Origin of the sequence: Microlunatus capsulatus (assembly GCF_017876495.1) — a bacterium.
GTDB classification, from domain to species: Bacteria; Actinomycetota; Actinomycetes; order Propionibacteriales; family Propionibacteriaceae; genus Microlunatus; species Microlunatus capsulatus.
Genome location: NZ_JAGIOB010000001.1, coordinates 4,256,474 through 4,312,091, shown reverse-complemented (window position 1 = coordinate 4,312,091; position 55,618 = coordinate 4,256,474). Strand labels below are relative to the sequence as shown.

The 55,618-nt window shown below is 74.5% G+C and carries 59 protein-coding genes (1 of these 59 only partly in view); 24 read left to right on the top strand and 35 right to left on the bottom strand.

Annotated features, from left to right (window positions below; all coding sequences use genetic code 11):
* The 5 genes from JOF54_RS20020 to JOF54_RS20000 all read right to left on the bottom strand — a co-directional run.
* Positions 1-312, bottom strand: the 5' portion of a protein-coding gene (locus JOF54_RS20020) for a trimeric intracellular cation channel family protein (protein ID WP_210059156.1). It extends 300 nt beyond the left edge of the window; the window shows 312 of its 612 coding nt (coding positions 1-312); it begins with the start codon at positions 310-312; its stop codon lies off the left edge, out of view.
* A gap of 44 nt (positions 313-356) precedes the next feature.
* Positions 357-947, bottom strand: a complete 591-nt coding sequence (locus tag JOF54_RS20015) for a sigma-70 family RNA polymerase sigma factor (RefSeq protein WP_210059155.1) — start codon at positions 945-947, stop codon at positions 357-359.
* Between the two features lie 229 nt (positions 948-1,176).
* Positions 1,177-2,121 carry a TauD/TfdA dioxygenase family protein gene (locus JOF54_RS20010; RefSeq protein ID WP_210059154.1) on the bottom strand — a complete coding sequence of 315 codons (945 nt, stop codon included), beginning with the start codon at positions 2,119-2,121 and terminating at the stop codon, positions 1,177-1,179.
* Positions 2,122-2,441: 320 nt separating this feature from the next.
* Complete coding sequence (locus tag JOF54_RS20005) at positions 2,442-3,563, bottom strand: ScyD/ScyE family protein (RefSeq protein ID WP_210059153.1); 1,122 nt, start codon at positions 3,561-3,563, stop codon at positions 2,442-2,444.
* 176 nt (positions 3,564-3,739) lie between these two features.
* Positions 3,740-4,765: a LacI family DNA-binding transcriptional regulator gene (locus JOF54_RS20000; RefSeq protein ID WP_210059151.1), complete on the bottom strand. Its 1,026-nt coding sequence runs from the start codon at positions 4,763-4,765 to the stop codon at positions 3,740-3,742.
* A gap of 95 nt (positions 4,766-4,860) precedes the next feature.
* Between JOF54_RS20000 and JOF54_RS19995 the strand changes: the two genes are divergently transcribed.
* The 5 genes from JOF54_RS19995 (at position 4,861) to JOF54_RS19975 (ending at position 9,529) form a co-directional block, all read left to right on the top strand.
* Positions 4,861-6,039: a Gfo/Idh/MocA family protein gene (locus tag JOF54_RS19995; protein WP_210059149.1), complete on the top strand. Its 1,179-nt coding sequence runs from the start codon at positions 4,861-4,863 to the stop codon at positions 6,037-6,039.
* Complete coding sequence (locus JOF54_RS19990) at positions 6,036-7,220, top strand: dihydrodipicolinate synthase family protein (RefSeq protein ID WP_210059147.1); 1,185 nt, start codon at positions 6,036-6,038, stop codon at positions 7,218-7,220. Before JOF54_RS19995 ends, JOF54_RS19990 begins: the two co-directional genes overlap by 4 nt.
* A gap of 1 nt (position 7,221) precedes the next feature.
* On the top strand, positions 7,222-8,097 hold the full coding sequence (locus JOF54_RS19985) for a sugar phosphate isomerase/epimerase family protein (protein ID WP_210059145.1): 876 nt from the start codon (positions 7,222-7,224) through the stop codon (positions 8,095-8,097).
* Between the two features lie 59 nt (positions 8,098-8,156).
* Complete coding sequence (locus JOF54_RS19980) at positions 8,157-8,996, top strand: sugar phosphate isomerase/epimerase family protein (protein WP_245358230.1); 840 nt, start codon at positions 8,157-8,159, stop codon at positions 8,994-8,996.
* Positions 8,997-9,091: 95 nt separating this feature from the next.
* Positions 9,092-9,529 carry a YdeI/OmpD-associated family protein gene (locus tag JOF54_RS19975; RefSeq protein ID WP_210059143.1) on the top strand — a complete coding sequence of 146 codons (438 nt, stop codon included), beginning with the start codon at positions 9,092-9,094 and terminating at the stop codon, positions 9,527-9,529.
* Here JOF54_RS19975 and JOF54_RS19970 read toward each other — a convergent pair.
* The 5 genes from JOF54_RS19970 to JOF54_RS19950 form a co-directional block, all read right to left on the bottom strand.
* Positions 9,526-9,996, bottom strand: a complete 471-nt coding sequence (locus JOF54_RS19970) for an SRPBCC family protein (protein ID WP_210059141.1) — start codon at positions 9,994-9,996, stop codon at positions 9,526-9,528. The genes JOF54_RS19975 and JOF54_RS19970 overlap by 4 nt on opposite strands.
* A gap of 44 nt (positions 9,997-10,040) precedes the next feature.
* Entirely contained in the window at positions 10,041-10,748 is a 708-nt protein-coding gene (locus JOF54_RS19965) for a TetR/AcrR family transcriptional regulator (RefSeq protein ID WP_210059139.1), read from the bottom strand.
* A 112-nt stretch (positions 10,749-10,860) separates the two neighbouring features.
* A complete protein-coding gene (locus JOF54_RS19960) occupies positions 10,861-11,616 on the bottom strand; it encodes a hypothetical protein (RefSeq protein WP_210059137.1) in 756 nt (251 codons plus the stop codon).
* A 47-nt stretch (positions 11,617-11,663) separates the two neighbouring features.
* Positions 11,664-12,905, bottom strand: coding sequence for an FUSC family protein (locus JOF54_RS19955; RefSeq protein ID WP_210059135.1), 1,242 nt, complete (start codon positions 12,903-12,905; stop codon positions 11,664-11,666).
* A 151-nt stretch (positions 12,906-13,056) separates the two neighbouring features.
* Complete coding sequence (locus JOF54_RS19950) at positions 13,057-13,335, bottom strand: GlsB/YeaQ/YmgE family stress response membrane protein (protein WP_210059133.1); 279 nt, start codon at positions 13,333-13,335, stop codon at positions 13,057-13,059.
* A 227-nt stretch (positions 13,336-13,562) separates the two neighbouring features.
* Between JOF54_RS19950 and JOF54_RS19945 the strand changes: the two genes are divergently transcribed.
* Together JOF54_RS19945 and JOF54_RS19940 are read left to right on the top strand one after the other, a co-directional pair.
* Positions 13,563-14,540, top strand: a complete 978-nt coding sequence (locus tag JOF54_RS19945) for a sensor histidine kinase (protein ID WP_307804424.1) — start codon at positions 13,563-13,565, stop codon at positions 14,538-14,540.
* The gene (locus JOF54_RS19940; RefSeq protein WP_210059131.1) at positions 14,537-15,193 is read left to right on the top strand and encodes a response regulator; all 657 of its coding nucleotides are present in this window, start codon (positions 14,537-14,539) and stop codon (positions 15,191-15,193) included. The genes JOF54_RS19945 and JOF54_RS19940 overlap by 4 nt, the downstream gene beginning before the upstream one ends.
* Before the next feature lie 99 nt (positions 15,194-15,292).
* Here the strand turns inward: JOF54_RS19940 and JOF54_RS19935 are convergent, their stop codons facing one another.
* The 10 genes from JOF54_RS19935 to JOF54_RS19890 form a co-directional block, all read right to left on the bottom strand.
* Positions 15,293-16,681: a lactate racemase domain-containing protein gene (locus JOF54_RS19935; protein ID WP_210059129.1), complete on the bottom strand. Its 1,389-nt coding sequence runs from the start codon at positions 16,679-16,681 to the stop codon at positions 15,293-15,295.
* Positions 16,682-16,735: 54 nt separating this feature from the next.
* Positions 16,736-17,743 carry a Gfo/Idh/MocA family protein gene (locus JOF54_RS19930; RefSeq protein ID WP_210059122.1) on the bottom strand — a complete coding sequence of 336 codons (1,008 nt, stop codon included), beginning with the start codon at positions 17,741-17,743 and terminating at the stop codon, positions 16,736-16,738.
* 37 nt (positions 17,744-17,780) lie between these two features.
* Positions 17,781-18,947 carry a Gfo/Idh/MocA family protein gene (locus JOF54_RS19925; RefSeq protein WP_210059120.1) on the bottom strand — a complete coding sequence of 389 codons (1,167 nt, stop codon included), beginning with the start codon at positions 18,945-18,947 and terminating at the stop codon, positions 17,781-17,783.
* 170 nt (positions 18,948-19,117) lie between these two features.
* A complete protein-coding gene (locus tag JOF54_RS19920) occupies positions 19,118-20,647 on the bottom strand; it encodes a gluconokinase (protein WP_210059118.1) in 1,530 nt (509 codons plus the stop codon).
* Positions 20,644-22,080 carry a mannitol dehydrogenase family protein gene (locus tag JOF54_RS19915; protein WP_210059115.1) on the bottom strand — a complete coding sequence of 479 codons (1,437 nt, stop codon included), beginning with the start codon at positions 22,078-22,080 and terminating at the stop codon, positions 20,644-20,646. Before JOF54_RS19915 ends, JOF54_RS19920 begins: the two co-directional genes overlap by 4 nt.
* Positions 22,077-23,498: a glucuronate isomerase gene (gene uxaC / locus JOF54_RS19910; protein WP_210059113.1), complete on the bottom strand. Its 1,422-nt coding sequence runs from the start codon at positions 23,496-23,498 to the stop codon at positions 22,077-22,079. Before uxaC ends, JOF54_RS19915 begins: the two co-directional genes overlap by 4 nt.
* Before the next feature lie 79 nt (positions 23,499-23,577).
* Positions 23,578-24,012, bottom strand: a complete 435-nt coding sequence (locus JOF54_RS19905; protein WP_307804423.1) for a hypothetical protein — start codon at positions 24,010-24,012, stop codon at positions 23,578-23,580.
* Positions 24,009-24,257 carry a DUF1059 domain-containing protein gene (locus JOF54_RS19900; protein ID WP_210059106.1) on the bottom strand — a complete coding sequence of 83 codons (249 nt, stop codon included), beginning with the start codon at positions 24,255-24,257 and terminating at the stop codon, positions 24,009-24,011. Before JOF54_RS19900 ends, JOF54_RS19905 begins: the two co-directional genes overlap by 4 nt.
* The gene (locus tag JOF54_RS19895; RefSeq protein WP_307804422.1) at positions 24,257-25,285 is read right to left on the bottom strand and encodes a sigma-70 family RNA polymerase sigma factor; all 1,029 of its coding nucleotides are present in this window, start codon (positions 25,283-25,285) and stop codon (positions 24,257-24,259) included. The genes JOF54_RS19900 and JOF54_RS19895 overlap by 1 nt, the downstream gene beginning before the upstream one ends.
* Before the next feature lie 99 nt (positions 25,286-25,384).
* Positions 25,385-26,443, bottom strand: a complete 1,059-nt coding sequence (locus JOF54_RS19890) for a LacI family DNA-binding transcriptional regulator (RefSeq protein WP_307804421.1) — start codon at positions 26,441-26,443, stop codon at positions 25,385-25,387.
* Positions 26,444-26,565: 122 nt separating this feature from the next.
* Between JOF54_RS19890 and JOF54_RS19885 the strand changes: the two genes are divergently transcribed.
* Both JOF54_RS19885 and JOF54_RS19880 read left to right on the top strand, forming a co-directional pair.
* A complete protein-coding gene (locus JOF54_RS19885) occupies positions 26,566-27,393 on the top strand; it encodes a sugar phosphate isomerase/epimerase family protein (RefSeq protein WP_210059103.1) in 828 nt (275 codons plus the stop codon).
* A gap of 49 nt (positions 27,394-27,442) precedes the next feature.
* Positions 27,443-28,354, top strand: coding sequence for a sugar phosphate isomerase/epimerase family protein (locus tag JOF54_RS19880; protein ID WP_210059101.1), 912 nt, complete (start codon positions 27,443-27,445; stop codon positions 28,352-28,354).
* An 18-nt stretch (positions 28,355-28,372) separates the two neighbouring features.
* Here JOF54_RS19880 and JOF54_RS19875 read toward each other — a convergent pair whose 3' ends face one another.
* Complete coding sequence (locus tag JOF54_RS19875; protein ID WP_210059099.1) at positions 28,373-28,864, bottom strand: MarR family winged helix-turn-helix transcriptional regulator; 492 nt, start codon at positions 28,862-28,864, stop codon at positions 28,373-28,375.
* A gap of 386 nt (positions 28,865-29,250) precedes the next feature.
* On the opposite strand from JOF54_RS19875, the gene JOF54_RS19870 reads away from it, so the two are divergent.
* A complete protein-coding gene (locus JOF54_RS19870; RefSeq protein WP_210059097.1) occupies positions 29,251-29,472 on the top strand; it encodes a DUF4332 domain-containing protein in 222 nt (73 codons plus the stop codon).
* A gap of 10 nt (positions 29,473-29,482) precedes the next feature.
* Here JOF54_RS19870 and JOF54_RS19865 read toward each other — a convergent pair whose 3' ends face one another.
* The 3 genes from JOF54_RS19865 to JOF54_RS19855 are packed head-to-tail and all read right to left on the bottom strand — an operon-like array spanning position 29,483 to position 32,690.
* On the bottom strand, positions 29,483-30,865 hold the full coding sequence (locus tag JOF54_RS19865; protein ID WP_210059743.1) for an ABC transporter substrate-binding protein: 1,383 nt from the start codon (positions 30,863-30,865) through the stop codon (positions 29,483-29,485).
* Positions 30,865-31,764 (bottom strand): carbohydrate ABC transporter permease, encoded by a 900-nt coding sequence (locus JOF54_RS19860; RefSeq protein WP_210059095.1) that lies wholly within the window; start codon positions 31,762-31,764, stop codon positions 30,865-30,867. Before JOF54_RS19860 ends, JOF54_RS19865 begins: the two co-directional genes overlap by 1 nt.
* Complete coding sequence (locus JOF54_RS19855; protein WP_307804419.1) at positions 31,764-32,690, bottom strand: carbohydrate ABC transporter permease; 927 nt, start codon at positions 32,688-32,690, stop codon at positions 31,764-31,766. Before JOF54_RS19855 ends, JOF54_RS19860 begins: the two co-directional genes overlap by 1 nt.
* Positions 32,691-32,934: 244 nt before the next feature.
* Between JOF54_RS19855 and JOF54_RS19850 the strand changes: the two genes are divergently transcribed.
* Positions 32,935-34,311 carry a flagellar basal body-associated FliL family protein gene (locus JOF54_RS19850; RefSeq protein WP_210059093.1) on the top strand — a complete coding sequence of 459 codons (1,377 nt, stop codon included), beginning with the start codon at positions 32,935-32,937 and terminating at the stop codon, positions 34,309-34,311.
* 58 nt (positions 34,312-34,369) lie between these two features.
* On the opposite strand, the gene JOF54_RS19845 is transcribed toward JOF54_RS19850, so the two are convergent.
* Entirely contained in the window at positions 34,370-34,804 is a 435-nt protein-coding gene (locus tag JOF54_RS19845; RefSeq protein WP_210059091.1) for a VOC family protein, read from the bottom strand.
* Positions 34,805-34,905: 101 nt separating this feature from the next.
* Here JOF54_RS19845 and JOF54_RS19840 point away from each other — a divergent pair, with 101 nt between their 5' ends.
* From JOF54_RS19840 to JOF54_RS19795, 10 genes are all read left to right on the top strand, one after another.
* A complete protein-coding gene (locus JOF54_RS19840; RefSeq protein ID WP_210059089.1) occupies positions 34,906-36,771 on the top strand; it encodes a glycoside hydrolase family 15 protein in 1,866 nt (621 codons plus the stop codon).
* A 251-nt stretch (positions 36,772-37,022) separates the two neighbouring features.
* Entirely contained in the window at positions 37,023-37,286 is a 264-nt protein-coding gene (locus JOF54_RS19835) for a hypothetical protein (RefSeq protein WP_210059087.1), read from the top strand.
* A gap of 26 nt (positions 37,287-37,312) precedes the next feature.
* On the top strand, positions 37,313-38,446 hold the full coding sequence (locus JOF54_RS19830; RefSeq protein WP_307804417.1) for a YihY/virulence factor BrkB family protein: 1,134 nt from the start codon (positions 37,313-37,315) through the stop codon (positions 38,444-38,446).
* 264 nt (positions 38,447-38,710) lie between these two features.
* Entirely contained in the window at positions 38,711-40,453 is a 1,743-nt protein-coding gene (locus JOF54_RS19825) for a nitrite/sulfite reductase (protein WP_210059085.1), read from the top strand.
* Entirely contained in the window at positions 40,450-40,635 is a 186-nt protein-coding gene (locus JOF54_RS19820; protein ID WP_210059765.1) for a hypothetical protein, read from the top strand. The genes JOF54_RS19825 and JOF54_RS19820 overlap by 4 nt, the downstream gene beginning before the upstream one ends.
* Complete coding sequence (locus JOF54_RS19815) at positions 40,632-41,321, top strand: phosphoadenylyl-sulfate reductase (protein WP_210059083.1); 690 nt, start codon at positions 40,632-40,634, stop codon at positions 41,319-41,321. Before JOF54_RS19820 ends, JOF54_RS19815 begins: the two co-directional genes overlap by 4 nt.
* Positions 41,318-41,914: an adenylyl-sulfate kinase gene (cysC, locus tag JOF54_RS19810; protein WP_210059081.1), complete on the top strand. Its 597-nt coding sequence runs from the start codon at positions 41,318-41,320 to the stop codon at positions 41,912-41,914. Before JOF54_RS19815 ends, cysC begins: the two co-directional genes overlap by 4 nt.
* Entirely contained in the window at positions 41,911-42,876 is a 966-nt protein-coding gene (gene cysD, locus JOF54_RS19805) for a sulfate adenylyltransferase subunit CysD (RefSeq protein WP_210059079.1), read from the top strand. Before cysC ends, cysD begins: the two co-directional genes overlap by 4 nt.
* Positions 42,876-44,312: a sulfate adenylyltransferase subunit 1 gene (locus JOF54_RS19800; RefSeq protein WP_210059077.1), complete on the top strand. Its 1,437-nt coding sequence runs from the start codon at positions 42,876-42,878 to the stop codon at positions 44,310-44,312. Before cysD ends, JOF54_RS19800 begins: the two co-directional genes overlap by 1 nt.
* A 12-nt stretch (positions 44,313-44,324) precedes the next feature.
* Positions 44,325-45,158, top strand: a complete 834-nt coding sequence (locus JOF54_RS19795; RefSeq protein WP_210059068.1) for a sirohydrochlorin chelatase — start codon at positions 44,325-44,327, stop codon at positions 45,156-45,158.
* A 145-nt stretch (positions 45,159-45,303) separates the two neighbouring features.
* Here the strand turns inward: JOF54_RS19795 and JOF54_RS19790 are convergent, their stop codons facing one another.
* A complete protein-coding gene (locus JOF54_RS19790; RefSeq protein ID WP_210059066.1) occupies positions 45,304-46,185 on the bottom strand; it encodes a PPK2 family polyphosphate kinase in 882 nt (293 codons plus the stop codon).
* A gap of 74 nt (positions 46,186-46,259) precedes the next feature.
* Between JOF54_RS19790 and JOF54_RS19785 the strand changes: the two genes are divergently transcribed.
* Positions 46,260-47,063 (top strand): dihydrofolate reductase family protein, encoded by an 804-nt coding sequence (locus tag JOF54_RS19785; protein ID WP_210059064.1) that lies wholly within the window; start codon positions 46,260-46,262, stop codon positions 47,061-47,063.
* A 34-nt stretch (positions 47,064-47,097) separates the two neighbouring features.
* Here the strand turns inward: JOF54_RS19785 and JOF54_RS19780 are convergent, their stop codons facing one another.
* Positions 47,098-47,352 carry a hypothetical protein gene (locus tag JOF54_RS19780; RefSeq protein WP_210059062.1) on the bottom strand — a complete coding sequence of 85 codons (255 nt, stop codon included), beginning with the start codon at positions 47,350-47,352 and terminating at the stop codon, positions 47,098-47,100.
* Positions 47,353-47,749: 397 nt separating this feature from the next.
* Positions 47,750-47,881, bottom strand: coding sequence for a hypothetical protein (locus JOF54_RS21660; protein WP_281073441.1), 132 nt, complete (start codon positions 47,879-47,881; stop codon positions 47,750-47,752).
* Positions 47,882-47,939: 58 nt separating this feature from the next.
* Here JOF54_RS21660 and JOF54_RS19775 point away from each other — a divergent pair, with 58 nt between their 5' ends.
* Positions 47,940-48,299, top strand: a complete 360-nt coding sequence (locus JOF54_RS19775) for a DUF6907 domain-containing protein (RefSeq protein WP_210059060.1) — start codon at positions 47,940-47,942, stop codon at positions 48,297-48,299.
* A 240-nt stretch (positions 48,300-48,539) separates the two neighbouring features.
* On the opposite strand, the gene JOF54_RS19770 is transcribed toward JOF54_RS19775, so the two are convergent.
* The 4 genes from JOF54_RS19770 to JOF54_RS19755 form a co-directional block, all read right to left on the bottom strand.
* Positions 48,540-49,001 (bottom strand): hypothetical protein, encoded by a 462-nt coding sequence (locus JOF54_RS19770; RefSeq protein ID WP_210059058.1) that lies wholly within the window; start codon positions 48,999-49,001, stop codon positions 48,540-48,542.
* Positions 49,002-49,017: 16 nt separating this feature from the next.
* A complete protein-coding gene (locus JOF54_RS19765) occupies positions 49,018-49,518 on the bottom strand; it encodes a hypothetical protein (protein ID WP_210059056.1) in 501 nt (166 codons plus the stop codon).
* A gap of 136 nt (positions 49,519-49,654) precedes the next feature.
* Positions 49,655-50,548, bottom strand: coding sequence for a tyrosine-type recombinase/integrase (locus tag JOF54_RS19760; protein WP_210059054.1), 894 nt, complete (start codon positions 50,546-50,548; stop codon positions 49,655-49,657).
* A 46-nt stretch (positions 50,549-50,594) separates the two neighbouring features.
* A complete protein-coding gene (locus tag JOF54_RS19755) occupies positions 50,595-51,689 on the bottom strand; it encodes a DNA polymerase domain-containing protein (RefSeq protein ID WP_210059052.1) in 1,095 nt (364 codons plus the stop codon).
* 76 nt (positions 51,690-51,765) lie between these two features.
* Here JOF54_RS19755 and msrB point away from each other — a divergent pair, with 76 nt between their 5' ends.
* A complete protein-coding gene (gene msrB, locus JOF54_RS19750) occupies positions 51,766-52,197 on the top strand; it encodes a peptide-methionine (R)-S-oxide reductase MsrB (protein ID WP_210059050.1) in 432 nt (143 codons plus the stop codon).
* Between the two features lie 177 nt (positions 52,198-52,374).
* On the opposite strand, the gene hemQ is transcribed toward msrB, so the two are convergent.
* The 3 genes from hemQ to hemE are packed head-to-tail and all read right to left on the bottom strand — an operon-like array spanning position 52,375 to position 55,582.
* Positions 52,375-53,055 carry a hydrogen peroxide-dependent heme synthase gene (gene hemQ, locus JOF54_RS19745; protein ID WP_210059041.1) on the bottom strand — a complete coding sequence of 227 codons (681 nt, stop codon included), beginning with the start codon at positions 53,053-53,055 and terminating at the stop codon, positions 52,375-52,377.
* A complete protein-coding gene (hemG, locus tag JOF54_RS19740; RefSeq protein WP_210059039.1) occupies positions 53,052-54,473 on the bottom strand; it encodes a protoporphyrinogen oxidase in 1,422 nt (473 codons plus the stop codon). Before hemG ends, hemQ begins: the two co-directional genes overlap by 4 nt.
* Positions 54,470-55,582, bottom strand: coding sequence for a uroporphyrinogen decarboxylase (gene hemE, locus JOF54_RS19735; RefSeq protein ID WP_210059029.1), 1,113 nt, complete (start codon positions 55,580-55,582; stop codon positions 54,470-54,472). Before hemE ends, hemG begins: the two co-directional genes overlap by 4 nt.
* Positions 55,583-55,618: the final 36 nt, after the last annotated feature.

Below are 55,618 nucleotides of genomic sequence, written 5' to 3'. Positions count from 1 at the left end.
GCTCGTGGTCGCGAACAGCCCCAGCCCCACGGCGTCGTAGACCCCGATGACCGGGCGCAGCCGGCCGAGGTGGGGGTGCACCCAGAAGACGAGCAGCGAGGCGGCCAGGGCGACGGTGCCGTTGGTCCACCGCTCGACCGAGACGGGCGGGGTGACGCCGAGCAGCAGGTCGCGGGTGACGCCACCGCCGAGGCCGGCGGTCAGGCCGACGACGCAGACGCCGAAGAGGTCCAGCCGGCGGCGGACCCCCGCCAGCGCCCCGGACGCCGCGAAGACGACGATGCCGAGGTAGGTCAGCAGAGCGAGGAACACCGCTCAGGGTCTCACGTCGGGCCCGGGAGGGTCCTGGCCCGCGCTCAGCCGGCGGCCTGCAGCAGCACGCGCAGCATCAGCAGCCCGTCGCGGCGACGGGTCTTCACCGTGCCCACCGGGAGGCCCAGCCGCTCGGCGATCTGCACGGCGGTGCAGCCCTCCACGTAGGTCATCGACAGCACCTCGCGCTTGCCGGCGGTGAGCGTCTGCAGCGCGGCGCGGACCTGGCCGCACTCGACGCGGCGCAGCACGCCCTCCCACACCTCGTCGGCCGGCTCCCCGGGCCCGGTCTGCCGGACGTGCGCGAGCTCCCGGTCGGCCTGCCGGGTCATCTGGCGGATCCGGTCGATGGCCTTGCGCCGGGCCAGCGTGGTCAGCCAGGCCTGCACCGCCCCGCGCGCCGGGTCGTAGCGGCCCGCGTGCTGCCAGGCGGTGGCGTAGACCTCCTGGACGACGTCGGCCGTCGTCTCCGGCGAGCGCACCAGCCCGCGGACGAGCGCCTGCGTCTGGCCGCGGGTCCGGGTGTAGAAGGCGTGGAAGGCCAGCTCGTCCCCGGCGGCGGCCGCCACGAGGAGCTCGGCCAGGGAGGGCGGGACGGCGTCCAGCCGGTCGGTCGGGTGGAGCGCGGTGGTCACGGTGGTCGCCTCTGGTGGTCTCGACCCCGAGCCGACAGGACAGCGTGCACCCCGGACGCCCCGGCACGGAGCCGGGTCGTCGTTCTGTCGAGCACGATACGCTGCCGCGCGACCGGCTGGCGACGCGGACGCGCCGGTCGACGACCACCCGCTCCGTCCCGGCCGCCTCAGCCAGGTGCGAGCGGGCGCTGACCGCCCGGTGACCGGTCGGGCCGTCCGCCGCCCCGGGTCAGGCGAGGGCGGAGTAGCCGGAGGCGTCGCCCAGCCGCGGCGTGGACCGGACACCGTCGACGCTCACCGGGACGTCGCCGGCGAGGGTGATGCGGTGCAGCAGGCGCTTCTGGTCGCCGTAGTCGGCGACGCCGTAGTGCTGGGTGGCGCGGTTGTCCCAGATGGCCAGGTCGCCCGGCGACCAGCGCCAGCGGACGGTGTTCTCCAGCCGGGTGACGTGGCGCTGCAGCAGGGTGAACAGGTCGGCCGAGTCGTGGCTGCTCAGGCCGACGAAGCGCTTGACGAAGTGGCCGAGCAGCAGCGAGCGCTCCCCCGTCTCGGGGTGCACCCGGACCACGGGGTGCTCGGTCTCGAAGACCTGCGAGGCGAACTCGTCGCGGTAGGCCTGCTCCTCGACGTCGATGCCGCCGACCCGCTTCTCGTCCCGCTCGGCGGCGTAGTCGTAGAGGTTGGTGTGGACGGCCCAGAGCCGCTCGACCAGCGCCTGCAGGGCCGGGTGCAGCCGGTCGTGCGCGGTGACCGTGTTGGCCCAGACGGTGTTGCCGCCGTGCGTCGGCAGGGTCAGCGGGCGCAGCAGGCTGATGGCCGGGACCCGGTCGACGAACGTGACGTCGGTGTGCCAGCTGTTGGCCTTGCCGCGCTCGGAGTCGATGGCCAGCACGCCGTGGCCCTCGCCGCGCACCGTCGGGTGCGGGGAGGTCGGGGTGCCCAGCAGGGACGCGAACTCGTGGTGGCCGGCGTCGTCGAGGTGGTCCTGGCCGGAGAAGAGGACGACCTTGTGGGCCAGCAGGGCCCGCCGGATCTCCGCCACGGCCGCCGGCTCGACGTCGCCGCCGAGCCGCACGCCGCTGACCGTGGCGCCGATGCTCTCACCCAGCGGGTGCACCTCGACGTGGTCGTAGCGGTCGTCGGCACCGGTGGCGCGGTCCTGGAGCAGGGTCATGAGGGTGTCCTTCCGGGGACGGTCGTGCCCGGGGCGGGAGCCACCGGACGGGAGGCGCTGCGCGGCGCACCGGCGCCGGGCCGGCCCGGGGTCAGCGGGCCCGCGACGTGAGGTGGCAGCCGCGGGTGACGTCCGGCGCGGACGGGCACCCCACGAGTTGCCGGGTAACCATGCCGTCACACTAGGGATTGGCGCACGGGCCCCGCAAGGGGGCGCCGGATCCTGGACGAGGAGGCTCGGGGACACGCGGGTGCGCCCGCCGGCGGGCAGCGCGACGCCACCGGTGCGGGTGCACCGGTGGCGTCGGGTCGGCTGCGTGGTCAGCGCAGCGGGATGCGCACCACCTGGCCGGCGTCGGCCAGCGCGCTGCCCGTGGTCACGTACGCGGACCCGTGGTGCAGGGCGATGCCGTAGGGCAGCAGGAGGCCGCCCCGCACCGTGGTGTGCGCGGCGCCCCCGCCCCGGGGGACGCGCACCACCGAGCCCAGCGGCGGGGCCTCGGCGGCCAGGCCCTGGTCGGTCACCTGCACCACGTAGAGGCTGCCGTCCCGGTCGAAGGCGAGGTCGGTGACGTTGGTCAGCCCGGTGGCGTAGCGCGTCGGCGCCTGCCCCGGCACGACGCGCCAGATGCTCGCGGCGCCCACCGGGAAGGGGAAGCCCGTCAGCTGGCTGACGTAGAGCGCCCCGTCCGGGCCCTGCGCCACCGCCGTCGGGACGGCGTCCATGTCGACCACCCCGCCCGGGACCGGCGTGACCACCGAGGGGAAGACGGCCGTGGTGCGGATCCCGCCGTGACGTCCGAGCCGCAGCAGGGCGTTCCCCCCGGCGTCGACGACGTAGGTCCGGCCGCCGCGCGGCAGCAGGGCGACCGGGTTGGTGTCGAGGTCCGTCCCGTCCGGGTTGACGCGCGCCTCGTAGCCGCCGACGTCGGCGACGACGCGCAGCCCGGCGCTGCCCAGCCGCCCGGTGGCCACCGTGCCCAGCAGCCGGATCCCCCGCGGCTGACCGGCCCGCTCCCCCGGGTCGGCGCCCAGGCCGAGCGCGACGGTGTAGCGGTGGCCGCGGACCACGAGGTCCGACGGACCGACCGCGCCGCCCCCGGTCCCGGGGTCCGCAGCCGACGGCAGGCCGGTGACGACGCGGGTCTGCCGCCCGTGCCGGACGCGGGTGATGGCGCCGGTGGCGCCGTAGCAGGTGTCCCCCTCCGCCCCGGCGAAGCACGGACCGGCCCCGCCCACGCCGGCCTCGGCGACGTAGAGCGCGCCGCCGCTGATGTCGAGGTGGCGCGGGTTGTCGAGGCCGGTGGCGACGACCTCCAACCCCCCGGAGGAGCCGTGCCCGTGGTCACGGGCGTCGGCGGCGGGCGCGAGCCCGAGAGCGCCGAGGCCCGTCAGCAGGGAGAGGGAGGCGGCGGCGGCGCGCCGCCCGGGTCGCAGGTCCACGGGAGCTCCTGGGGAGAGGGGGCCGGCCCCGATGCCGGCCGCTCCGCACCGTAGCGACGGCGGCCCGGCCCGCGCAGGTGGCAGAACTCGTCCTGGTGGGCGGCCCGGCGTCCGCGCCATCATGCGGTCCCCGGGTCCCCGGGTCCCCGGGTCCCCGGTGCGGGGAGCGGTCGGCCTCAGCGCTGCGCGCCGGCGCTGACCCGCAGCACGACCTCGCCCTCGATGTGCACCGGACCGGGGTCGTCGGCGGCGAGAGCCAGCTCGGCGGCGCGGCGGCCCATCTCCTCCAGCGGCAGCCGGAAGGTCGTCAGCGGGGGGTCGAGGTCGCGCAGGGTCGGGATGTCGTCGAAGCCGGCCACCTCGACGTCCTCGGGCACCCGCAGCCCCCGGGCGCGGACGGCGGCCAGCGCGCCGAGCGCCATCACGTCGTTGACCGCCAGCAGGCACAGCGGCTGGTCGGCGCCGTCGGTCCCGGGACCGGCGGCCTCCAGGCAGGCCTCGGCGGCGGCCCGGCCGCCCTCGCTGGTGAACTCGCCGCGGACCTCCAGCAGCGGCTCGAGGCCGGCGGCGGCCAGGGCGCGCCGGAAGCCGGCGACGCGGTGCTGGGTGGTGACGAGCTCCTCCGGGCCGCCGAGCACGGCGAACCGGCGCCGGCCGCGGTCGACCAGGGCGGCGACGAGCCGGGCCGCGCCGTCGGCGTTGGCCACCTCGACGACCCGGGCACCGGCGAAGCCGGTGTGGCCGAACGTGACGAGCCGGCCGCCGTTGGCGGTGTAGCGCTCCAGCTCGCGGGTCAGCGCGCGGTCGGAGTGCGCCCCCCGGGAACCGGACAGGATGATCGCGTCGGTGCGGTACACGGCGAAGGCCTTGACCGCGTCGACCTCGCTCTGCTCGTGCCGGTCGGTGCTGGCCAGCAGCACCTGGCTGCGCCGCTCGCGGGCCGCGTGCTGCGCGCCCCGGACGATGCTGGAGAAGTAGGGGTCGCTGATGTCGTGGACGACCAGGCCCACCAGGCCGGTGGCCGAGCGGGCCAGCGCCTGGGCCTGCGCGTTGGCCACGTAGCCCAGCTCGTCGGCGGCGGCCCGGACCCGGACGGCGATGGCCTCCGCCGGGCTGCGCAGGGACCCGTTGAGCACCCGGGAGGCGGTCGCGAGCGACACCCCGGCGCGCAGCGCGACGTCCGTCAGCCGTACTGCTGCCACGTCTGCACGCTCCTCTCGAGGTCTTTGACGCCCTCGTGACCAGGAGTGTAGCGTGGAAAGCGCTTTCTCCGCCCCCTCCGACACAGGAGTCGTCCATGACCTCAGCCGTCGACCGACCGCGCGTCCTCCGCATCGCCATGAACGGCGTCACCGGGCGGATGGGCTACCGGCAGCACCTCCTCCGCTCGATCCTGCCGCTGCGCGAGGCGGGCGGGGTGACCCTGGCCGACGGCACCCGGGTGCAGGTGGAGCCGATCCTGGTGGGCCGCAACGAGGCCAAGCTGGTCGACCTGGCCCAGCAGCACAAGGTCGAGCACTGGACGACCGACGTCGAGAGCGTGCTCGCCGACCCCACCGTCGACGTCTTCTTCGACGCCGGCATGACGAGCCACCGGTTCGACCTCCTGCAGCGCGCCATGCGCGCCGGGAAGCACGTCTTCACCGAGAAGCCCGTCGCCGAGACCCTCGACGAGGCCGTGGCGCTGGCCGCGCTGGCCGCCGAGACCGGCATCACCGCCGGCGTGGTGCACGACAAGCTCTACCTGCCCGGGCTGGTCAAGCTGCGCCGCCTCGTCGACGAGGGCTTCTTCGGCCGGATCCTGTCCCTGCGCGGCGAGTTCGGCTACTGGGTGTTCGAGGGCGACTCCCAGGCCGCCCAGCGCCCGTCGTGGAACTACCGCACCGACGAGGGCGGCGGCATCACCACCGACATGTTCTGCCACTGGAGCTACGTGCTCGAGGGGATCATCGGACGGGTCCGCAGCGTCTCGGCGCTCAGCACCACCCACATCCCGCAGCGCTGGGACGAGCAGGGCCGGCCCTACGAGGCGACCGCCGACGACGCCGCCTACGCCGTCTTCGAGCTGGAGACCCCGGCCGGCGAGCCGGTCGTCGGCCAGATCAACTCCTCCTGGGCCGTCCGCGTGCATCGCGACGAGCTCGTCGAGTTCCAGGTCGACGGCACCCACGGCTCCGCCGTCGCCGGCCTGCAGACCTGCGTCGCCCAGCAGCGCGCGCACACCCCGAAGCCGGTCTGGAACCCCGACCTGCCGGTCACCGAGTCCTTCCGCGACCAGTGGCTCGACGTCCCCGCCAACGCCGAGCTCGACAACGGCTTCAAGCGGCAGTGGGAGGAGTTCCTGCGCGACGTGCTGGCCGGCCGGCCGCACCGCTTCGGCCTGGAGTCCGCCGCCCGCGGCGTCCAGCTGGCCGAGCTGGGCCTGCGCTCCTCCGCCGAGCGCCGCACCCTCGACGTGCCCGAGCTCGCGCTGTGACGGCGCTGCTGCTGCCGGGCCCCGACGGCGTCCTGGCCGAGCACGTGCTGGGCGCCCCCGGCGCCTGGACCCGGCCCTCGGCCCCGCTGACGTCCCGCGTCGTCTACGCCGCCGCGCACGTCGTCCCGCAGCGCTGGGCCGACAACAGCCCCGGCGCCCCGGCGGTCCTGGACTGGGACGCGACGCTGGCCTTCCGCCACGAGCTGTGGTCCTACGGGCTCGGCGTCGCCGACGCGATGGACACCGCCCAGCGCGGGATGGGCCTGGACTGGGCCGCCACCCAGGACCTCGTCAAGCGGTCCGCGGCCGAGGCCGCGTCGGTGGGCGGCATGCTGGCCTGCGGCGCGGGCACCGACCAGCTCGACCTGACGACGGTGCCCGCCGGCCGCCGGGGGCTGGACGCCGTGCTCGGCGCCTACCGGGAGCAGGTCGAGCTGGTCGCGGGCTCGGGAGCGACCGTCATCCTCATGGCCTCGCGGGCCCTGGCCGCCGTCGCGGTCGGCCCGCAGGACTACCTCGACGTCTACGGGACCCTGCTGGACGAGGTCGACCGGCCCGTCATCCTGCACTGGCTGGGGCCGATGTTCGACCCGGCGCTGGCCGGCTACTGGGGCAGCGGTGACGTCGCCGCGGCCACGGAGACGTTCCTCGAGCTGATCGAGGCGCACCCGGGGAAGGTCGACGGCGTCAAGGTCTCCCTGCTGGACGCCGCCCACGAGACCGCCCTCCGCGCCCGGCTGGCCACCCTCACCGCCCGGGTCCGGCTCTACACCGGCGACGACTTCAACTACCCCGAGCTGATCCACGGCGACGGCACCCACCACTCCGACGCCCTGCTCGGCATCTTCGCCGCCATCGCCCCGCTGGCCTCCACCGCCCTGCAGGCCTACGACGCCGGCGACGCCGACCGCGGGCACGCCCTGCTGGCCTCCACCCAGGAGCTGGGCCGGCACATCTTCAGCGCGCCCACCCCGCACTACAAGACCGGGGTCGCCTTCCTGGCCTGGCTGAACGGGCAGCAGCCCGGCTTCGTCATGGTCGGCGGCCAGCAGGCGGGCCGCTCGCTCCCCCACCTCGTGCGGACCTTCCGGCTCGCCGACGCCGCCGGGCTGCTGCGCGACCCCGAGCTGGCGGCGGCGCGGGTGCGCCAGCTGCTCGCCGTGCACGGGCTGGTGGGCTGACGTGGCGGGCTCTCCCGCCGGGACGTCCCGGCTGGCCCTCAACACGGCCACGACCAAGGCGCTGACCCTGGAGCAGGCCCTCCGGGTGGCCGCCGACGCGGGCCTGACCCACGTCGGGCTGTGGCGCGACCGCGTCGAGGAGGTCGGGCTGGAGGCCGCCGTCGACCTGGTCCGCGCGTCCGGGCTCGCCGTCTCGACGCTCTGCCGCGGCGGGTTCCTCACCGCCGCCGACCCCGACGGCATCGCCCACGCGCTCGCCGACAACCGGAAAGCGATCGAGCAGGCCGCGGCGCTGGGCGCGCCGGTGCTGGTGCTGGTCGTCGGCGGGCTGCCGCCGGGCGACACCGACCTGGCCGCCGCCCGCGGCCGCGTCGCCGACCGGCTGGCCGACCTCGTGCCGGTCGCCCGCGAGCACGGCGTCCAGCTGGCGCTGGAGCCGCTGCACCCCATGTACGTGGCCGACCGCGCCGTGCTCTCGACCCTGGGCCAGGCGCTGGACCTGGCCGCCCCGTACGCGCCGTCGGAGGTGGGCGTCTGCGTCGACACCTTCCACGTGTTCTGGGACCCGCAGCTGCCCGAGCAGGTCGCCCGGGCCGGCCGCGAGCAGCGGGTCGCCACCTACCAGGTGTGCGACTTCAACCTGCCGATCGCCGCCGACGCCCTGCTCTCGCGCGGGATGATGGGCGACGGCGTCGTCGACTTCGCGGCCGTCACCCGGCTGGTCGCCGCGACCGGCTACGCCGGGCCCGTGGAGGTCGAGATCTTCAACGCCGAGATCTGGGCCGCGCCGGCCGCGCAGGTGGTCGCGACGATGCAGGAGCGCTTCGCCGAGCTCGTGGCGCCCGCGCTGGAGCAGCCGGGGTCGGCGGCAGCCTGACCACGCGCCGTCGCTAGGGTGACGGCGAACCCCACTTCACCGAGGAAGGACCCACCCTCTTGACCACCCCTGTGCTCTCCGTCCAGCTCTACGCCGTCCGCGACCAGCTCGCCGAGGACCTCGACGCCACGATGGCCCGCCTGGCCGGCATGGGCCTGCGCGAGGTCGAGGCCTTCGACTTCGTCGACAAGGCCCCGCGCCTCGCCGAGGCCTTCACGAAGGCCGGCGTCCGGGCCCGCACCGGGCACGCCTCCCTGATGTCGGAGGGCCTCGGCCTGGACGACCCGGCGTTCAAGGCGGGGACCAAGGCCGGCCCGCCCACCCAGCAGGAGGTCTTCGAGGCCGCCAAGACGCTCGGGCTGGAGGTCGTCATCGACCCGTTCGTCGAGACCGAGCGCTGGCTGACCGAGGAGGCGGTGCTCGACAACGCCAAGCGTCTCAACGAGGCCGCCGAGAAGGCCGCCGACCACGGCCTGCGGGTGGGCTACCACAACCACGCCCAGGAGTTCCTGGCCACCATCCGCGGCGTCACCGCCTACGAGTTCTTCGCCGACCAGCTCCGCGACGACGTGGTGCTGGAGGTGGACCTGTACTGGGCCGCGACGGGCAAGCAGGACGTGACCGCCCTGCTCGGCCGGGTGGGCGAGCGCGTCCGCGCCCTGCACCTCAAGGACGGCGTCATCGGCGCGAACCCCTTCGAGCCCGGCGCCGCCCGGATGGACCCGGAGACGCTCGACCAGCGCCCCGCGGGCGAGGGCGACCTGCCGCTGCTCGACTACCTCGCGGCCGCCCCGAACACCGAGTTCGGCGTCATCGAGTTCGACCACTACGGCGGCGGGCACATCTACGACGGCATCGAGGCCAGCGTGCGCTACTTCAACGAGCACGGCCTGCGCTGACCTGACGGGCTCCCCCGCAGCAGAACGCGTGAACGGATGGTGGGTCTACCCGCCATCCGTTCACGCGTTCTGCGTCCAGGCGGCATGCTGAGCCCGTGAGGTTCACCACCACGCTGGAGGCCGCGGGCAGGACCGCGACCGGGCTCGAAGTGCCGGCCGAGGTCGTCGAGGCGCTGGGCGCCGGCAAGCGGCCCAAGGTCGCCGTCACCCTCCGCGGGCACACCTACCGGACGAGCATCGGAGTGATGGGCGGCCGCTCCCTCATCCCCGTCAGCGCCGAGGTCCGGGCCGCGAGCGGCGTCGCCGCCGGTGACCGGGTGGAGGTCGAGGTCGTCGTCGACGACGACCCGCGCGAGGTCGTCGTCCCCGAGGACCTGGTGTCCGCCCTCGCCGCCGAGCCCGGCGCCGCCCCGGCGTTCGCCGCCCTCTCCTACAGCCTCCAGCGCCGCCACGTGCTGGCCGTCGAGGGCGCCAAGGCCGCCGAGACGCGCGCCCGTCGGGTGGCCGCCGTCGTCGCCGCCGTGACGGCCTAGGCCGGCGTCGCCTCGCTGACGGTGCGGAGCCGGGCCAACCCCTTCTCGAAGTCGGGGCCGAGCAGCCGGTCCATCGAGGTGAGCAGACCCATCAGCCGGGTGGCCGCCGTCGTCCGGCCGGTCATGGTCCACGTCACCCGGCAGCCCGTGCCGTGCGGCTCGATCCTGAACCAGGTGTCGTTGTGCGCCCTGAACGGCTTCTCGAACCGGAGGTCGACGCGGACCAGCGACGGAGGCACCGATTCGGTGACCTCCATCCGGCCCCGGCCGGCCTTCCGGTTGCCGGACCACGCGTAGCCGGCCCCCGGTCCCGAGTCCGGACCCGTGTAGTGCCGCTCCAGCGCCGGGTCGACGCCTTCCCACGGCGACCAGGCGGTCCACCGGTGGAAGTCCGCGATGTGCGGGTGGACGCGCTCCGGCGGCGCGTCGACCAGGACGCTGCGCTCCACGGTGTAGGTGTCGGCCATGCTCGGAGGTTAGCCCTCCACAGGCCTGGCGGAGCCGATGCCCGCTACTGCGAGAGCACCATCTCCAGCCGGTCCAGCAGCGTCTCCAGGCCGACCTCGAACTCCTCGTCGCTGCGGTCCTCGCTGAGCAGCGGCCGCAGCCGCCGCGTCGTCGGGGTGTCGGCGAGGTCGCGGAGCCCGTCGCGGTGCGGGATCTGGGCGTCGCCCTCGTCGAACGGCTCCTCGACCGGCGCCGTGTCTGCCCCGCGCGCCGCCGACTCCAGCAGCAGGTGGCCCAGCAGGAAGCTGCTGAAGGCCCGGTAGGCGTCGGCGACCTGCTGGTCGGTGAAGCCGTGGCCGGACAGCACCGTCAGGAAGTCCTCGACGAGGTCGACGCTGCGCAGCGGCGGCCGCAGCCACGGCGCCGCCGGGTGCCGGGTGGCGATCAGCGGGAACGCGGCCGCGTGCTCGACGGCCACCCGGCGGACGGCGTGGGCCAGCGTCTGCAGGTAGCCCTGCCAGGTGCCGGTCAGCTGCGGGTCCAGGTCCTCGCGCAGCCCGCTGACCAGGGAGGCGACGACGGCCTCCAGCAGGTCCTCGCGGCCGCTGACGTAGCGGTACAGGGCCATCGCGCCGACGCCGAGCCGCTGGCCGACGGCCCGCATGCTGACGTTCTGCAGCCCGTCCTCGTCGATGAGCTCCAGCGCGGCCCGGACCACCAGCGCCCGGCTGAGCCCCGCCGACCGGCTCTCCCGCTCGTCCTGCTGCCCCACGGCTGACCGTCCTCACCTGCGCGCGTCGCGGCGGCCGACCGGACGCCCCGCTCAGGTTACGGGCGGACGGCCCGGCTCCTGCCGCGGGTGCGTCCGCCGGCCGGACGCCGGCTCAGCGGAGCAGGGCCGCCGTCTGCCGGGAGGCCTTGCGGATGCCGCCGCGCTCGTCCAGCCAGCCGCCGACCAGCCCGACCACGGGCAGCTTGCCCAGCCCCCGGGAGACGAGGCTGCCGCGCGGCCGCTCGTCCAGCAGGCTGCTGAGCTCCCAGAGGGTGCCGGCCAGCTTCCACAGCGTCAGCGCCGCCCGCGCCGCGCCGCGGCCGAGCCGGGCCAGGGTGCGCCGGTCGGGCTCGGCCCCGGCGTCGTCGTCCAGCCGGCGCTCGGCCTCGGCGTCGTCGGCCGAGGGCACCGCCGGCGCGGGCAGCGCGCGGTCGAACAGCACCCGGGCCAGCAGCGGCACCCAGTCCGCGGGGTCGGTGCGACCGTGCTCGCGGGCGGTCGCGCAGACGGCCAGGCCGGCGGCGCAGGCCCCCAGCGCGGGCTGCAGCGGGATGCGGTCGGCCAGGACGCCGGCCACCCGGGGCGCGGCGGCGGCCAGCCCGGCGCTGACGCCGATCCGCGTCACCCACCAGTCGACGCGGCGCTTCAGCGGCTGCTGGTCCCAGACGGGTGAGGCGGGGGTGGTGTCGCCGAGGGCGCGGTCCCTGAGCGCGTCCAGCACCTTGGCCGGGAACCGGGCCGAGGGCGGCGGCTCGTCGTCCAGGCCGAGCCAGCGCTGCGGGTCGGCGAGCACCCGGCCGACCATCCGGGCGTAGAGGTCGAGCGCTCGCACCACGCGCTCGTCGTCGATCTCCTGCGGCTGGGCCACGATGTCTCCTCGTCGGTGCTGGGCCCGGGGGCCGGGGACCCACCAGCCTAGGGGGCCGGGCCCGGACCCTGACGCCGCTGCAGCCACGCCGCGCCCCGCCGCTCGATGTGCTCGAGGTCGAGCTGGCGCAGCACCTCCTCGACGGCCGCGAGCACCGAGCCCTGCAGCATCCACAGGCCGGTCTGCTGGCGCGGGTCGACGTCCAGCAGCACCAGCTCGGTGAGCACGGCGCGGGTCTCGCGGACGATGTCGAGGGTGCGCGAGAGCAGCGCGTCGACCCGGTCGACGTTGCCGCCCCCGAACTCGGCGCTGACCAGGTCGCCGAAGCCGCGCAGGGCGTCGGCCACGTCGTCGAGGACGACGGCGAAGGCCCGCCGCAGCTCCGGGGTGAGGGAGCGGTCGTCGGGCCCGCCGGGCTCGGGCGCCTCCCGGCCGATGACCACGAGCAGGGCGCGCTCGGCGGCCAGGCAGCGGGCCAGGCGGTCGAGCGCGTCGCGCAGGCCGGGGTGGACGACGTCGGCGGTGAGCGCGCGGGGGTTGAGCCGCCGGCTCTCCTCCACGGTGCGGACGGCGGCCGCGGCGGCGTCGACGTCGCGGTCGAGGTCCTCGGTCCAGGCGAACCAGGCCGCGACCTCCTCGGGGTGCGGCGCCCGGTCGGTGAGGCTGAGGGCCACCTCGTCGAGCAGCGCCGCCTGCGACCGCGCGACCTGGCGGACGGCGGCGGTGGCGCGGGCGCTGGGGATGGAGACCGGGACCAGCAGGCTGAAGGCGATGCCCACCACGGTGCCGATGAGGGTGTTGACCACCCGGACCTCGGCGGCCAGCCCCGGCACGGCGACGGCCAGGATGAGCATGGCGCTGATGGGCGCCTCGAGGGACTGGTCGCCCAGCCGGAACACCTTGGCCAGGCCGAGCGAGGCGGCGATGACGGCGGCCAGGCTCCACCACGACAACCCGATCCCGCTGGTCACGCCGACGGCGACGAGCACCCCGGTCAGCACCGCGCCCACCCGCACCAGGCCCATCTGCAGGGTGCCGACGGTGGTGGCCTGGACGACGAGCAGGGCCGTCAGCGGGGCGGTGAGGTCGCGGATCCCGGGCGAGACGGTGTCGGCGATGACGTAGGCGACGGTGGCCGCCACGGTGAGCCGGGCGATCTGGGTGGCGGCGGGCCGCAGGCGGTCCGGGACCGCGGACCACGACGTCGGGTAGGAGGGCCAGACCCACCACAGCAGGCGGCGGGCGCTGGACCGCGCCCGCGCCCGGACCCGGTCGAGCCGCTGCGCCACGGCCCCAGTCTGGACCCCGGGCCCGGCGACGGGGAGGGGCCGCCCTCGCCGCCGCCCGCGCCGGGGGCGGCGAGCCCGGGAGCCGGACCGGCCCCGGACGCAGCAGGACCCGGGACCGTGGGTCCCGGGTCCTGCTGCTGGTGCTGGTGGATCAGACGGTGCGCGCCCCGCCCGAGCGGCGCTTCACGGCCAGGTAGATCACGAGCACGATGATCGCGCCGATGATCGAGCCGATCCAGCTGGAGGGCTGGACGAAGCCGTTGCCGCTGCCGAACAGCAGCCGACCGAGGAAACCGCCGACGAACGAGCCGACGATGCCGAGCAGGATGGTCTGCAGGATGCTCATCGACTGGCGACCGGGCACGACGGCCCGCGCGATGAAGCCGGCGATGAGGCCGATGACGATGAGCCCGATGATGGTGCCGAGCATGGTGCCTCCCGAGGACGTGGTGGGTGGTGCTTCCGCGCGGTGGCCGGCGCCCGCCCCCCGGGTCGGGGGCCGGGCGGTCGCAGCCTTGCTGTCGACCACCGCGCGACCCAGTCTGGTGGGCCGGCCAGCCCCGGACCATCGGGGCTAGCCCCCATCTTCGCCGTCGACCGCGGGCGGCCCGGCCCGTCCGGTGGACACCGCACCCCGGCGTGGCGCACGTTGGGGGCGTGGCGTCCTTCTCCTCCCTGCCCGTCTACTGGCGGGTCTGCCTGATCAACGCGGCCCTGTTCCTGCTGGCCACGGTGATCCTGGTCGTGAGCCCGACCAGCGTCGGCCCCGACATGTCCCTCGGCGAGCTGGGGGTGCTGGCCGTCGGCCTCGGGGCGATCATGGTCGCCAACGCCCTGCTGCTGCGCAGCAGCCTGGTGCCGCTGGACCGGCTGGTCGGGCAGATGCAGCGGATGGACCTGCAGGGGCTGGGCGAGCGGCTGCCCGACACCCGCGACGGCTCGCTGCAGCCCCTGGTCACCAGCTTCAACGCCATGTCGTCGCGGCTGGAGCTGGAGCGCGCGCGCAGCAACGCCGTCGCGCTGGCCGCCCAGGAGGCCGAGCGGCACCGGATCGCCCGCGAGCTGCACGACGAGATCGGCCAGGGCCTCACCGTCGTCCTGCTGGGGCTGCAGCGCGCCGTCGCCGACGCCCCGCCCGCGCTGGCCGACGAGCTGCGGACCGTCCAGGAGACGGCCCGGGCCAGCCTGCACGAGGTCCGCGAGGTCGCCCGCCGGCTCCGTCCCGGGCTGCTGCAGGACCTCGGCCTGGTCAGCGCGCTCTCGGCGCTGGCCACCGACCTGACGACGTCGACGGGGACGGCGGTCGACCGGCGCTTCGACGCGCGGCTGCCCCCGCTCAGCGAGGAGCAGGAGCTGGTGCTCTACCGCGTCGCGCAGGAGGCGCTGACGAACGCCGCCCGGCACGCCGGCGCCCGGCACGTGCGCCTCCAGCTGGGCGTCGACCCCGACGGCGTCGAGCTGGTCGTGGCCGACGACGGCCGCGGGCTCGACGGGTCCCCGGAGGGCTCGGGGCTGCGCGGGATGCGCGAGCGGGCCCTGCTGGTGGGCGGCCGGCTGGCCGTCCGCTCCCCCGGCACCGGCGGCGGCACCGAGATCCGGCTGCGGGTGCCCGTGCGGGCGGAGGTGCCCGCGTGAGCGCGTCGGAGGTGCGGATCCTGCTGGCCGACGACCACGCCCTGGTGCGGCACGGGGTGCGGCTGGTGCTGGAGAGCCGGCCGGGGCTGCGCGTGGTGGCCGAGGCGGGCGACGGCGCCGAGGCGGTGGCGCTGGCCCGGCGCGAGCCCGTCGACCTCGCCGTGCTCGACGTCTCGATGCCGCGGATGACCGGCCTGCAGGCGGCACGCGAGCTGGCCCGGCTCGACCCGGCGCCGCGCATCCTAATGCTCTCGATGTACGACCACGACCAGTACTTCTACGAGTCGCTGCGGGCGGGCGCCTCGGGCTACGTCCTCAAGTCCGCGGCCGACCTCGACCTGCTGGCCGCCTGCGACGCCGCCATGCGCGGCGAGCCGTTCCTCTACCCGGCGGCGATGGCCTCGCTGATGCGCAGCTACCTCGACCAGGTCCGCCGCGGCGTGGAGCCGAAGGCGAACCCGCTGACCCCGCGCGAGGACGAGGTGCTCAAGCTCATCGCCGAGGGCCGGTCGTCCCGGGAGATCGCCGAGGAGCTGGTGATCAGCCCCAAGACCGTCGAGCACCACCGCGCGAACGTGCTGCACAAGCTGGGCATGCGCGACCGCACCGAGCTCACCCGCTACGCCATCCGCGCGGGCCTGATCGAACCCTGACCGCCGCCGCCCGCGCCCACCTGGGCGGGCGCCGAGTTGTCAGACGTGAGATCGGCCAGGACCGATCCCCGTTCTGACAGGTCGGCCCCAGGAGAGGGGTCAGCCGTCGAGGCCGGTCTCCGGGGGCTGGCGGCCGTCGGGCTCGCCCGCGCCGGGGGCGCCGCCGGGCCGCAGCCGGTAGAGCACCTCGCCGGCGTGGGGCTCGACGAAGGTGTCGGGGTCGGCGGCGTAGGCGTCGACGTCCACCGTCGCGGGGTCGAGGTAGCGCAGGTTCACCGCCTCCACCACCTCCCGGGGGATCCCGGTGGCCAGCGTCACGGTGACCCGGTTCCGCTCGCCGTGCTCGGGGTCCCAGGTGCCCTGGCCGCGCAGGTGGGTGGAGTGGGCCAGGTCGCCCCAGGGCCGGTCGCGGAACCGCTCCCACTGGCCGAGGAAGTAGTCCCGGTTGTGGTACCCGATCTCGACGATGTCGGGGTGCATCACCGACACCTCGGTGATGTGCGGTGCGTAGATGATCACCTCGCCGCCGTCGGCGACCACCGGCTCCAGCTTGTAGAAGCCCTTGGCCGCGGTCCAGATGTCCTCGTACTTGGTCGGCATCACCGACAGCACCCGGCGGACGGGGGCGTCGCGGTAGCTGACGTGGGTCTCGGCCGACACCGCGGCGCAGGCGGCCCAGGCGTCCTCGGGCGTCCCGAAGGCGGCCGCGTGCAGGGTGTCGGTCCCGGACGCGACGACGAGGCACAGCGCCAGCCGCCGGGCCGGGATCATCGCCGCCGCCTCGTTGACCAGCGCCCGGACCGGCGTGACGCCGCGGGTGCCGATCACCTCCGCGCTGGTGATCAGCGCGCCGACCCAGTGCGAGAGGTCGATCAGCTCCTGGCCGGAGACGCCCGGGAAGAAGTACTTGTTGCCGCCGGAGAACCCGACCACCTCGTGCGGGAAGACGGGCCCGACGACGACCGCGACGTCGGCCTCGGCGACGTGCCGGTTGATCCGGACGTCGACGGAGAGGTCGCTCATCAGACCGCCGGTGAGCTCGGCCATCCGCTCCGCCCCGATGGTGCCGAGGTCGACGAAGGTCTCCGGGTCGCCGGACGCGTGGTTGAGGATCGTCCAGCCGGGATAGGTGCCCGCGCTGTCCCCGGCGGTGAAGCCGAGGTGGCGGGCCAGGTGCTCCTCGCTCATCGCCTGGTGGGTGCCGAGGGCGACGACGACGGTGACCTCGCGCGCGCGGCCGGCCAGGGCGTCGCGGACCGCGCCGAGCAGCAGCGGGAGCGGGCAGGTGCGGGTGCCGTCGGGCACGACCAGGCAGACCGACGCGCCGTCGAGGTCGGCGTCCGCGAGCGCGGCGGCCACGAAGGCCGTGACCTGCGCGTCGTCGAGCCGCTCCCCCGGCCCGCCGGTGGTGCGCGCCCGGGCGGGGTCGCCCGGCTCGGTCCCGAAGGCGTGCTCGGCGCCGGCCGGACGGGTGGGGGTGGTCGTCATGCGCCCAGCCTGCCGCGCCGCCGCGCCACCGGGCCAGGGGCCCCCGCGCCCGGCTCAGGCAACGGCGTCGCCGAGGTCGGGGTAGCTCTGCCGGTAGACGTCCTTGACGATCCGCAGCGACTTCAGCGCCTCCCGCGGGCTGATCCAGAAGGGCTCCGGGTCGCCGAGGCGGGCGTAGAAGTCGGCGAGCAGCAGCTCGTGGGAGACGCCCCAGTACGAGCGGCCGCCCGACGCGGCCGTCCGCTCCTGGACGGTCTCGGTGCGGCCGTCGGCGTGGGCGATGGTGAGGTCGCCGCGGAGGCTCAGCGTGGCCCCCTCGGTGACGACGTCGAGGGTGACCGGGGCGTTCGCGGCGTGGGCGAGGGTGGCGTAGAAGACGCTGCGGGCGCCGGAGGCGTGCTGCAGGGCGATCTCGGCGGTGTCCTCGACCTCGATCGCGTCGGCCAGGGCCCGGGTGCTCGCGTGCCCCTCCACGCGCGTGACGTCGCCCATCAGCCACTGCACGAGGTCGACGGTGTGGATGGCCTGGTTCATCAGCAGGCCGCCGCCGCTGCCGGCCCAGGTGGAGCGCCACGGCCGGTTCTCGTAGTAGCTGGCGTCCCGGTGCCAGACGACGGTGGCCGCGGCCCCGCGGACCGCCCCCAGCTCGCCCGAGGCGAGGCGCTCCTGCAGCGCCCGGACGGCGGCGTTGTAGCGGTTCTGGAAGCAGACGGCGATCTTCGCCCCGCCGGCCTCCGCCGCGACGGCCAGCCGCTCGCCGTCGGCGAGGGTGGAGGCCACCGGCTTCTCCAGCACGACGTGCACCCCCTCCGCGAGGGCGGCGAGTGCCACCTCGACGTGGGTGTGGTGCGGGGTGGTGACGTGGACGACGTCGGGCCGGACCTGCGCCAGCAGCGCCGCCGGGTCGGCGAAGCCGGGGACGCCGTACTTCTGCGCGGCCGCCTCCCGCCGCCCGGCGTCGGGCTCGACGACCCCGACCAGCTCGACGTCGGGCAGGGAGGCGAGGGCGTCGAGGTGGACGACGGAGACGTCGCCGCACCCGATCACGGCTGCTGTGGGCATGGTTCTCCTGGTGCTGCGGTGGGGGCGGGACGTGGGCTCAGGAGCGCTCGGGGAACGCGCCCTCGGCGCGGATCCGGACGTTGAGCTCGGTGAGGTAGAGGTCCTCGTCGAGGTCCAGCGGGACCTCGCGGCCCGTCCAGCCCGAGAGGTGGATGGCGTTGGCGAGGCGGACGCCGTGGATGCCGTCCGCGCCGGGGGCGATCAGCGGGGTGCCGTCGAGGATGTTGGCCGCGAAGTTCTCCAGCACGCCGGCGTGCTGACCGCCCCACACCGACTCGAACTCCAGCACCTCGGTGGAGAGGTACTGGTCGGTCTTGAGCCCGCCGCTGAACAGCAGCTTGGCGCCGGCGGCGTCGATCGAGTCGCTGATCTCGCGCTCGGGCTTGCTGAGGCGGGTGACGGTGGCCCGCTTGCTGCCCTCGACGACGATCTTGCCGTTGTCGCCGAGGATCTCGAACCGGTCGGTGCCGGCGATGTCGTGGGTGGCGGTGACCAGGACGCCGGTGGCGCCGTCGCCGTAGTCGACCATCACGCTGACCTCGTCCTCGACGGCGATGTCGCGCCGGAAGCCGAAGCCCAGCTTGGCGTAGACCGACTGCGGCCGGCCGCAGATCCACTGCCACAGGTCCAGCTGGTGGGGGGCCTGGTTGACCAGGACGCCGCCGCCCTCGCCGCCCCAGGTGGCGCGCCAGGCGCTCTGGTCGTAGTAGCCCTGCGGCCGCCACCAGGTGGTGATGATCCAGCTGGTGTGGCGGATCGCGCCCAGCTCGCCGCTGTCGACGATCTTCTTGATCGCCTGGTACAGCGGGTTGTTGCGCTGGTTGAACATGATCGCGAAGGTCAGCTCGGGGTGCTGCGCGGCGACGGCGTTGAGCTCGGCCACCTGGCGGGTGTAGACGCCGGCCGGCTTCTCGACCAGCGCGTGCACGCCGGCCTCCAGGGCCGCGATGCCCATCGCGGGGTGCAGGTAGTGCGGGACGCAGGTGACGACGGCGTCCACGTCCCCGCTGGCCAGCAGGGCGGCGTAGTCGGCGTGGGCGGGGACGCCGGGGTGCCGCTCCTGCCCGCGGGCCAGGGCCTCGGGGTCGCTGTCGCAGAGGGCGCCGATGACCATGCCGGGCACCCGGCCGTCCGCGATCAGCCGGCCGTACATCGACCCCTGGGCCCCCAGGCCCACGATGCCCAGTCTCACCGCGTCCGTCATCGACGTCTCCTCGTCCTCGTGCACGCTCCCCCCGGCGTCCGGGGAGGGGGCCGTGACCGGCCCGCACGACCACCGTCGCCGCTGCCCGCGCGGCCGGCCAACAAGTTGCCGGAAGTTGCCGTCGGGTCACGGCCGCCGGCTGCGGACCCGCCGGACCGGGCGCCGGGGCGTCAGGACGGGCGGACGGGCGGCACCGCGAAGGCGTCGGCGACGGCGGTGTAGGAGCGCACGAGGTCGGGGAAGCCCGCCCGCAGCGCGGCGTAGGTGGCGAGGTCCTCCGGCGTCACCGCGACCGGCGCCGGGTCCTCGACCGGTCCGCGCAGCGCGGCCAGCGCGGCGGGCAGGTCGGGCGCCCCGCCCAGGGCGTACCAGCCGAGCGCGGTGGCCCCGAGCGCGGTCCCGCCCGCGCCCGTCTCGACGACCAGCGGCCGGGCGAGCACGGCGGCCATCACCGTCCGCCACAGCGGCGAGCGGAAGGTGCCGCCGGTGGCTCGCACCTCGCGGACGGGGGCGACGTGCTCCAGCGCGTCGGCGATCGTGCTCACCTGCAGGCAGACGCCCTCCAGGGCGGCGCGCAGGAAGTGCGGCCGGGTGTGCCGGAGCCGGACGCCGAAGTAGGCCCCGGCCGGGTCGGGGTCCCAGACGGGTGCCCGCTCGCTGAGCAGGTAGGGCAGCATGACGAGCCCGTCGCTGCCGGGCGGCGCCTCCGCGGCCAGCGCCAGCAGCTCGGTGTCGGCGTCCTCGCCCGTCAGCTCGGCGGCGAAGGTGTCCCGCGCCCAGCGCATCGCGATGCCGCCGTTGCTGACGGCTCCGCCGACCACCCACAGGTCGTCGGTCAGCGCGTAGCAGAAGAGCGACCCGGACGGGTCGGTGCGCGGGCCGTCGACGGCCATCCGGACCGCCCCGCTGGTGCCGAGCGAGAGCCCGGCCACCCCGGGCGCGATCGCCCCGGTGCCCAGGTTGCCCAGCGGACCGTCGGCGGCACCGACGACGACGGGCAGCCCGGCGGGCAGGCCCGTGCGGCGGGCCGCGTCGGGGGCCAGCTCCAGGACCGTCGTGGTGGGCAGCACCGGCGGCAGCTGGTCGCGCCGGACGCCGGCCAGGGCCAGGGCGTCGTCGTCCCAGTCGCGGGCGACGCTGCCCAGCAGGCCGGTCGCCGACGCGCTGGACAGCTCGGTGACCAGCTCACCGGTCAGGTGCAGCAGCAGCAGGTCCTTGAGCCCGACCCACCAGCGCACCGCCGCCGCGGTCTCCTGCTCGTGGCGGGCGAACCAGACGAGCTTCACCAGCGGGCTCATCGGGTGCACGGGGGTGCCGGTGCGGCGCAGCAGCTCCGCGGCCCGGCCGTCCGCCCGCAGCTCGCGCGCCTCGGCGCTGGAGCGGGCGTCGGCCCAGGTGATGACCGGCGTGACCGGCGCGCGGCGGTCGTCGAGGCCCAGCAGCGCGTGCTGGGCGCAGCCGACCGAGACCCCGACGACCCGGGCGTCCCCGAGGTCGGCCAGGCACGCGGCCAGCGTGGCGTCGACGGCGGCCAGCACCGTCGCCGGGTCCTGCACGTGCCAGCCGGGGCGCGGGTGGGTCGAGGGGTGCTCCCGCGAAGCCTCGGCGACCTGGCCGCGGCCGGAGGTGGAGAAGGCGGCGACCTTGACCGCCGTGGTCCCGACGTCGAGGCCCAGCAGCACCTCGTCCGGGGCGCTCACGCGTCCGGCACCAGCAGCGCGGCGCGCTCGCGGACCAGGTCGACGAGGGCGTCGTCGCCGCCCAGCCCGGGCTCCAGGGTGTCCAGCACCGCGGGCACGGCCGTCGCGAGGTCGCCCGCGGTGGCCGCGGACCGGGCCGCGTCCGCCCCGGGGTCGTTGACCGGCGCGCCGTGGCCGCGCAGGTGCAGCACCCAGGCCGCGAGGGCGCTGGCGCAGCCCACCGGGAGCCGGCCGGCCGCCCGCTCGGCGCGCAGCGGCGGGAGGATGCGGACGCGCAGCTTGGTGGAGCCGTCGCCGGCGATCTGGGCCAGCCGGTGCCGGACCCGGGGGTTGGCGAAGCGGTCGAGCAGCGCCGCCCGGTAGCCGGTGACGGCGTCACCGGCCAGCTCCAGGTGGGGCGCCGCCTCGTCCCAGAAGGCCTCGACCTCGGCCCGGCAGGCCGGGTCGGCCACGGCCTCGTCGATGGTGGCGTGCCCGCGGATGCTGCCGGCGTAGGCCAGCAGGGAGTGCGAGCCGTTGAGCAGCCAGAGCTTGCGCTGCTCGAAGGGGCGGACGTCGTCGACGACCCGCACCCCGGCCTCCTCCCAGCGGGGCCGGCCGGCCGGGAAGCGGCCGGCGACGACCCACTCGCTGAAGGGCTCGGTGGGCACCGGCTCGGCGTCGACGTAGCCCTGGTGCGCGGTGACCAGCGCCCGGTCCTCGTCGGTGGTCGCGGGGGTGATCCGGTCGACCATCGAGGTGGCGAAGTCGACGTGGGTCTCCAGCCAGCCGACCAGGGTCGGGTCGACGAGGTCGGCCAGGTCGGTGACCACGGCCCGCGTCACCTCGCCGTTCTCGGGCAGGTTGTCGCAGGACAGCAGGGTGACCGGTCCGGCGTCAGCGGCGCGGCGGGCGAGCAGCCCGGCGACCAGCCGGGCGGGCAGCGAGGCCACCGCGGACCGGGGGTCGGCCCGCAGCGCCGCGACGTCGGCGACGACGACGTCGCGGTCGGCCTCCAGCCGGCCGTCGGGACGGGCGAGGTAACCGGGCTCGGTGACGGTGATGGTGACCACGGCGACCTCGGGCCGGGTCAGGTAGCCCAGGTAGGCCTCGTGCTCGTCGGAGGCGTGCACCGCGGAGACCGCGCCCAGCACGGCGAAGTCGTCGCCGTCGGCCCGGCGGGTGATGAGCGTGTAGAGCCCGTCCTGCGGGGCGAGGGCCGCGGCGACGTCGGGGCGCCGGCCGGTGAAGGCGGCGATCCCCCACGCCGCGGCGTCGGGCGCGGCGGCGGTGTACCAGGCCTGGTGGGCGCGGTGGAAGCTGCCGAGGCCGAGGTGGACGAGCCGGACGGGCGCGGCCGGCGGGGTGCCGGGCAGGGCGCGGGACAGCCGCGGCGGGGCCCCGGCCGCGGGCGTGCCGGCGTCGGGGGTGCCGGGGACGGTCGGGGTGCTCACAGCTTGAACGCCCGCTCCGGGTTGGCGACGACGAGGTCGTGCGCGGTCTCCAGCGCCTCGTCCTCGGTGAGCCGGTGCTCGGCCACCAGGGTGGCCAGGTAGCCGGCGTCGAGGCGGCGGGACATGTCGTGCCGGGCGGGGATGGAGCAGAACGCCCGGGTGTCGTCGATGAAGCCGGAGGTCTTGGCGAAGCCCGCCGACTCGGTGACGGCGCCGCGGTAGCGGCGGATGGCCTCCGGGGCGTCGAGGAACCACCAGGGCGCTCCCGCGTAGACCGACGGGTAGAAGCCGGCCAGCGGCGCGATCTCGCGGGAGAACACGGTCTCGTCGACGGTGAACAGCACGAGGTGGAAGCCCTCGGCGGTGCCGTAGCGGGTCAGCAGCGGCCGCAGCGCGTCCGTCAGCTCCAGCCCGACGGGGATGTCGGTGCCGACGTCGGCGCCGAACTGCTCGAACGTCGGGGTGTGGTGGTTGCGGCGGATGCCCGGGTGCAGGGTCATCACCAGGCCGTCCTCGACCGACATCCGCGCCATCTCCGAGACCAGGTGGCGGCGCAGCGCCGTCGCCTCCTCGGCGGTGATCTCGCCGCGACGGCCGCGGGCGAACAACCGGGCGGCCTCCGCCGGTCCCAGCACGTCGGTGCGGGCGTCCGGGTGGCTGTGGTCGGTGGACACGGCGCCGTGCGCCCGGAAGTAGCGGCGGCGGTCCTCCAGGGCGGCGACGAAGCCGGCGTAGTCCCCGGTGTCGACGCCGGACACCGCGGCCAGCCGGTCGAGGTCGGCGCCCCAGGTGGGCGAGGCCGCCTCCAGGTAGCGGTCGGGGCGGAAGGTCGGCACCACGCGGCCGGACCAGGTCGGGTCCTCGCTCAGCCGCCGGTGGGCGTCGAGGTCGTCGCACGGGTCGTCGGTGGTGGCCAGCAGGCTGAGGCCGAAGCGCGCGTAGAGGGCGCGCGGGCGGAACTCGGGCTGCGCCAGGCAGGCGGCGACCTGGTCGTAGACGGCGTCGGCGGTCGTGGCGTCGGGCCGGACGGTGACGCCGAAGAGCTCGGCCAGCTGCGCCTCGAACCAGTAGCGCACCGGGGTGCCGCGGAAGACCTCCCAGTGGGCGCAGACCGTGCGGAACGCCGCCCGCGACTGCTGCTCGCCCAGCGGGCCCTGGCCCACGCCCAGCGCCGACAGCTCGACGCCGTGGGCGTGCAGCAGCCGGTTGACGTAGTGGTCGGGGGTGACCAGCAGCGACGTCGGGTCGGCGAAGGGGGTGTCGTCGGCCAGCCAGGCCGCCGGCACGTGGCCGTGCGGGGAGACGACGGGCAGCTCGGCCACGGAGGCGTGCAGCCGCCGGGCGACGTCCCGCACCCCCGGGTCGGCGGGGAACAGCCGGTCGGGGTGCAGCTCGAGGGGGGCAGGGGTCGCGGGCATGGCGTCATCCTCCCCGCAGCCCCGGGCCGGCGGGCAACAAGTTGCCGGTTGTTGCCCCGCCGCCGGACCGGGCGCCCGCTCAGCCCGCCGCCCGCGCGACGAGCGTCCGCAGCCGCTCCTCGTTCTCCGGGCCCCACCGCAGCAGCGCGTACGACGTCGGCCACAGCGTCCCGTCGTCGAGCCGGGCCGCGTCGCCGAAGCCGACGACGTGGTAGCGGGTGCCGCCCTTGGAGGCGCTGGTGAAGAAGCAGACGACGCCACCGCGGCGACCCGGCCGGGCGTAGGCCGGGAACCCGTACCAGGTGCGGGGCACCAGCTCGGGTGCCGCGTCGCGGACGAGGGCGTGGAAGGCGAGGGCGACGCCTCGCTCCTCCTCCGGCAGCCTGTCGACGGCGGCCAGCACGTCCTGCTCCCCGTCGGACCCCCCGGCCTGCGCCCGCAGCTCGGCCGCCCGCTCCCGGACCGCGGCCCGCTCCCGGGCCGACAGCCCGTCGGCGCCCCGCTCGTCGCTCACCGGACGGGCCGCTCGGCGAAGGCCCGCTTGACGCCGTTGTACCAGTCGAGGGAGCGCTTCGGGTGCCGCCAGCGGCCCTTCATCGCGTCGCGCGCCTCCTGGTGGCCGGCGTCGCCGGCGCGCTCCGCCTCCTTGAGGTGGCGGTCCTGCGCGTTGATCACCTCGTCGGCGGTCGTGCCCTCGTGCTCGAGGTCGCACGGCCCGCCGAGGTCGCGGCAGGTCATCGTCTTCGTCGGTGCGGTCATCAGGTCTCCTGGTGCTCGTCGGGGTGTTGGTCATCGGGGCGGTGGTCCTCGGGGCGGCGCCCCTCGGGGTCGTCCTCGCCCTGCTCGACGTCCGGCTCGGCCGTGGTGTGACCGGGGCGCGCACCCCGGCTGCGGCGGTCCGGGCCCTCGCGCCGCTCCACGTCGGCCAGCGCGGCGACCTCGGCGCGGAAGGTGATGTGGGCGACGACCCCGTCGACGACGGCGAAGTCGAACAGCACCGCGGGACGGCCGCGGTGGAACCAGGCCGCGCCGGGCCGGTCGGCGGCGAACACGGGCAGCGCCGCGTGGGCGCTGCCGTGGAAGAAGGCGGCCACGGCGCTGCGGCCCTCGATCCGTCGGGGGGTCCCGGCGGCGACGGCCGCGGGGTCCGCGCTCACGCCGACGTCGGGGGCGAGCAGCGTCAGCAGCCGGTCGAAGTCGCCCTCCCGGGCCGCGGCCATGAAGGCGTCGACGACCTCCCAGGTGGCCAGCCGGTCCTCGGCGGCGGGCTGGCGCACCTTGGCCCGGGCCCGCGAGGCGAGCTTGCGGGCCGCCGCCGGGGTGCTGCCGAGGGCGGCGGCGATGGTCGGGAAGTCGAAGCCGAACGAGTCGTGCAGGACGAAGGCCACCCGCTCGGCCGGGGTGAGCCGCTCCAGCACCACCTGCAGCGCGACGCCGACGGTGTCGGCCAGCGCCACCTCCTCGGCCGGGTCGGGCGCGGGCCCGACGGCGTCCAGGGGTTCCACGGGCACCGGCACCCGGGCCCGCAGCCGGTCCAGGCACAGCCGGGTGGTGACGGTGGTGAGCCAGGCGGGCAGGTTCTCCACCGGCTCGGTGGTCGCGTGCAGCCGCAGCCACGCCTGCTGCACGACGTCCTCGGCGCCGCTCGGGTCGTCGAGGACCCGGGCGGCCAGCCGCCGCAGCCGCGGCCGCTCGGCCTCGAACGCCGCCGCCCCGCCGGCGTCCCCCTCGGGCTCCGCCCGCTCCACCTCCACGTGCTGCCCCTCGACCTGCTCCGGCTCGGTCACGTCGCCGCTCCTCTCCGCCGCCGGCCACCGCCCGGTGCCCGGCACCCTGCTGACGCGCGGCCCGTCCCCGGTGTGACCGGCGCCGCCGGGCCCGCCACGTCAGCCCCCGGTGCCCCGGCCGGCGTGCGGCCCGGTCGAGCCCCGCACCACCAGCCGCGCCGGCAGCAGCACCGGCTCGAGCTCCTCCGGGCGCCGCCGGTCGGTGCTCTTCAGCAGGTGGTTGACCGCCGCGGAGCCGAGGCTGACCAGGGGCGAGGCCAGCGTCGTCAGCCCGGGCTGGACCAGCTCGGCGTCGACGATGTTGTCGAACCCCACCACCCGCACCTCCTGGGGCACCGCGACCCCGGCCGCGGTCACCGTCCGGATGAACCCGATGGCCAGCAGGTCGTTGTAGGCGATGACCCCGGGCGTGCGGTGCTCCAGCCACTCCTCCGCCGCGGCCGCCCCGCCGCGCATCGTCGGCTCCTGGCACCCGACCCGGCGCACCCGCAGGCCCAGCTCCATCCCGGCCTCGCGCAGCCCGCGCCAGCGCATCCCGTCCGACCAGGACGCCTCGGGCCCGGGCAGGTAGGTGATGGCGTCCACCCCGGCGCCGGCGAGGTGCTCGGTGGCGCGCTTCACGGCGCGGACGTTGTCGCTGGTCACCGAGGGCACCTGGCCGACCATCCGGTTGAGCACCACCAGGGGGCCCTGCTTGGCGACCTCGCGGATCGACGCGTCGGGCATCCGCGAGGAGGTCAGGACCACCCCGTCGACGAACGGCTGGACCCGGGCCAGGGCCGCCCGCTCGGCCACCTCGGACTCCTGGGTCTCGACGACGACGGCGGTGTAGCCGGCGTGCGCGGCGGTCCGCTCGGCGCCGCGGATCATCCCGAAGTAGACCGGGTTGGTGATGTCGGCGACGACGACGGCCAGCAGCGACGTCCGCCGGGTCGCCGGCCGGGCGATCCGGGTGGAGCGGTAGCCCAGCTCGTCGGCGACCTGCCGGATCCGCTCGGCGGTGCTGAAGCTGACCCGCCCCGGGTGGGCCAGGGCCCGGGACACCGTCGACGTGGCCACCCCGGCGGCCGCCGCCACGTCGTAGATGGTCGTCCGGCTCTGGGCGCTCGCCGCGTCCTGCCCGGCGGGCCCGCCGTGCCCGTCCACCTCGTCGACCACGGCACCACCCTGCCGGGGTGTGCCCCGATGAGCAACAAACGGCAACAACTGGTCGGGCCGGCGGCCGGGGTGCGTGGATGGGGAGGACCCACCCCCTACGCACCGGGACGAGACGACCTGCCATGTGGACCCTGTCCGGATTCTCCGACGAGATCTCGCCCGACTTCGCCGAGCAGTGCGCCCTCGTGGCCGAGCTGGGGCTGACCCACCTGGAGCTGCGCAGCGCCTGGGGCACCAACGTCCTGGACCTCGACGCCGACCAGCTGGACGCCGCCTCCGCCCTGCTGGCCGAGCACGACCTCGCCGTCTCCAGCATCGGCTCCCCCATCGGCAAGATCGGGATCGGCGACGACTTCGGCCCGCACCTGGAGCGGGCCCGGCACGCCGTCGAGGTCGCCCACCACTTCGGCGCGCCGTACGTGCGGATCTTCTCCTTCTTCGTCCCGGCCGACGTCGACCCCGACAGCGTCCGCGACGAGGTGCTGGACCGGATGCGCGCGCTGGCCGAGGTGGCGGCCGCCGGCCAGGTGGTGTTCCTGCACGAGAACGAGAAGGAGATCTACGGCGACATCCCCCGCCGCTGCCTCGACGTGGTCACCTCGGTCGGCTCGCCGCACCTGCAGCTGGCCTGGGACGCCGCCAACTTCGTGCAGGTGGGCGTGCGGCCCTTCAGCGAGGGCTACGCGTCCCTGCGGCCGCACCTGGCCTACGTGCAGATCAAGGACGCGCTGCTGGCCAGCGGCGAGGTCGTGCCGGCCGGCCGGGGCGACGGCGAGGTGGCCGAGACGATGCGGGCCCTGCACGCCGACGGCTTCGACGGCTTCTTCTCCCTGGAGCCGCACCTCAGCCAGACCCACGCCCTGGGCGGGTTCTCCGGCCCCGAGCTCTTCACCGAGGCCTGGCAGGCGTTCACCGACCTGCTGCGGGCCGAGGACATCCCCTTCGCCTGACCGCCCCACCCGACCGCCCCGCCGCACCCCGACCCGAAGGGCAGGACCCATGACCGACCCCGCGAGCTCCCCCACGACGACGGGCCGCCGGCAGCCGCAGGTGGCCGCCAACCCGATCCCCTACTGGTCGCGCGACGGCAAGACCCGCGAGGTGTTCGAGACCGCCTTCGCCGACTTCCAGAGGATCGGCTTCACGGCCGTCAAGGCCGACGTCCCCGAGGGCATGACCGCCGCGGAGTACGCCGACTGGATCGCCGGCTACGGCCTGCGTCCCTCGCTGAGCCTGTTCAGCAGCCCCTTCGACGAGACGATCGACATCGGCGAGGAGATGGAGCGGGCCAAGCGGTTCGCCGCCGACCAGGTGGCCCTCGGCCTCGACCGGACGATGATCTCCTCGATGGCCGTCCCGGCCCGGATGGAGCGCCCCGCCGTCGGCGCCGACTTCGACAAGGACCGGCTGGCGCTGGCCATCGAGAACGTCGGCGTCGTCTGCCAGGTGCTGCAGAGCCAGGGTCTGCGGCCGCTGCACCACAGCCACGTCGGCGGGGTCTTCGAGACCGAGGCCGAGGTGGTCGAGCTGCTCGACACCCTCGGACCCGACGTCATCGGCTTCGGCCCGGACACCGGTCACTTGGCGTGGGCCGGCGCCGACCCGGTCGCCCTCGTCCGGCGCTACGCCGACCGGGTCGGCGGCATCCACCTCAAGGACGTGTTCCCCGACTACCTCGACCCGGCCTCGCGCGAGGGGATGAGCTACCGCGACATCGGCTCCACCCAGCGGCTCTGGGCCGAGCCGGGCCTCGGCGTCGTCGACCTCGACGGCGTGATGGCCGCGCTGCCGACCGACTACGACGGCGACTACATGATCGAGGTCGACGTGCCCAGCGTCGACTCCCGCTACGACTCGCACGCGATGTCGTTCGCCTGGGCGCAGCGCGTGCTGCCGGACCTGGCCGGCTGACCCCGGCTCCCGGCCCGCTCAGCGAGCCGTCGGCTCCTCCGCGACGGGGGCCGACGGCTCCTCGTCGTGCCCGGCCATCCGCCGCGACTGCTCGTTGAGCCGGTCGGCGATGGAGCGCAGGACGTCCGCCACGTCGCCGAGCCGGGCGTCGGGTACGTCCTGCAGCGAGCTCAGCAGCCAGTCGTGGCTGGACCGGACCACGTCCTGCCCCTTGTCCGTCAGCCGCACCAGGGCTCGCCGCCGGTCGCTGGGGTGGGCGTAGCGCTCGGCGATCCCGCTGCGCTCCAGCCGGTCGACCAGCGCCGTCGAGGAGCCGCTGGTGATCCCGAGGTCGGTGGCGAGGTCGGTCTGTCCGCGGTCGCCGAAGACGGTGAGGTAGCTGATGGCCTGGGTCTCGGTGATCCCGAGGCCCAGCCGGTCGGCGAGCACCTGCCGGTACCGCTCACCGGCGAGGATGACCGCCCGCAGGTTGCGGATGGCCTCGTCGACCTCGTCGCCCTCTCGACTCACGCACGGGTCCTCTCCTCGGCGGTCCGCCGGGCGCGCACCTGGGCCAGCACTCTAGCGAACCTCCTCGGCCCGGCGACAACTCGACGAAACGACTACTTGACGAGCCGGAGGCTTGGTGCGAGGCTCGTCCCGACGGTCCTCCAACGGCGAAGGACCTCGCGGTCGGCGGTGGACCCGGTATCGGGGGATGACAGGGTCTGCCGCAGACCGGAGCCCGCTCACCGAGCGAGCCCCGCCGGCTTCAGCAGAGCAGGTCGGCCGGGCGGCTCCCAGCACCGCGACAGCGCAGCCGATCCCGTCCTCAGGCCCAGGGGTGTGGACAGCAGGTGCGGTCCGACCTACGGTTCACCCGTGGGGGTCGGACCCCTGCAGACCCAGGAGCCACCATGACCGCAGCCCAGGAGAACGACCTCCACGCGCTGAGAGGCATCGGGCCCAAGCACACCGCGATGCTCGAGTCTATCGGGGTCGACTCGATCAAGGAGCTCAGCCACCGCAACCCGGCCTCGCTCAAGGCGATGATCCTGGAGCGGCACGGCAGCGTGGTCGGCCTCTCCGAAGCGCAGGTCGCCGGCTGGATCGCCGAGGCGAAGAGCCTCCAGGGCTGATCCGGGCCGCTCAGCCTACCGAGTCGTTGTAGTTGGCGATCGACTCCGCGACGTTCTCCTGGACCTGCTGCAACGAGGCCACCGGGTCCTTGCCGATCAGCGCCCGCTCCAGGCCGTCCTCGGTGGCCTTCCGGATCTGCGGCATGGCCCCGGCGGCGCAGCCGGTGGTCGCCGGCTGCACCTGCGTGGCGTCGAGGGAGTCGATGGCGACCTGGAAGAGCGGGTTCTCGGCCAGGAACGCCTTGTCCTCCGGCTCGTCGAGCGCCGCCGTGGTCACCGGGAAGTAGCCGGTCTGGGTGTGCCAGAAGGCCTGGGTGTCAGGCTGGGCGAGGAACTGCGTGAACTGCCACGCGGCCTCCTTCTCGGCCTCGCTGTGCCCCGGACCGGAGATCCACAGGCTGGCCCCGCCGATGGAGGGGCCGAGCCCCGTCCGCTGCGTCCCGTTCACCACCGGGTAGGCCGCGGCACCCAGCTCGAACGTCCCCTCGGCGGCCGCGGTGAAGCCCTTGACCTGGCCGGTGGACTCCAGCGTCATCGCCGTCTGTCCCGCCTTGAAGGCGTCCTGGGCGTCCTTGGTGACCCGGCCGGTGTTGACGGCCAGCCCGTCGGCGACCATCTTCTGCCACCACTCGACGGTCTGCACGACCTCGGGCGAGGCGATGTTGGCCGAGCGGACGCGCTCCCCCGTCCGGCCGTTCTCGGCGTCGCAGAAGAGCTGGCCGGAGGTGGAGGCGAACTGCTCCAGCAGCCAGCCGTAGATGGCCGCGCCGAAGCCGTACTGGACCGGGCCGCCGTTGACCTTGCTGAGCTTCTCCGCCGCCGCCCGGATCTCCTCCAGGTTGCGCGGCGGCTTCTCGGGGTCCAGGCCGGCCGCCGCGAAGGCCGTCTTGTTGTAGTACAGCAGCGGGACCGAGCTGTTCAGCGGCATCGACCACTGCCGGCCCTGCACCGTGTAGTAGCCCGCGATGTTCTTCTGGATGCCGCCGAGGTCGTAGCCGTCGCGCGCCGCGAAGTCGCCGATCGGCACCACCTCGTGGCTGTCGATCATGAACTGGGTGCCGATGTCGTAGATCTGCATGATCGACGGCGTCGTGCTCGACTGCACCGACGCCTTGTACTTGGTGATCGCGTCGTCGTAGGTCCCCTGGAACACCGGCTTGACGACGACCTCCCCCTGGTGGGCGGCGTTGAACCGGTCGACGAGCGTGGTGAGCGCGATCCCGTTGCTCGCGTCCATCGAGTGCCAGAAGGTGATCTCGGTGACCCCGCCGGCCTTCTCCAGCGCGTCGGGGGCGGGCACCTGGAGGTTGCCCTCGGGGCGCCCGCCGCCGCACGCGGAGACGAGGGTCAGTCCGAGCACGCACAGCAGGGCGAGGAGCCGGCGGAGGCGCATCACTTCCCCGATCCGGCCGTCAGGCCCTTGACGATGAACCGCTGACCGAAGAGGACGAGCAGCAGGGTGGGCAGCAGGGCCAGCACCACGCCGGCCAGCACCATGCCCGGGTCGTTCGCGTCGACCGACTGCAGCTGGCTGATGCCGATCTGGATGGTCTGGTTCTCCGGCGCCTGGGTGATCAGCAGCGGCCAGAAGTACATGTTCCAGGCCGAGAGGAACGACCAGACCCCCAGCGCGGCCAGCGTCGGCCGGGTGAGCGGCACGAGGATCCGCCAGAGGAAGCCGAAGTTGCCGACGCCGTCGACCCGGGCCGCGTCGCGCAGCTCCATCGGGAAGGTCAGGAACGCCTGCCGGAGCAGGAAGATCCCGAAGCCGGCCGCCAGGTAGGGCAGGGCCAGCGCGGCGATGGTGTTGATCAGCCCGACCTGGGCGATGGCCAGGTAGTTCGGGATGATGATCGCCTCCCAGGGGATCATCATCGTGCTCAGCAGCAGGACGAACCAGAACCGCCGGGCGCGCAGCTCCAGGAAGACCAGGGCGTAGGCCGCCCCGACGCTGGTCACCAGCTGGCCGATGACGACGAGGACCGCCACCGCGGCCGAGTTCAGGTACTGCCGACCCAGCGGGATGACGTCGAGCGCGTTGGCGTAGTTCTCCAGGGCGAGGCCGCTGGAGGGCCACAGCTTGGCCGGGAAGCTGTTGATGTCGGCCGGCTTCATGAGGCTGCCGACCAGCCCGTAGTAGACGGGGAACAGCAGCACGAGGAACAGGACGCCCAGCAGCACGTAGGTGCCGACCGGGGTGCCGCCGTCGCGGCCGCGCCCCCGACGTCGGGTGGGGCGGTCCCCGCCCGGGGCGGTGCGGGCCGCGGGGGCCGGCGTGGTGAGGCTGGCCATCAGGCGTAGAACACCTTCCGCTCGAGGACCCCGAACTGGAACGCGGTGATCGCCAGGACCACCAGCAGCAGGACGATGGCCTGCGCCGAGCCGGCGCCGAAGTTCGAGTTGTTGTTGGCGAACGCGACGTCGTAGATGGAGTAGACGAGCGTCTCGGTCGAGCGGTCGGGACCGCCGCGGGTGAGGATGTGGATCTGGCCGAAGCTCTGCAGGGCCTGGATGGTGCCGGTGACGGCGAGGAAGAACAGCTGCGGGCTGACCAGCGGCAGCACCACCGACCACTGGAGCCGTGCACCCGACGCCCCGTCCAGCCGGGCGGCCTCCAGCACGTCGTCGGGCACGGCGCCGAGGCCGGCGGACAGCACCAGCAGGTTGTAGCCGACCTGCATCCACACCGAGGTGACCGCGACCGAGAGGAGCGCCCACGCCGGGTCCGTCAGCCAGCCCACCGGGGCGACGCCGAGCCGCGACAGCAGGCCGTTCACCACGCCGGTGGCCGGGTTGAGCATGACCCCGAACAGCACGGCGGCGGTGGCGACGGAGAAGGCGAACGGCAGGGCGAACGCGGTGCGGAAGAACTTCACCGCACGGATCCGGTTCTGCAGGGCCAGGGCGAGGACCAGCCCGATGACCATGCTCGGGATGACGGTGAGCAGCACGAACCCCAGCGTGACCAGCAGCACCTTGCCGAACCCCGGATCGGTGAACAGGTCGGCGTAGTGCTTCCAGCCGACGGAGCCGCTGGGTCGGCCGAAGAGGTCGCTGCGCTGGAACGACAGGTAGAAGGAGCGGGCGAGCGGCACGAAGAAGAAGGCCACGAACACCGCCAGCGCGGGGACGAGGTAGAGGAAGGCGCCCCAGCTCGGCCGGCTCCGGGGCCGGCGGCCCGTCCGCTCGCGCTCGGCCACCGACGTCACGGCGGTCACCGGGCCCGGCCTCGGCGCCGGGTGACCTCATTCACAGGGGACACGTCGGGAACCTATCCCGCGCTCCCCCGCCCGCGACGCCACCCCCGGAGCCCTGCGCGCGTCGCCGACGGCGGTCGGCTGGGGAAAGCCACCGCTCTTGGCCACGGATTGGTCAAGAAGCACCGTTCGCGGCCCTGCTGACCTCGGGGGCGGCTAGGGTCTGCGACCGAGCCCGCCCGCCCTGAGCCACCCGAGGAGAACCGTGACCGACGCCGAGCGCCCCGACGCGCAGCCCGAGCCGCGCGGCCCGCAGTTCCAGCCCGACCCCGCCACCGGACCCGGCCCCGCGTCGGGTCCCGGACCGCAGCCGGGCCCCCCGAACCCCTACGGCCAGCAGCCCCCCGCCAGCCCTGGCCAGCCCTACGGCCCGGGCCCCCAGGGTCAGCCCGGACCCGGGCAGCCCGGCCCCGGCCAGCCCTACGGCGGCGGACCGGCCACCTACAACGCGATCCCCGGCGCCCCCTACGGCCCCGGCCCCGGCGGTCCGGGTGGACCCACCGGCCCCGGTGGCCCCGGCGGCCCCTACGGCTCGCCGTACGGGCCCGGCGCGACCGGGAGCGGCGGCGGCAAGAAGTCCCGGCTGCCGCTCATCCTCATCGGCGCCGGCGTGGCGTTCCTGCTCCTCGTCGGCGGCATCACGGTCGCCGCCCTCACCGGCGGCGACGACGACGACGTGGCGACCGGCCCCGGCGGCAGCACCTCGGAGCCGGCCGCCGCCGCCAAGCCCTCTGACGTCGTCCGCGGCTACCTCGAGGCCGTGGCGGCCAGCGACGGCGAGGCGGCCATCGGCTTCCTCCGCACCCCGCCGGCCGACACCACCTTCATGACGAAGCCCGTGCTCGAGGCGTCGGCCAAGAAGGCCCCGCTGACGGCGATCGACGTGCCCGAGGTCACCGACGAGTACGTCTCCCGCGTGACGGCCCGCTACACCCTCGGCAAGCAGCCGGTCGTCGAGGAGTTCTCCGTCAGCGAGACGGGCGGGGCCTGGAAGATCACCCGCGGCGTCAACGAGTTCGACCTCAGCTACCAGCGCGACGAGACCCTGCCCCTGCTCATCAACGGCGTCGCGGTGGAGCAGGACAAGGTCACCCTGCTGCCCGGCACCTACGCCTTCACCACGTCCTCGAAGTGGGTGAGCTACGGCGACAAGGCCACCCTGACGCTCACCGGCCCCTCGGACTACACCTCGCCGCGGCTCACGCCCACGCTGACCAAGGACGCCAAGGCGGCCTTCCTCAAGAGCACCGAGGCCGCCCTTGACAAATGCCTCGACCAGCGCAAGCTCGCCCCGTCCGGCTGCCCCAACCGGCTCCGGGCCCGGGACAACCAGAAGGTCGACGAGAAGACCGTCCGTTGGTCGCTGACCAACGACCCGTTCAAGAACGCCCGGGTCACCTTGGACTACCAGGACCCGTCCGTGGTCGAGGGCACCTTCTACCCGAAGTACAACTTCAAGGCCGAGGGCACCGTCGACGGCCGGCGCGCCACCTTCGACGGCCCGCCGCTCGGGCTGTACTCCTTCACCTCCACCGGTGACCTCACCGGCGACTCGATCAAGGTGAAGCTCGCCCTGCGCTGAGCCCGCTCCCCACCTCCGAGCGCCGGTCCGTCACCCCGACGGGCCGGCGCTCGTGCGCTCAGGCCACGAAGATGCAGAACGGGTGCCCGGCCGGGTCGGCGAAGACGTAGAGCGGCTCCTCCGGGTCGTCGAACCGGTCGTGCAGCACCGTCGCGCCGAGCTCCAGCGCCCGGTCGTGCTGGCGGCGGAGCTCCTCGGCCGAGCCGACCGTCGTGTCGAGGTGCAGCATCTGCGCCTGGCCGGTCCCCGGCCACGTCGGACGCGGGGCGCGCTCGACCTGCTGGAAGGCCAGCCCGACGCCCTCTCCGTCGCCGTCGCGCAGCACCAGCCAGTCCCGACCGCGCTCGTCGGGCTGCCCGGGCGGCGGCGGCTCGTCGCCCGGCCTGTAGGCCAGGCCCAGCAGCCGGCGGTAGAACTCGGCGAGGCCGCGGGCGTCCTCGGTGTCCAGCACGACCTGGCGCAGCTTCGGCCCGGCCTCGGGCGGGGTGTCCATGGGGCCAGGCTGCCACCGCCGCCGGGGCCGCCGTCAAGACCCGGCACGCCGCTGACCACAGCCCGCCCGGGTGGGAGCGGGTCCGTAGGGTCGGGGGCACCATGGACCACGCACCCTCCTCCACGCCCGCCCTGCAGGTCGGCACCGGCCGGCTCACCTGGCAGGGCGGCGAGCCCGTCGAGGCCCCGGTCGACGAGCGCGACGCGCAGGGCTACGCCGACCTGCGGACCTACGCGACGATCGGCGACGGCCGGACCATCGGCCTCGTCGCCCGCGACGGCCGGATCGACTGGCTGCCGCTGCCCGACCTGCACAGCGCCGTCGCCTTCGGCGCCCTGCTGGACGCCGACAACGGCGGCCACGTGGCGCTCTGCCCGGACGAGGAGTTCACCGCCAGCCGCCGCTACGTCGAGGGCACCAACGTGCTGGAGACGACGTTCCGGACGGCGAGCGGCGTCGTCCGGGTGACCGACTCGCTGAACACCGGCGTGGCCGGCCGGCTGCCCTGGGCCGAGCTGGCGCGCCGCGTCGACGGCGTGGAGGGCTCGGTCGCGATGACCGGCCGGATCGTCCCCGGCACCTGCCTCAACACCGCGGCCCCCTGGATGCACGAGACGGTGCACGGCCAGGTCCTGCGGCTCGACGGCCTCACCCTGGCCCCGCGGACCCTCGCCGACGACGGCGTCGAGGTCGGCGACCGCGACGTCGTCGTCCGCTACACCACCGCGCCCGGCTCCCGGCACCTGCTGGGCCTGGTGGCGACCGAGGACGAGGCCCTCTTCCTGCCGGCGCCGGCGGACATCGACGAGGGCGTCGACCGGACGGTGGCGAACTGGCAGCGCTGGACGGGCACCTTCAGCTGGGACGGGCCCTGGGCGCCCGCCGTCGAGCGCAGCGCCCTGGTCCTCAAGCAGCTGATCTACGCCCCGACGGGCGCGCTGGCCGCGGCCGCGACCCCGTCGCTGCCCGAGTCGGCGGACGGCGGGAAGAACTGGGACTACCGCTACGCCTGGATCCGCGACATGGCCTACTCGCTGACGGCGCTGTTCCGGTTCGGCGTCCGCGAGGAGACCCACAGCGCCATGAGCTGGCTGCTGCGCACGATGCAGCGCTTCGTCGACGAGCCGCAGGTGTTCTACACGCTGAGCGGCGGCCTGCCCGACACCGAGCCGCGCCACCTCGACGTGCCCGGCTGGCGCGGCATCGGGCCCGTCGTCGACGGCAACGCGGCCAGCGACCAGCTGCAGCTCGGGGTCTTCGGCGACGTCTTCAGCATCGTCAAGCTGTACGTCGACCACGGCAACGTCCTCGACGACGCCACCGGCCGACAGCTCGCCGTCATCGCCGACCGCGCCTGCGACCTGTGGCGCAGCCGCGACTCGGGGATGTGGGAGCTGCACGACCTGCAGCACTACACGACGTCCAAGCTGGGCTGCTGGCACGCGCTGCAGCAGGCCGCCGACCTCGCCGACGTCGGGCAGGTCCCCGGCTCGGCCGACCGCTGGCGCAGCGAGGCCGCGCTGATCCGCACCTGGGTGGACGAGAACGCCTGGTCCGACGAGCGCGGCGCCTACCTCTGGTACCCGGGCAGCGACCGCCTCGACGCCTCGATCCTGCTGCACGCGATCAGCGGCTTCGACCGCGGCGAGCGGATGTCCTCCACCCTCGACGCGCTCCGCCGCGAGCTGGGCCACGGCCCGCACCTCTACCGCTACTCCGGTGCCGCGGAGGAGGAGGGCCTGTTCGTCGCCTGCTCCTACTGGATGGTCTCGGCCCTGCAGCTGGTGGGTCGTGGCGAGGAGGCTCGCGCGCTGATGGAGGAGCTGATGAGCGCGCCGAACGACGTCGGCCTGCTCGCCGAGATGGTGGACGCCGGGACGGGCGCCTTCCTGGGCAACCTGCCGCAGGGGCTCAGCCACCTGGCGCTGCTCAACGCCGCGATCACGGTGACCACCGGCGACCGCTGAGGTCCCCGCACCCCGGGCTCCCCGGCGCACGCCGGGCCGAACGTGCGGGGGGAGGCCGTCGTGCGGGAGGGGAGGTCCCGCGGACCGGGGGCGGGACCAACGGCCCAGGCCCTCGGTCACCGGCTCGCCGGCGCAGGGGTCACCCGCTTGCCCGGCGCCGTCGGGCTGCCTACGGTGGAGGGGCAGCGTCGCGACCAGGACCAGCCTCGGGGGCTGACCTCCGGCCCAGACGGCCGGGCCAGGACGTGCAGATGATCGACTTCACCGGGCAGCCGTGGCTGCCGCCGGTCCGCGACGCCTCCGGGCCGGTCGCCCTCGCCGACCTCCCACCCGTCGACGACCGCTACCTCGACGAGCTGCGGCTCGAGCCGGGCGCCCTGCTCCGGGTCGCCGAGCAGCTGGCCGCCCAGACCTTCGCCCTCGTCGGCGACGAGGTCACCTTCACCGCCCGCGGACCCGTCGGGGTCCGGCGCTGGCGCGGGCGGCTCGGCCGGCCCGGCGTCGTCCCGGTCTGAGGCGCCCGGTCGCCTACGCTGACCGGGTGACCAGGCGCGGCGGGACCCGCGCCGCCGCGGTCGCCCTCCCGCGCGGACGCCGCCGGTCGCAGGTCTGGTCGGTCGTGGTCCAGACCGTCGGCGCCTGCCTGCGGTACCGCGTCACCGGCCTCGCGGCCGAGGCGGCCTTCTTCGCGATCCTGTCGCTGCCGCCGCTGATCTTCGGCCTCGCCGGCGCGGTCGGGTACGTGGCCCGCCGCTTCGACGTCCGCACCATCGCCGGCTTCCAGGAGCAGGTGCTGGCCCTGTCCTCCCGGGTGCTCACCGAGGAGGCGGTGGCCGACGTCATCGCCCCCACCCTCGACGACGTGCTCTCGGGCGGGCGCTTCGAGGTCATCTCCGTCGGCTTCGTGCTGGCGCTGTGGTCGGGCTCGCGGGCGCTCAACGTCTTCGTCGACACGATCACGATCATGTACGGACTGGCCGGGCACCGGGGCATCGTCCGCACCCGGGCGCTGTCCTTCTCGCTCTACGTGGTGTTCCTGCTGGTCGGCACGCTGCTGGTCCCCCTGGTCCTCGCCGGTCCCGGGGTGGTCGACCGGCTGCTGCCCGCGAGCCTGGAGGTGCTCGGCGACCTCTACTGGCCGGTGGTGCTGCTGGGCTCGGTGTGCTTCCTGACCTCGCTCTACCACCTGTCGGTGCCGGTGCGCAGCCGCTGGCGGGCCGACCTCCCGGGCGCGGTGCTGACGCTGTCGTTCTGGATCGGCGGCAGCGTCCTGCTCCGCCTCGCGCTCAGCGCCAGCACCGGGTCCACGTCGATCTACGGACCGCTCGCGGCCCCCATCGCGGTGCTCGTCTGGCTCTACCTGATCTCCATCGCCGTGCTGATCGGCGCCGCCTTCAACGCCGCCGTCGACAAGGTCTGGCCGCGGCTCTCGGGCCTGCACCCGGACGACGCCGGAGCGGCGTCGGCGGAGGACCCGGCCGTCGACGAGGCCCCCTCCCGCGCTTCGCGGACGGCTCCGGAGGACGTCTGGGGCGAGGACGACGAGCCGGCCGACGAGCCCGTCACGCCGACCCGGGTGGAGGCCTCCGGCGGTCCCGCGCGACGCCGCTTCTTCCGCCCGCGCCGTCGTCCCCGCTTGGCGTCCCAGCATGCGGACACGATTCTCAAGAAGTGAGAATCGGATTTGATCGTGGACGACCGAGCGCCGAGGCTGAGCACGTGTGCATCGCTCCGGACCACCCGTGCGCCCGGCCCCGGCCGTCGCGCCAGGCCCCGGGTCGGCCCTCGGGGCTGACGGAGCGCCGCTACCTCGACCTCGGCCGGACCGAGTCGATGATGTGTCGTCGGCCCTGCCGCTGAACCCCCGGCATGCCCCCGCGCGCGACCCCGTCCCCGACGGCCGCGCAGGCCCGTGTGCAGCCCACCGATCGAGGACACGATGAGCACCGAGACCCCCGCCAGCCCGCGCCCCGCCGCTGACCGCCCCGCGGCCGCGACCCCCGCCCGCACCACCGCCGCCCGGCCGGCCGGCAAGCCCCGCCGCACCAAGGGCGAGGGCCAGTGGGCGCTGGGCTACCGCGAGCCGCTGAACGCCAACGAGCAGTCCAAGAAGGACGACAACCCGCTCAACGTGCGGGCGCGGATCGAGAACATCTACGCCCACGGCGGGTTCGCCTCCATCGACCCGGGCGACCTGCGCGGCCGCTTCCGCTGGTTCGGCCTCTACACCCAGCGCAAGCCCGGCATCGACGGCGGCAAGACGGCCACCCTCGACCCGTCGGAGCTGGATGACGAGTTCTTCATGCTCCGCATCCGCATCGACGGCGGCGCCCTGACCACCGACCAGCTGCGCGTCATAGGGCAGATCTCGGTCGACTTCGCCCGGGGCACCGCCGACGTCACCGACCGGCAGAACGTGCAGCTGCACTGGATCCGCGTCGAGGACGTGCCGGAGATCTGGCGCCGGCTGGAGGCCGTCGGGCTCAGCACCACCGAGGCCTGCGGCGACTGCCCCCGCGTCATCCTCGGCTCCCCCGTCGCCGGCATCGCCGCCGACGAGATCATCGACCCGACGCCGGCCATCGCCGACATCGTCGAGCGCTACATCGGCGACCCGCAGTACTCGAACCTGCCCCGCAAGTTCAAGACCGCGATCACCGGGCACCCGCTGCAGGACGTCGTCCCCGAGATCAACGACATCGCCTTCGTCGGCGTCGTCCACCCCGAGCACGGCCCCGGCTACGACCTGTGGGTCGGCGGCGGCCTGTCGACCAACCCGATGCTGGCCCAGCGCGTCGGCGCGTGGGTGCCCGGCGAGGAGGTCGCCGAGGTCTGGGCGGCCGTCTGCGCCGTCTTCCGCGACTACGGCTACCGGCGGCTGCGCACCCGGGCCCGGATCAAGTTCCTCGTCGCCGACTGGGGCGTGGAGAAGTTCCGCCAGGTGATGGAGGACGAGTACCTGCACCGCCGCCTCGTCGACGGCCCCGCCCCGGCGGTGCCCACCCGCTCCGGGGACCACGTCGGAGTCAACGAGCAGAAGGACGGCAAGTTCTTCGTCGGGCTGTCGGCTGTGGCCGGCCGGACCAGCGGCTCCGCCCTGCTCGGCCTGGCCGACGTCGTCGAGGCGCACGGCTCCACCCGCGTCCGCACCACGCCGATGCAGAAGCTGCTGGTGCTCGACGTCGAGGCCGACCAGGTCGAGTCGCTGTCGCAGGCCACCGAGGCGCTCGGCTGGTCGGCCCGGCCCGACGCCTGGCGCCGCTCGGTGATGGCCTGCACCGGCATCGAGTTCTGCAAGCTGGCCATCGTCGAGACCAAGGCGCGCGCCGCCACCGTCGTCGACCAGCTGGAGGCCCGGCTGGGGGCGCTGGACTCCCCCATCACCGTCCACCTCAACGGCTGCCCCAACTCCTGCGCGCGCATCCAGACCGCCGACATCGGCCTCAAGGGCCAGCTGGTCCCCGGGCCGGGCGGCGAGCAGGTCGAGGGCTTCCAGGTCCACCTGGGCGGCGGGCTCGGCCTCGACGCCGGCTTCGGCCGCAAGCTGCGCGGCCACAAGGTGACCGCCGACGAGCTGCCCGACTACGTCGAGCGCGTCGCCCGGGCCTTCGTGGCCGACCGGGCCGACGGCGAGCGCTTCGCCCAGTGGGTGGCGCGCGCCGACGAGGCGGTGCTGGTGTGAGCGCCCCCGCGAGCGGGGCGCACAGCTCGCGCCAGGCCGTCCTGTACTGCCCGTACTGCGCCGAGGAGACGCTGTTCCCCCGCGAGGAGGGCGGCTGGGAATGCCGCAGCTGCCTGCGGGCGTTCTCCGTCTCGTTCCTCGGCCTGGTCCCGGGCCGACGAGGACCGCAGGAGGAGCGATGAGCACCACCCTCGACCTGGCCGACCTGGCCCTGCACGCGAACGCCGAGCTGGAGGGCGCGAGCGCCCTGGAGATCATGGGCTGGGCCGCCGAGCGGTTCGGCTCCGGGCTCGTCGTGACGTCCTCGATGGCCGACACCGTGATGGTCCACCTGGCCGAGCAGGTGGCGCCGGGGGTCGACGTCGTCTTCCTCGACACCGGCTACCACTTCGTGGAGACCATCGGCACCCGGGACGCGGTCCGCGCCGTGCACGACGTCAACGTCATCGACGTGACCGCGGAGCTGACCGTGGCCGAGCAGGACGCCCGCTACGGCAAGGACCTGTTCGCCGCCGACCCCGACCGCTGCTGCGCGATGCGCAAGGTCGCCCCGCTGGGCCGGGCCCTCGAGCCCTACGCCGCCTGGGCCACCGGCCTGCGCCGCGCCGACTCCGCCGCCCGGGCGCACACGCCCGTCGTCTCCTGGGACGCGCGCCGCCACATCATCAAGGTGGCGCCCATCGCCACCTGGACCGACGCCGACGTGGCCGGCTACATCGAGCGGAACGGCCTGATGGTCAACCCGCTGCTGGAGGACGGCTACGCCTCCATCGGTTGCGAGCCCTGCACCCTGCCCAGCGCGGACGGCGACCTCCGCAGCGGCCGCTGGGCCGGCCGGGCCAAGACCGAGTGCGGGATCCACCTGTGAGCGCCCCGTCCACGTCCCGGGCCACCGCCCGGGCGGCGGGTCCGCGCCCCGACGCCGCCGGCGCCACCCTGTGGTTCACCGGCCTGCCCTCGGCCGGCAAGTCGACGATCGCGCACGCCCTCGCCGAGCAGCTGCGCGCCGAGGGCCGCCGGGTCCAGGTGCTCGACGGCGACGAGGTGCGCCCGCACCTCTCCGCCGGGCTCGGCTTCAGCCGCGCCGACCGCGACCTCAACGTCACCCGGATCGGCTGGGTGGCCCGGTTGCTGGCCGGCCACGGCGTGACGGTGCTCGTGCCCGTCATCGCCCCCTACGCCGCCGCCCGGCAGGCCGTCCGCCAGGCGCACGCCGAGGCCGACGTGCCCTTCGCCGAGGTCTTCGTCTCGACCTCGCTGGCGGTGGCGGAGTCCCGCGACGTCAAGGGCCTCTACGCCAAGGCCCGCCAGGGCGAGATCAGCGGCCTGACCGGCGTCGACGACCCCTACGAGGAACCCCGCAGCGCCGAGCTCGTGCTGGACACGGCCGAGGTCGACCTCGCCACGTCCGTCGAGCTGGCCGCCGCGCTGCTGACGGCGATCCGGGAGGACCAGCCATGACCCAGACCCAGAACCCGACCGGCACCAACCCCAGCACCGAGGTCCCCCGCCGCACCCCGCTGGGCGTGCAGCCGCTGACCGAGCTGCAGGCGCTGGAGTCGGAGTCGATCCACATCTTCCGCGAGGTCGCGGCCACCTTCCGCGCGCCGGTGATGCTGTTCTCCGGCGGCAAGGACTCGGTGGTCATGCTGCACCTGGCGGCCAAGGCCTTCTGGCCCGCGCCGATCCCCTTCTCGCTGCTGCACGTCGACACCGGGCACAACTTCCCCGAGGTGCTGCAGTACCGCGACGAGGCGACGACGTTCTACGGGGCGTCGCTGCGGGTCGCCTCGGTGCAGGACTACATCGACGACGGCCGGCTGCGCGAGCGCCCCGACGGCCAGCGCAACCCGCTGCAGACCGTCCCGCTGCTCGACGCCATCACCAGCGGCAAGCACGATGCTGTTTTCGGCGGCGGCCGGCGCGACGAGGAGCGGGCCCGGGCCAAGGAGCGCGTCTACTCGATGCGCGACGAGTTCGGCCAGTGGGAGCCGCGCAACCAGCGGCCCGAGCTCTGGTCGCTCTACAACGGCCGGCACCTGCCCGGCGAGCACGTCCGGGTGTTCCCGCTGTCCAACTGGACCGAGCTGGACGTCTGGGACTACATCGAGGCCGAGGGCATCGCCCTGCCCTCGATCTACTACGCGCACGAGCGCGAGGTCGTCGAGCGCGACGGGATGTGGATCGCGCTGACCCCGGTCACCCCGGCCCGCGACGGCGACGCCGTCGAGCGCCGCTCGGTGCGCTACCGCACCGTCGGGGACATGTCCTGCACCGCCGCCGTGCTGTCGGAGGCGACCACCGTCGCCGACGTCATCACCGAGGTGGGGCTGAGCCAGCTCACCGAGCGGGGCGCCACCCGCGCCGACGACCGGATGAGCGAGGCCGCCATGGAGGACCGCAAGCGAGAGGGGTACTTCTGATGCCCACCACGACCACCGCCGGCCCCACGACGGGTCCGGCCCGCGCCACGGGCGGTGACACCGGCCAGCGGCGGACGCTGCTGCGGCTGGCCACCGCCGGCTCTGTCGACGACGGCAAGTCCACCCTCGTCGGGCGGCTGCTGTTCGACACGAACTCGGTGCTCACCGACACCCTCGACCACGTCGAGCAGGTCAGCCGGCGCAAGGGCCTGGCCACGGCCGACCTGGCCCTGCTGACCGACGGCCTGCGCGCCGAGCGCGAGCAGGGCATCACCATCGACGTCGCCTACCGCTACTTCCACACCCCGGCGCGCAAGTTCATCCTGGCCGACTGCCCCGGGCACGTGCAGTACACCCGCAACACCGTCACCGGCTCCTCGACCGCCGACGTCATCGTGCTGCTGGTCGACGCGCGCAAGGGCGTCGTCGAGCAGACCCGCCGGCACCTGGCCGTGGCCTCGCTGCTGCGGGTGCCGCACGTCGTCCTCGTGGTCAACAAGATCGACCTCGTCGACTACGCCCAGGACGTCTTCACCCGGATCGCCACCGACTTCTCGGTGCTGGCCCGCAGCCTGGGCGTCATCGACAGCCACTGCATCCCCGTCTCGGCCACCGAGGGGGACAACGTGGTGACCCGCTCGTCGCGGACGCCCTGGTACGAGGGCCCGACGGTGCTCGGCTACCTGGAGACCGTCGACGACACCAAGCGGGCCGTCGGCGCCGACCTGCGCTTCCCCGTCCAGCACGTCATCCGGCCTCAGGGCGCGCCGCTGGCCCCGTGGGCCGCCTCGGCGCCCGCCGTCGACGCCGACTACCGCGGCTACGCCGGCAAGGTGGAGTCGGGCCGGGTGCGCGTCGGCGAGGAGGTCGTCGTCCTGCCGCGCGGCTCGCACGCGAGGGTCGTGGCCGTCGACACCCCGGACGGCCCGCTGCAGGAGGCCGTCGCCGGCCAGTCGGTGACGCTGCGGCTGGACACCGACATCGACGTCTCGCGCGGCGACGTCCTCGCCGGCACCGACGCCCCGCCCGCCCCCGTCCGCGAGCTCACCGGCACCGTCTGCTGGCTGGCCGAGCGGACCCTGACGGTCGGCGCCCGCGTCCTGGTCCAGCACGGCACCGCGCTGACCAAGGGGATCGTCCGCTCGGTCGACGGGGCCCTCGACCTCGCCTTCGACTCCGGCGGCGCGCCCCACTGGGAGCCGGCCACCCAGCTCGGCCTCAACGACATCGGGCGGGTCAGGATCGCCCTGGCCACCCCGCTGCCCCTCGACTCCTACAAGGAGCACCGGGCGACCGGAGCCTTCATCCTCGTCGACGAGGCGGACGGCTGGACGCTCGGCGCCGGCATGGCGGGCAGCACCGCCATCCCCACGGGACCGGTCTCCGGCCCCACCCCCACCGCCGCCAAGGTCGACGGCACCACACCGCAGAAGTAAGGAGGAGCACCCATGACTGCTCCTGCGCTCGTGCTCCTGGGCTACGGCAGCCACGACCCCCGCGTCGCGGAGGTCAGCGCGCAGATCCGCGCCGCCCTGCTGCAGATCCGTCCCACCCTCGTGGTCGAGGTCGCGTTCCTCGACCACTGCGCCCCCAGCGCGACCCAGGTCGTGGCCTCGCTGGCCCGCCGCGGGATCGACGAGGTCGTCCTCGTGCCGCTGCTGCTCTCCGACGCCTTCCACGCCCAGGTGGAGGTGCCGGCCGCCGTGGCCGCCATCCGCGCCGCGCACCCCGACGTCCGGGTGCTCGCCTCCCGGCCGATCGGCCCCGAGGCCGCGCTGCTCGCCGTCATCGACCGCCGGCTCCGCGACGCGCTGCGCTCCCGCCGGGTCAGCGAGCTGGACGGGCTCGTCTTCGCCGCCGCCGGCAGCGCCGACGTCCGCAGCAACGCCATCGTCGCCCGCCGGGCCCGGCAGTGGGCCACCCACCACCGGCTGCCGCACGTCACCGCCTTCGCCACGGCGTCGGGGCCGACGACGGCCGAGGCCATCCGCACGCTGCGGGCCCAGGGCCGCCGCCACATCGCCGTCGGCAGCTGGTTCCTGTCCCCCGGCCTGCTCTTCACCCGGCAGGCCGAGCTGGCCTACGAGGCCGGCGCCGTCGCCGTGTCCGACCCGATGGGCGCCGAGCCCGAGATCGCCGAGGTCGCCCTGGTCCGTTACGTCGTCTCGGCCATGGACCTCGTCGACCTCGACGCCCCCGCCGAGGACACCGAGACCAGCTCGCCCTTCGACGACCTCGACCTCGAGCCGCCGGTCCGCCACCTCTCCGTCGTCTCAGCCTGACTTCCTCCTCGCGCCCGGCCGGAGCCTGAAGATCCGCTCTTCCTCCCTCGCGGTCAGGACGAAGAGCGTGTCCTGACCGCTCGGTCGTCCAGAGCGGATCCGGCTCCGGCCTTGCCGACGCTCGGAGGGGTCGGCTCCGTGCCCCTCAGGTGAGCGCGAGGCGGCGCTTCTCGCCCTCGACGTCGAAGTCGGCGGGGGGCCACTGCAGGTCGAGGGTCCGCAGGTGCTCGACCAGCAGCTGGGCGACGGCCCAGTTGCGGTACCACTTGCGGTCCGACGGGACGACGAACCAGGGCGCGACCTGGGTGCTGCAGCGCTCCAGGACGGCCTCGTAGGCCTCGGCGTAGGCCAGCCACTTCGCCCGCTCGTCGACGTCGCCCGGGTTGTACTTCCAGAACTTCGTCGGGTCGTCCAGCCGGGCGGCCAGCCGCTCCTTCTGGGTGGCCGAGGAGATGTGCAGGAAGCACTTGACGACGACCACCCCGGAGGCGACCAGCTCGGCCTCCCAGGCGTTGATCTCGTCGTAGCGGGCGGCCCAGACCGCCTCCTCGACCATCCGGTTGACCCGGACGGTGAGCACGTCCTCGTAGTGGGACCGGTCGAAGATGCCGATGGTCCCGGGGGTCGGCAGCTCGCGCTCGACCCGCCACAGGTAGGGGTGGCGGCGCTCCTCCGCCGTGGGGGCCTTGAACGCCTTGATCCGCACGCCCTGCGGGTCGACCATGCCGATCGCGTGCCGGATGACGCCGCCCTTGCCGGCGGTGTCCATGCCCTGCAGGACGACGAGCACCCGCCGGGCGCCGGGCAGCTCGGCCCGGCCCGTGGCGTAGAGCCGTTCCTGCAGCTCGGACAGCTCCGGCTCCAGGGCGGCGGTGCGGGCGGGGGCGTCGGCCTTGGTGCCGGCGAAGCCGGTCGTCGCGGCGGGGTCGAGCGTGCCGAGGTCGACGGTGCCGGCGGGCAGCCGGAGCAGCTCCGTCAGCGGCTGGGTGACGGGCACGGGCTCCCGGGGCTTGCTCTTCTTGGACATGGCGGCGATTGTGCCCGACGGCCACCACGGCTCCGGTCGTCGGAGGGCGCGAGCGCGCTGTGCCACGATGAGCCGTGACCCGCCCCGCGCTGCAGCTGATCTTCGACCGGACGGGCCGGGCCGCCGGCGTCGAGCTCGACGACGCGGCCCTGGTGGAGCTCTACCGCTACCCCGACGACGGCCGGCGCCGGCTCCGCAGCAACTTCGTCTCCTCCCTCGACGGCTCGGTCCAGGGCGCCGACGGCCGCTCGGGCGGGCTGGGCACCGCCAGCGACCAGCACGTCTTCGCCCTGCACCGGGCGCTGGCCGACGCGGTCGTGGTCGGGGCCAGCACCGCGCGGGCGGAGGGCTACCGGGCCGTCGACCTGCAGCCCTGGCAGCGCGACCTCCGGGCGTCGCTGGGGCTGGCGCCCTTCCCGGCGCTCGTGGTGGTCACCGGCAGCGCCCGGCTGGACCCGGTGATGGCCACCCCGGCCGAGGGCGACGGCGGCCCGGTGGTGGTGCTGACGACCACCGGCAAGCCGGACGCCGACCTGGACCCGCTGCGGGAGGCGGGAATCGAGGTGCGCGAGGAGGGCGAGGAGCTGGACCTGGGGGCGGCGCTGGACCGGCTGGCCGGCGAGGGCCGGCCGCGGCTGCTCTGCGAGGGCGGTCCCGGCCTGCACCGGGCCCTGCTGGCCGCGGGGCTGGTCGACGAGCTGTCGCTGACCCTGGCTCCGGTGGTGGTGGGCGGGGAGGGGATGCGCTCGACGAGCGGGCCCGGCCTGGGCACCGCGCTCCCCTTCGACCTGTCCTTCGCCCTGCACGGGGCGGACGGGGCGCTGTTCACGAGCTACCGGTCGCCCACGACTGTGGACGACGGGCAGCGGCCGGTCTGAGCCGACGGGCGGCCGGGTGCCGACGGCCCCGGCGTCAGGGCCGGTTGTCGTGCAGCCAGCGGGCGAGCTCGGGGTCGCTGGTCAGACCGGTGCGCTCGTCGTAGCTGGGGTTGCGGGCGAGGATGCGCTGCAGCCGCTCCTGCTCCTCGGCCGGTGCCCACCAGCCGGGGCGGGACGTCTGCTGGCGCCAGCGGCGCTGACCCGCCCGCTCCGCGCGCAGGACGGCGGCGAACAGCGTGGCGACCAGCAGCGCCGCGACGACGACGACCAGCCAGGGGATCTCGAACATGCTCGGGGTGCCTCTCGAAGACCTGACCGCACCCGTGCCCGGGCGCGGCGGGTGGACGGTCCCCGGCGGTGCTCCTGGGAGCGTGCCGGTGCCCGTCCTGCGGCTGACGTGACCCCCCGATCCGCATCAGCCCGCGGCGGTCGACAGCCCCGCCGGAGGTAGTACACCAACTCTTCGGAGGCCCGTCCGGGGAAGACGGGCGCGTGGCAGCAAGCGGACATGTCCTAAAGCGGACACGCCCCGGAGCGCCCTCCGCAGCGGTGGGACCGGGCCCTCCCCGCACCACGGGAACGCTCCCGCGCCCGGTCCGGACTCCCGCGCCCGGCGCACCGGGCGCGGCGGTGCCGACGGGGCGCGGCAGCGGCCGGGACCGGCCGGCGACCCCCGTCGGACGGCGTCAGTCCAGCTGCTCCGCAGCCCGGGTCTCCGCCGTCATCCGGCTGGGCTGCACCCGGGCCGGCTCGCCGGGCATCTTGGGGGTGCCAGCCTCGTATGCGTTGTGCAACTGGGCGTAACGGGCGGTAGTCATTTGAGCGTTGTGGCCCTAGTTATCAGGCGAGTTTTCGCCCTCTCCGAGAGGAACCAGCATGACTACCAATACCGACCCAGCCCTGCTCCCCTGCCCACCTTGGTGCCTGCACGACGGGATCGTCGACGACGGCCACAGCTGGACAACTGAGACCGCGGACGGTTCCCCCGAGAGGCATCACCTCATCGAGTGCTCGCCGGTGGTCGCGGAGTCCGACGGGCTCGACAGGCACGGCAGCCTGCCCAGCGCCGAGGTGGGTCTGGTTCAGGCCGAGTGGAGCGGTAGGACCGCAGTCGAGCGCGGTCCACTACGGATCACGCTGTGCACAGAGTCCTACCCTCACTTCACCCCCGAAGAGGCGCGCAAGGTTGCGCAGCAGCTCCTCGCGATGGCCGCCCGGGCCGAGGCCGTGGCCTAGATGTCGGAGGAAGGCTGCTCGCCTTCGTCGTAGACCATCGAGACGTCGATCTCGGGGTGTACCCAGACAACCACTGGCCCAGACGAGGAGGGCTGCAGTGCTAGCCAGTGCGCTTCGCCGGCCAGGAGGCGAGGACCGAGGTCGGCGCGTAGACCATCCATCTCGGCTGCGGTGAAACCCTCAATGATCGTCTGGCCGATGTGAACTCGTCCCATGAGCAGGAAGCCTAAGCGCCGCCCCTCAGGCCGACTTCAGCGGCTTCCCGTAGATGGTCCCGTGTCCGGTCCGGATGAACGGCCGGATGCTCGTCAGGTCGAGTCCGGCCTCCTTCAGGCGTTCGCGGACGCTCTCGGGGTTGTAGAAGTAGGTCACCTCGCCGCCGGGCGCGAGCTCGGCTGGGAGCGCGACCGGGTTGAGGTAGCTGCCGTTCGGGTCGATCAGAACCTGCTTGTCGGGCAGCTCCCAGCCAAAGCTCAGGGCCATCGTGCTCGCCCGACCCTCGTTCGTCGCTGTGATCGTGAGGATTTTGTGGTTCCCCATGGGTCCCCACGTGATCCCCGTCGAGGGCTTCACGACCACCCGTGGACCGTTGTGGCGCCAGGTGTAGACCTGCCACCCGATCGAGATGGCCGAGGCCAGGAGGGCGAAGGACGAGAAGATCACGCTGAGCACGACCGGCCCAGTCCACACCGTCAGAAGCATGGCGGAGAACCTACAGCTACAGGTGGCGGCCCACGCCGAGCATGGTGAGCCGGTTCCGCCGACGGCTCTCGGCCGCGCGCAGGGCCGCGTCCGGGTCGACGACCGGGCCATTGAAGACCGGGTTGAAGGAGTAGTCGTTGCCGGCCGGCGCCGCCGCTGGCACGTACACGGGTCCACCGTTGGCGTAGCCCTGGGCGTAGTTCCGCTCGAGCACCCGGCGGCCGCGGCCGTAGGTCATGTCGGCGAGGATCCGGCGGTTGGACGGGACTGAGGCGGCCTCCTCAGGCACAACCCACTCGCCGTTGGAGAGGCGGGCGGGGATGGAGTCGCTCTTGCCCGTCCCCGGGCCCCTGACGGGCCCGCCGGAGACGTAGCGGCCCTGGCCGGTGGCGCCGGCGTAGCCGAGCTTGTCGGCGGCGTCCTGGATGCCCTGGTTGGCGGTGTTGAGCCCGGACACCATGTCCTTGCCGCCCTTGACGATCTGCATGGCGATGTCGGTGCCGGCGATCGCACCCATCCCGATGATCTGCTGGACGAGGGTCTCGGACAGCCCAAGGTGTCCCTCGGGCCTGCCTGTTTTTGGGCGCGCCCAACGTCGTCGAGGACGAAGGTCTCTCAAAGAAGCGCTGTCCGCCACACCGGACGGACATGAGTCAGACCCGGTCGCCGCGCTTGAGACGTTGGGCCGCTGCCTTGGCGCGCGCGTCGGCGGCGCTGGCGCCGTAGCGCTCGAGCATGGCGTCGGAGGACCAGCCGGCCAGTCGCTTGAGGTCGCGCTCCTGGCCGCCGGACATCAGGAAGTCGTGCGCGAAGGTGTGGCGGAAGCGGTGCGGGTGGAGGTCGGTGATCCCGGCCTGCTCTCCGCGTAGCCGGACTCGTTCGCGGGCTCCGTCGGTGGACATGCCGCCGCGCTGGGTCAGGAACAGCGCGTCGAGGTGGGCCCAGCGGTGGGAGCGGCGCATCCGCTGGTAGCGGTCGAGGGCGCGGACAGTGCGGGCGCTGAAGTAGACCGGCCGGACCTTGGAACCCTTGCCGAGAACCAGGGCCATCCCTTGGTCGAGGTCGACTCCGTCGACGGTGAGCCCGCAGAGCTCGGCGACCCGGACCCCGCAGTCGAGCAGCAGCCTCACCATGGCCTCGTCTCGCCGGTCGCTGAACTCCTTGCCGGCGCAGGCCTTAAGCAGCGCGGCCAGCTCGAGGTCGGTGATGACCGGCACTGGCTTGGCCTTGAGGACCGGCGGCGACAGGGTGCGCATGGGGTTCTCCTCGAGCTCCTGCTCGTCGACGAGCCAGCCGCAGAAACGGAAGAGCCCGCGGTAGCGGGTCTTGACCGTGCCCGCTTCCTGGCGCTCGTTGAGCCCGGCCAGCCACTCACGGATGGCGGGGCGGTTGAGCTCGTCGAGGGTGGCTGTGCGGCCCTCTGCCTCGAGCCAGCGGGAGAAGAAGGTGACCGACTGGCCGTAGAGCCGCAGGGTGCCCGGGCTCAGACCTTCGGCCCGGAGGTGACGCAGGAAGGACCGCTCGAGGTCTTGCAGTCGTGGTGCCACGTGTGTAAGTCATCAGGCGAGTGAGCGTTATGCCACTTGCGCAAGCTCAGTCCATCTGTTCGTTTGCCCTAGTCACAGCCGTCATCCGGCTGGGTTGCACCCGGGCCGGCTCGCCGGGCATCTTGGGGTGGTCGGGCGGGTAGGGCATCTCCGCGCCGCCGTGGCGGCCGGTGCCGAGGTCGCGCACATCGCGCTCGTACATCTCCAGCGCCCCGGCTAGGTCGCCGGGCTCGCTGGCGTAGAACGGCGCCCAGACGTCGCCGACCTCGGCGAAGCGGGTGAGCATCGTCGGGATGGTGAAGTCCTCCGGCCGGGCGTCGGGCAGCTCGGCCCAGGTCAGCGGGGCGGAGACGACGGCCCGCGGCGTCGGGCGGATCGAGTAGGCCGACGCGATCGTCCGGTCCCGGGCCATCTGGTTATAGTCGACGAAGATCCGCTCCCCCCGCTCCTCCTTCCACCAGTTGACCGTCACGTGATCGGGCAGCCGACGCGCCAGCTCGCGGCCGAGGGCGATCACCGCGTGCCGGGCCTGGACGAAGTCGTGCTCGGGCCGGACGGGGACGAAGACGTGCACGCCGCGCCCGCCGCTGGTCTTGCAGAACCCCGTTAGGCCGGCGTCCTCCAGCACCTGGCGGAGCTCCAGCGCCGCGCGGACGGCGTCGGCGAAGTCGGTGCCCGGCTGCGGGTCGAGGTCGATGCGCAGCTGGTCGACGAGGTCGGTGTCGTCGCGGCTGACCGGCCACGGGTGGTAGCGCAGGGTGCCCAGGTTGGCCATCCAGGCGATCGTCGCCAGCTCGGTCACGCAGACCTGGCTGGCGGTCCGTCCCGAGGGGAAGGTCACCGTCACCGTCTCCACCCAGTCCGGCATGCCCTTCGCCGGGGCGCGCTTCTGGTAGAACGCGTCGTGGTTGGCCTCGGTCCGGGTGCTCAGGGTGACCTCGGGGCGGTAGCCGCCGGGCCAGCGCTCCATCGTCACCGGTCGGTCGCGCAGGGCCGCGAAGAGGCCGTCGCCGACGGCCAGCGCGTACTCCACCACCTGCCGCTTGGTCAGCCCGACCTCGGGGAAGTACAGCTTGTCCGGGCTGGTGAGCCGGACCGTGCGGTCACCGACCTCCAGCTCGATCGCGGGGGTGGCGGCCATGGCCGGAGCATAGCGACGGGACCGGAACATCGAGCGCCGCGGCTAGGTTGAGGAGGCAGAACTACGAGGAGGACGCATGACCGATGTGACCAGCAACGCCGCCGCCCAGGTGGGCAAGATCGTCAAGTCCGAGGACGAGTGGCGCTCCCAGCTCAGCCGGGCCGAGTACAAGGTGCTCCGCGAGGCGGGCACCGAGCGCGCCTTCACCGGCGAGTACACCGACACGAAGACCGAGGGCGTCTACTCCTGCCGCGCGTGCGGCACGGAGCTCTTCCGCAGCGAGACCAAGTTCGACTCCCACTGCGGGTGGCCGTCCTTCTACGCCCCGGTGGAGGGCCGGGTCCGCTACATCGAGGACAACACCCTGGGCATGAAGCGGGTCGAGGTGCGCTGCACCGCCTGCGACTCGCACCTGGGCCATGTCTTCGACGACGGCTACGGCACCCCGACCGGGCAGCGCTACTGCATCAACTCGATCAGCATGCGGCTCACCCCGGCCGAGGGCTGACCGACCGGTCCACCCGCGCCTGAGCCCGGGATCCTCGCCCTGAGCTTGTCGAAGGGCCCTGAGCCCGTCCCTGCGCCCTGAGCCTGTCGAAGGGCCTTCGACAGGCTCAGGCAGCGGGTTGGCTCAGGCAGCGGGTCGGCTCAGGCCGCGGCTGGCGACAGCCTCAGGCCGCAGGGCTCACCAGGACGCGACGATCTCCGCGAGCTCGCGCCGGCGGCCCGTGTAGAACGGGACCTCCTCGCGGGTGTGCCGCCGGGCCTCGGCGGCGCGGAGGGCGCGCATGAGGTCGACGATGCGGTGCAGCTCCGGCGCCTCGAAGGCGAGGATCCACTCGTAGTCGCCCAGGGCGAACGAGGACACCGTGTTGGCCCGCACGTCCGGGTAGGGCCGGGCCAGCATGCCGTGCTCGGCCAGCATCGTCCGCCGCTCCTGCTCCGGCAGCAGGTACCACTCGTAGGAGCGCACGAAGGGGTAGACGCAGAGGTAGCCCGAGGGCTCCTCGTCGGCCATGAACGCCGGCACGTGGCCCTTGTTGAACTCCGCCGGGCGGTGCAGCGCCAGCTGCGACCAGACCGGCTCCAGGTGGCTCCCCAGCTCCGAGCGCCGCAGGGCGAGGTAGGCGTCCTGCAGGGTGTCCGAGCTGGAGGCGTGCCACCAGACCATGAGGTCGGCGTCGGCCCGCAGGCCCGCCACGTCGTACCAGCCGCGGACCACCAGGTCGGTGCCCTCGGCGGCCTTCTCGACCGCCTGCAGCGCGTCGGCCGCGCTGGCGCCGGCCGGCTCGTCCGGGGTGCTGGTCCGGCGGAACACCGACCACATCGTGTACCGGATGGTGTCGTTGATCTCGCGCGCCTTCATCGCTGGCTCTCCTGTCGTCGTGCTGCTGGGCTGAGGTCGTGGGGGCGTGCACCCCGGTCGAGGTCGTCGAGGATCGAGGTGGCGGCCAGGTCGGCGGACGCCAGGCAGGCGGCGATGCCCACCCCGTCCAGCGCGGCGCCGGCCAGGGCGAGCCCGGGGGTCCCGGCGAGCTCGGCGCGCAGGTCGGCGACCAGGTCGCGGTGGCCGATGCGGTACTGCGGCAGCGCGCCGCCCCAGCGGGTCAGCCGGCGGTGCAGGACCTGCACGCCCTCCCAGCCGGGCAGCGTCGCGACCTCGGCGACGGTGCGGTCCAGCAGGTCCTCGTCGGGCAGCTGGAGCACGGCGGCCTCGCCGGCCCGCCCGACGCTGGCCCGGACGACGTCGACGCCCGGCCCCCAGGTGCGCTCGGCCTGCTCGCGGACCCACGCCCACTTGACCGAGGAGTGGGTCAGCGCCTTGACCGTCGGCATCTCCCCGGGCGGGATGAGCAGGCCGGAGCGGTCGCTGCCCAGCCCGCGCACGACGAGCGTGACGACGGCGACCGAGGCGTAGGGGATGGCCGCCAGCGCCGGCGCGGACGGCAGCAGCTCCTCCGTCAGCCGACCGGCGGGACCAGCGGGGGTGGCGAGCAGGACGGCGTCGACGTCGAGGGCCTCGGGGCCGAGGTCCAGCCGCCAGCCGGCGCCGGTCCGGGCGAGCCCCCGCACGGCCGTCGCCGGGCGAAGCTCGGCACCGCGGTCGCGCAGGTCGTCCAGCAGGGCGCGGACCAGGCCGCTCACCCCGCCCACCAGGCCGGCGAAGACGGGCGCCCCGGTGCGCACCGGCAGCGAGGCCCGGGCGTGCTCCAGCAGCGAGCCACCGGTCCGCGCCCGGGCGAAGAGGGCGGGCATCACGGCGGCGAAGGACAGGTCGCGCGAGCGCCCGGCGTACACCCCGCCCAGCAGCGGCTCCAGCAGCCGGTCGGTCACCTGGGACCCGAAGCGCTCCTCGACGTAGCGCCCGACGGCGACGTCGCCGGTGAGCGGCCGGGCCGGCCGGTCCGGCTCGGTGCGGGCGAGGGCCAGGGCGTCGGCGTCGAGCAGGTCGGCGAGCGCGTCCACGTCGGTCGGCACGCCCTGCAGCGACGGCGGCATGGCGTGCAGCCGGCCGCCCACCAGCAGCTGCGGCTTCGCGGCCGTCGGGTGCACCCGCTCGCCCGCCAGCCCGAGCGCGTCGATCAGGGCGACGGCCTCGGGGCGGCGGGCCAGCACCGACTCCGCGCCGGTGTCCAGGGCCAGGTCGTCGACGACGGTCCGGTCCAGCTTGCCGCCCCAGCGCGGGCCCTGCTCCAGCACGGTGACCGACGCCCCCGCCAGCAGCAGCCGGCGCGCGGCGGCCAGCCCGGTGACCCCGCCGCCGACGACGGCGACCGAGGTCACGGGCGCCCGGCCGCCACCAGGCCGGCCCGCTCCCGCACCGAGGCCCGCAGCTGCGGCCCCTCGCTCTGCACCAGCTCGACGACGCGGCCGAGCACCCCGGGGTCGGTGTCCGGCGGGACGCCGTGGCCCAGGTTGAAGACGTGGCCCGGCGCCTCGGCGCCGGAGCGGACGACGTCGCGGACCCGCTCGGCCAGCACCGGCCACGGGGCGCCCAGCAGCGCGGGGTCGAGGTTGCCCTGGACGGCGTAGGCCGGTCCGACCCGACGGCTGGCCTCGGCCAGCGGCACCCGCCAGTCGACGCCGACGACGTCGGCCCCGGCGGCGCCCATCAGGCCGAGGAGCTCGCCGGTGCCGACGCCGAAGTGGATCCGGGGCACGCCGCGGTCGGCCACCCGCTGGAGGACGCGGGCGGAGTAGGGCTGGGCGTAGCGGGCGTAGTCGGCCGCGGACAGGCTGCCGGCCCAGGAGTCGAACAGCTGGACGGCGCTGGCGCCGGCGTCGACCTGGACCTCGAGGAAGGCACCGGCGATGTCGGCCAGGGCGGTGCAGAGCCGGTCCCACAGGTCCGGACGGCCGACCATCATGGCCTTGGTCTTCGCGTAGTCCTTGCTGGGGCCGCCCTCGACGAGGTAGCTGGCCAGGGTGAAGGGAGCGCCGGCGAAGCCGATCAGCGGCGTGCCGCCCAGCTCGGCCACCAGCAGCCGGACCGCCTCGGTCACGTAGCCGACGTCGTCGGGCTGCAGGGGGCGCAGCGCCGCCAGGTCGGCCTCGTCGCGCACCGGGCTGCCCATCACGGGGCCGCGGCCGGGGACGATGTCGAGGTCGACCCCGACGGCCTTGAGCGGCACCATGATGTCGGAGTAGAAGATGGCCGCGTCGACGCCGTAGCGGCGCACCGGCTGCAGGGTGATCTCGGCCACCAGCTCGGGGCGCATGCAGCTCTCCAGCATGGGGATGCCCTCGCGGACGCGCTTGTACTCGGGCAGCGAGCGGCCGGCCTGCCGCATGAACCACACCGGCACCCGGTCCTCCAGCTGGTCCCGCCGGCACGCGTGGACGAGGGCCGAGTCGGAGGGGCTCGGCGCGGGCGGTGCGGCAGGGGTGGACACGGCCCCATCGTTTCACGGGCGCGGAAACCGGCGCGT

Coding starts and splice junctions, on each gene's coding strand:
- JOF54_RS19870 (WP_210059097.1), top strand. CDS start 29,251: ATGACCGCAGCCCAGGAGAACGACCTCCACGCGCTGAGAGGCATCGGG.
- cysD (WP_210059079.1), top strand. CDS start 41,911: ATGACCCAGACCCAGAACCCGACCGGCACCAACCCCAGCACCGAGGTC.
- JOF54_RS19775 (WP_210059060.1), top strand. CDS start 47,940: ATGACTACCAATACCGACCCAGCCCTGCTCCCCTGCCCACCTTGGTGC.
- JOF54_RS19815 (WP_210059083.1), top strand. CDS start 40,632: ATGAGCACCACCCTCGACCTGGCCGACCTGGCCCTGCACGCGAACGCC.
- JOF54_RS19925 (WP_210059120.1), bottom strand. CDS start 18,947: ATGACGGACGCGGTGAGACTGGGCATCGTGGGCCTGGGGGCCCAGGGG.
- msrB (WP_210059050.1), top strand. CDS start 51,766: ATGACCGATGTGACCAGCAACGCCGCCGCCCAGGTGGGCAAGATCGTC.
- JOF54_RS19930 (WP_210059122.1), bottom strand. CDS start 17,743: ATGCCCACAGCAGCCGTGATCGGGTGCGGCGACGTCTCCGTCGTCCAC.
- JOF54_RS19795 (WP_210059068.1), top strand. CDS start 44,325: ATGACTGCTCCTGCGCTCGTGCTCCTGGGCTACGGCAGCCACGACCCC.
- JOF54_RS19885 (WP_210059103.1), top strand. CDS start 26,566: ATGTGGACCCTGTCCGGATTCTCCGACGAGATCTCGCCCGACTTCGCC.
- JOF54_RS19865 (WP_210059743.1), bottom strand. CDS start 30,865: ATGCGCCTCCGCCGGCTCCTCGCCCTGCTGTGCGTGCTCGGACTGACC.
- JOF54_RS19755 (WP_210059052.1), bottom strand. CDS start 51,689: ATGGCCGCCACCCCCGCGATCGAGCTGGAGGTCGGTGACCGCACGGTC.
- uxaC (WP_210059113.1), bottom strand. CDS start 23,498: ATGCCCGCGACCCCTGCCCCCCTCGAGCTGCACCCCGACCGGCTGTTC.
- JOF54_RS19800 (WP_210059077.1), top strand. CDS start 42,876: ATGCCCACCACGACCACCGCCGGCCCCACGACGGGTCCGGCCCGCGCC.
- JOF54_RS19835 (WP_210059087.1), top strand. CDS start 37,023: ATGATCGACTTCACCGGGCAGCCGTGGCTGCCGCCGGTCCGCGACGCC.
- JOF54_RS19765 (WP_210059056.1), bottom strand. CDS start 49,518: ATGGGTGCGATCGCCGGCACCGACATCGCCATGCAGATCGTCAAGGGC.
- JOF54_RS19935 (WP_210059129.1), bottom strand. CDS start 16,681: ATGACGACCACCCCCACCCGTCCGGCCGGCGCCGAGCACGCCTTCGGG.
- JOF54_RS19825 (WP_210059085.1), top strand. CDS start 38,711: ATGAGCACCGAGACCCCCGCCAGCCCGCGCCCCGCCGCTGACCGCCCC.
- JOF54_RS19880 (WP_210059101.1), top strand. CDS start 27,443: ATGACCGACCCCGCGAGCTCCCCCACGACGACGGGCCGCCGGCAGCCG.
- JOF54_RS19790 (WP_210059066.1), bottom strand. CDS start 46,185: ATGTCCAAGAAGAGCAAGCCCCGGGAGCCCGTGCCCGTCACCCAGCCG.
- JOF54_RS19845 (WP_210059091.1), bottom strand. CDS start 34,804: ATGGACACCCCGCCCGAGGCCGGGCCGAAGCTGCGCCAGGTCGTGCTG.
- JOF54_RS20010 (WP_210059154.1), bottom strand. CDS start 2,121: ATGACCCTGCTCCAGGACCGCGCCACCGGTGCCGACGACCGCTACGAC.
- JOF54_RS21660 (WP_281073441.1), bottom strand. CDS start 47,881: ATGACTACCGCCCGTTACGCCCAGTTGCACAACGCATACGAGGCTGGC.
- JOF54_RS19970 (WP_210059141.1), bottom strand. CDS start 9,996: ATGGCCGACACCTACACCGTGGAGCGCAGCGTCCTGGTCGACGCGCCG.
- JOF54_RS19860 (WP_210059095.1), bottom strand. CDS start 31,764: ATGGCCAGCCTCACCACGCCGGCCCCCGCGGCCCGCACCGCCCCGGGC.
- JOF54_RS19780 (WP_210059062.1), bottom strand. CDS start 47,352: ATGTTCGAGATCCCCTGGCTGGTCGTCGTCGTCGCGGCGCTGCTGGTC.
- JOF54_RS19900 (WP_210059106.1), bottom strand. CDS start 24,257: ATGACCGCACCGACGAAGACGATGACCTGCCGCGACCTCGGCGGGCCG.
- JOF54_RS19950 (WP_210059133.1), bottom strand. CDS start 13,335: ATGCTCGGCACCATCATCGGGCTCATCGTCATCGGCCTCATCGCCGGC.
- JOF54_RS19840 (WP_210059089.1), top strand. CDS start 34,906: ATGGACCACGCACCCTCCTCCACGCCCGCCCTGCAGGTCGGCACCGGC.
- JOF54_RS19770 (WP_210059058.1), bottom strand. CDS start 49,001: ATGCTTCTGACGGTGTGGACTGGGCCGGTCGTGCTCAGCGTGATCTTC.
- hemQ (WP_210059041.1), bottom strand. CDS start 53,055: ATGAAGGCGCGCGAGATCAACGACACCATCCGGTACACGATGTGGTCG.
- JOF54_RS19995 (WP_210059149.1), top strand. CDS start 4,861: ATGACCTCAGCCGTCGACCGACCGCGCGTCCTCCGCATCGCCATGAAC.